The sequence below is a fragment of the Pseudomonas sp. GW101-3H06 genome (assembly GCF_059424605.1).
In genome coordinates this window covers 4,557,672-4,612,833 of the sequence record NZ_JBWKZO010000001.1, presented here as the reverse complement: position 1 = coordinate 4,612,833, position 55,162 = coordinate 4,557,672, and the positions used below count along the sequence as shown (strand labels likewise).

General features: G+C 58.6%; 58 protein-coding genes (2 of these 58 only partly in view). 28 read left to right on the top strand and 30 right to left on the bottom strand.

Translation table 11 applies throughout. From position 1 onward, the window contains the following. Positions 1-697, bottom strand: partial view of a 3-deoxy-7-phosphoheptulonate synthase gene (locus AC07ZE_RS20975; protein ID WP_095196788.1) — the 5' portion only. The gene continues 380 nt to the left of window position 1, outside the view; the window shows 697 of its 1,077 coding nt (coding positions 1-697); the start codon lies at positions 695-697; its stop codon lies beyond the left edge, outside the window. 169 nt (positions 698-866) lie between these two features. After that, positions 867-1,310: a PilZ domain-containing protein gene (locus AC07ZE_RS20970; RefSeq protein WP_207266491.1), complete on the bottom strand. Its 444-nt coding sequence runs from the start codon at positions 1,308-1,310 to the stop codon at positions 867-869. Here AC07ZE_RS20970 and AC07ZE_RS20965 point away from each other — a divergent pair. From AC07ZE_RS20965 to cysB, 5 genes are all read left to right on the top strand, one after another. Further along, a complete protein-coding gene (locus AC07ZE_RS20965; RefSeq protein ID WP_207266490.1) occupies positions 1,309-1,695 on the top strand; it encodes a thioredoxin family protein in 387 nt (128 codons plus the stop codon). The two genes, AC07ZE_RS20970 and AC07ZE_RS20965, sit on opposite strands and share 2 nt — an antisense overlap. Then, positions 1,692-2,648 carry a putative 2-dehydropantoate 2-reductase gene (locus tag AC07ZE_RS20960; RefSeq protein ID WP_207266489.1) on the top strand — a complete coding sequence of 319 codons (957 nt, stop codon included), beginning with the start codon at positions 1,692-1,694 and terminating at the stop codon, positions 2,646-2,648. The genes AC07ZE_RS20965 and AC07ZE_RS20960 overlap by 4 nt, the downstream gene beginning before the upstream one ends. A gap of 25 nt (positions 2,649-2,673) precedes the next feature. Further along, entirely contained in the window at positions 2,674-3,579 is a 906-nt protein-coding gene (locus AC07ZE_RS20955) for a 5'-nucleotidase (RefSeq protein ID WP_137806764.1), read from the top strand. Between the two features lie 94 nt (positions 3,580-3,673). Then, positions 3,674-4,177, top strand: a complete 504-nt coding sequence (locus AC07ZE_RS20950; protein ID WP_207266488.1) for a universal stress protein — start codon at positions 3,674-3,676, stop codon at positions 4,175-4,177. A 113-nt stretch (positions 4,178-4,290) separates the two neighbouring features. Then, entirely contained in the window at positions 4,291-5,265 is a 975-nt protein-coding gene (gene cysB, locus AC07ZE_RS20945) for an HTH-type transcriptional regulator CysB (RefSeq protein ID WP_008057010.1), read from the top strand. Between the two features lie 16 nt (positions 5,266-5,281). Here the strand turns inward: cysB and AC07ZE_RS20940 are convergent, their stop codons facing one another. Continuing rightward, positions 5,282-5,764: a GreA/GreB family elongation factor gene (locus AC07ZE_RS20940; protein WP_207266487.1), complete on the bottom strand. Its 483-nt coding sequence runs from the start codon at positions 5,762-5,764 to the stop codon at positions 5,282-5,284. Between the two features lie 2 nt (positions 5,765-5,766). Continuing rightward, on the bottom strand, positions 5,767-6,177 hold the full coding sequence (locus tag AC07ZE_RS20935) for a hypothetical protein (RefSeq protein WP_207266486.1): 411 nt from the start codon (positions 6,175-6,177) through the stop codon (positions 5,767-5,769). Between the two features lie 124 nt (positions 6,178-6,301). Between AC07ZE_RS20935 and earP the strand changes: the two genes are divergently transcribed. Both earP and AC07ZE_RS20925 read left to right on the top strand, forming a co-directional pair. Beyond that, on the top strand, positions 6,302-7,459 hold the full coding sequence (gene earP / locus AC07ZE_RS20930; protein ID WP_207266485.1) for an elongation factor P maturation arginine rhamnosyltransferase EarP: 1,158 nt from the start codon (positions 6,302-6,304) through the stop codon (positions 7,457-7,459). Positions 7,460-7,507: 48 nt separating this feature from the next. Then, positions 7,508-8,077, top strand: a complete 570-nt coding sequence (locus AC07ZE_RS20925) for an elongation factor P (RefSeq protein WP_007955690.1) — start codon at positions 7,508-7,510, stop codon at positions 8,075-8,077. A gap of 190 nt (positions 8,078-8,267) precedes the next feature. Here AC07ZE_RS20925 and AC07ZE_RS20920 read toward each other — a convergent pair whose 3' ends face one another. The 4 genes from AC07ZE_RS20920 to AC07ZE_RS20905 form a co-directional block, all read right to left on the bottom strand. Then, positions 8,268-9,281 (bottom strand): alpha/beta hydrolase, encoded by a 1,014-nt coding sequence (locus AC07ZE_RS20920; RefSeq protein WP_207266484.1) that lies wholly within the window; start codon positions 9,279-9,281, stop codon positions 8,268-8,270. Positions 9,282-9,318: 37 nt separating this feature from the next. After that, positions 9,319-9,738, bottom strand: a complete 420-nt coding sequence (locus AC07ZE_RS20915) for an organic hydroperoxide resistance protein (RefSeq protein ID WP_027613448.1) — start codon at positions 9,736-9,738, stop codon at positions 9,319-9,321. A 341-nt stretch (positions 9,739-10,079) separates the two neighbouring features. Continuing rightward, positions 10,080-10,544 (bottom strand): MarR family winged helix-turn-helix transcriptional regulator, encoded by a 465-nt coding sequence (locus tag AC07ZE_RS20910; RefSeq protein WP_207267863.1) that lies wholly within the window; start codon positions 10,542-10,544, stop codon positions 10,080-10,082. 69 nt (positions 10,545-10,613) lie between these two features. Continuing rightward, complete coding sequence (locus AC07ZE_RS20905; RefSeq protein ID WP_207266483.1) at positions 10,614-11,570, bottom strand: LysR family transcriptional regulator; 957 nt, start codon at positions 11,568-11,570, stop codon at positions 10,614-10,616. Between the two features lie 111 nt (positions 11,571-11,681). Here AC07ZE_RS20905 and AC07ZE_RS20900 point away from each other — a divergent pair, with 111 nt between their 5' ends. Beyond that, entirely contained in the window at positions 11,682-12,431 is a 750-nt protein-coding gene (locus AC07ZE_RS20900; RefSeq protein WP_207266482.1) for a sulfite exporter TauE/SafE family protein, read from the top strand. On the opposite strand, the gene AC07ZE_RS20895 is transcribed toward AC07ZE_RS20900, so the two are convergent. Next, a complete protein-coding gene (locus AC07ZE_RS20895) occupies positions 12,421-13,275 on the bottom strand; it encodes a LysR substrate-binding domain-containing protein (RefSeq protein WP_137806773.1) in 855 nt (284 codons plus the stop codon). The genes AC07ZE_RS20900 and AC07ZE_RS20895 overlap by 11 nt on opposite strands. Before the next feature lie 95 nt (positions 13,276-13,370). Between AC07ZE_RS20895 and AC07ZE_RS20890 the strand changes: the two genes are divergently transcribed. Further along, a complete protein-coding gene (locus AC07ZE_RS20890) occupies positions 13,371-13,586 on the top strand; it encodes a DUF1127 domain-containing protein (protein ID WP_095196775.1) in 216 nt (71 codons plus the stop codon). 64 nt (positions 13,587-13,650) lie between these two features. Continuing rightward, on the top strand, positions 13,651-14,880 hold the full coding sequence (locus tag AC07ZE_RS20885) for a winged helix-turn-helix domain-containing protein (RefSeq protein WP_207266481.1): 1,230 nt from the start codon (positions 13,651-13,653) through the stop codon (positions 14,878-14,880). A 122-nt stretch (positions 14,881-15,002) separates the two neighbouring features. Here AC07ZE_RS20885 and AC07ZE_RS20880 read toward each other — a convergent pair whose 3' ends face one another. Next, on the bottom strand, positions 15,003-16,349 hold the full coding sequence (locus AC07ZE_RS20880; protein ID WP_207266480.1) for a class II 3-deoxy-7-phosphoheptulonate synthase: 1,347 nt from the start codon (positions 16,347-16,349) through the stop codon (positions 15,003-15,005). A gap of 151 nt (positions 16,350-16,500) precedes the next feature. On the opposite strand from AC07ZE_RS20880, the gene AC07ZE_RS20875 reads away from it, so the two are divergent. After that, positions 16,501-17,256, top strand: a complete 756-nt coding sequence (locus tag AC07ZE_RS20875) for a spermidine synthase (protein WP_207266479.1) — start codon at positions 16,501-16,503, stop codon at positions 17,254-17,256. A gap of 99 nt (positions 17,257-17,355) precedes the next feature. On the opposite strand, the gene AC07ZE_RS20870 is transcribed toward AC07ZE_RS20875, so the two are convergent. Further along, positions 17,356-18,147, bottom strand: a complete 792-nt coding sequence (locus AC07ZE_RS20870) for a crotonase/enoyl-CoA hydratase family protein (RefSeq protein WP_207266478.1) — start codon at positions 18,145-18,147, stop codon at positions 17,356-17,358. Between the two features lie 421 nt (positions 18,148-18,568). On the opposite strand from AC07ZE_RS20870, the gene AC07ZE_RS20865 reads away from it, so the two are divergent. Further along, on the top strand, positions 18,569-20,242 hold the full coding sequence (locus AC07ZE_RS20865; RefSeq protein WP_095196770.1) for a DEAD/DEAH box helicase: 1,674 nt from the start codon (positions 18,569-18,571) through the stop codon (positions 20,240-20,242). Positions 20,243-20,407: 165 nt separating this feature from the next. Here the strand turns inward: AC07ZE_RS20865 and AC07ZE_RS20860 are convergent, their stop codons facing one another. Continuing rightward, positions 20,408-21,175 carry a DODA-type extradiol aromatic ring-opening family dioxygenase gene (locus AC07ZE_RS20860; RefSeq protein WP_207266477.1) on the bottom strand — a complete coding sequence of 256 codons (768 nt, stop codon included), beginning with the start codon at positions 21,173-21,175 and terminating at the stop codon, positions 20,408-20,410. Positions 21,176-21,278: 103 nt separating this feature from the next. Here AC07ZE_RS20860 and AC07ZE_RS20855 point away from each other — a divergent pair, with 103 nt between their 5' ends. Beyond that, complete coding sequence (locus AC07ZE_RS20855; RefSeq protein ID WP_207266476.1) at positions 21,279-21,935, top strand: thiopurine S-methyltransferase; 657 nt, start codon at positions 21,279-21,281, stop codon at positions 21,933-21,935. A 181-nt stretch (positions 21,936-22,116) separates the two neighbouring features. Here AC07ZE_RS20855 and htpX read toward each other — a convergent pair whose 3' ends face one another. Together htpX and AC07ZE_RS20845 are read right to left on the bottom strand one after the other, a co-directional pair. Next, positions 22,117-23,007 carry a protease HtpX gene (htpX, locus tag AC07ZE_RS20850; RefSeq protein WP_077044600.1) on the bottom strand — a complete coding sequence of 297 codons (891 nt, stop codon included), beginning with the start codon at positions 23,005-23,007 and terminating at the stop codon, positions 22,117-22,119. 316 nt (positions 23,008-23,323) lie between these two features. Continuing rightward, entirely contained in the window at positions 23,324-24,535 is a 1,212-nt protein-coding gene (locus AC07ZE_RS20845; RefSeq protein WP_007983502.1) for a pyridoxal phosphate-dependent aminotransferase, read from the bottom strand. Between the two features lie 226 nt (positions 24,536-24,761). On the opposite strand from AC07ZE_RS20845, the gene msrB reads away from it, so the two are divergent. The 3 genes from msrB to AC07ZE_RS20830 all read left to right on the top strand — a co-directional run bounded on the left by msrB (position 24,762) and on the right by AC07ZE_RS20830 (position 26,224). Further along, a complete protein-coding gene (gene msrB, locus AC07ZE_RS20840; RefSeq protein ID WP_207266475.1) occupies positions 24,762-25,157 on the top strand; it encodes a peptide-methionine (R)-S-oxide reductase MsrB in 396 nt (131 codons plus the stop codon). 123 nt (positions 25,158-25,280) lie between these two features. Next, positions 25,281-25,766 (top strand): glutathione peroxidase, encoded by a 486-nt coding sequence (locus tag AC07ZE_RS20835; RefSeq protein ID WP_137806779.1) that lies wholly within the window; start codon positions 25,281-25,283, stop codon positions 25,764-25,766. Next, positions 25,763-26,224: a MarR family winged helix-turn-helix transcriptional regulator gene (locus tag AC07ZE_RS20830; RefSeq protein WP_207266474.1), complete on the top strand. Its 462-nt coding sequence runs from the start codon at positions 25,763-25,765 to the stop codon at positions 26,222-26,224. Before AC07ZE_RS20835 ends, AC07ZE_RS20830 begins: the two co-directional genes overlap by 4 nt. On the opposite strand, the gene AC07ZE_RS20825 is transcribed toward AC07ZE_RS20830, so the two are convergent. Continuing rightward, entirely contained in the window at positions 26,208-28,571 is a 2,364-nt protein-coding gene (locus AC07ZE_RS20825) for a hybrid sensor histidine kinase/response regulator (RefSeq protein ID WP_207266473.1), read from the bottom strand. The genes AC07ZE_RS20830 and AC07ZE_RS20825 overlap by 17 nt on opposite strands. A 125-nt stretch (positions 28,572-28,696) precedes the next feature. Between AC07ZE_RS20825 and AC07ZE_RS20820 the strand changes: the two genes are divergently transcribed. Both AC07ZE_RS20820 and AC07ZE_RS20815 read left to right on the top strand, forming a co-directional pair. Continuing rightward, on the top strand, positions 28,697-29,587 hold the full coding sequence (locus AC07ZE_RS20820; RefSeq protein WP_207266472.1) for an ATP-binding protein: 891 nt from the start codon (positions 28,697-28,699) through the stop codon (positions 29,585-29,587). Then, positions 29,584-30,066, top strand: coding sequence for a GAF domain-containing protein (locus tag AC07ZE_RS20815; RefSeq protein ID WP_207266471.1), 483 nt, complete (start codon positions 29,584-29,586; stop codon positions 30,064-30,066). The genes AC07ZE_RS20820 and AC07ZE_RS20815 overlap by 4 nt, the downstream gene beginning before the upstream one ends. 7 nt (positions 30,067-30,073) lie before the next feature. Here AC07ZE_RS20815 and AC07ZE_RS20810 read toward each other — a convergent pair whose 3' ends face one another. From AC07ZE_RS20810 to AC07ZE_RS20770, 9 genes are all read right to left on the bottom strand, one after another. Continuing rightward, the gene (locus AC07ZE_RS20810; RefSeq protein ID WP_207266470.1) at positions 30,074-33,019 is read right to left on the bottom strand and encodes an HD domain-containing phosphohydrolase; all 2,946 of its coding nucleotides are present in this window, start codon (positions 33,017-33,019) and stop codon (positions 30,074-30,076) included. A gap of 48 nt (positions 33,020-33,067) precedes the next feature. Further along, complete coding sequence (locus tag AC07ZE_RS20805; protein WP_207266469.1) at positions 33,068-36,709, bottom strand: transporter substrate-binding domain-containing protein; 3,642 nt, start codon at positions 36,707-36,709, stop codon at positions 33,068-33,070. An 8-nt stretch (positions 36,710-36,717) separates the two neighbouring features. Continuing rightward, positions 36,718-37,344 (bottom strand): response regulator transcription factor, encoded by a 627-nt coding sequence (locus AC07ZE_RS20800; RefSeq protein WP_095196759.1) that lies wholly within the window; start codon positions 37,342-37,344, stop codon positions 36,718-36,720. Positions 37,345-37,561: 217 nt separating this feature from the next. Then, positions 37,562-37,978, bottom strand: a complete 417-nt coding sequence (locus AC07ZE_RS20795) for a response regulator (protein ID WP_207266468.1) — start codon at positions 37,976-37,978, stop codon at positions 37,562-37,564. A 179-nt stretch (positions 37,979-38,157) separates the two neighbouring features. After that, a complete protein-coding gene (locus AC07ZE_RS20790) occupies positions 38,158-39,486 on the bottom strand; it encodes a deoxyguanosinetriphosphate triphosphohydrolase (protein ID WP_207266467.1) in 1,329 nt (442 codons plus the stop codon). A 229-nt stretch (positions 39,487-39,715) separates the two neighbouring features. Further along, positions 39,716-40,879, bottom strand: coding sequence for an EAL domain-containing protein (locus AC07ZE_RS20785; protein ID WP_207266466.1), 1,164 nt, complete (start codon positions 40,877-40,879; stop codon positions 39,716-39,718). A gap of 123 nt (positions 40,880-41,002) precedes the next feature. Continuing rightward, positions 41,003-41,344 carry a hypothetical protein gene (locus tag AC07ZE_RS20780; RefSeq protein WP_207266465.1) on the bottom strand — a complete coding sequence of 114 codons (342 nt, stop codon included), beginning with the start codon at positions 41,342-41,344 and terminating at the stop codon, positions 41,003-41,005. After that, the gene (locus tag AC07ZE_RS20775) at positions 41,341-41,730 is read right to left on the bottom strand and encodes a phage holin family protein (protein ID WP_095196754.1); all 390 of its coding nucleotides are present in this window, start codon (positions 41,728-41,730) and stop codon (positions 41,341-41,343) included. The genes AC07ZE_RS20780 and AC07ZE_RS20775 overlap by 4 nt, the downstream gene beginning before the upstream one ends. A gap of 2 nt (positions 41,731-41,732) precedes the next feature. Continuing rightward, positions 41,733-42,047: an ElaB/YgaM/YqjD family protein gene (locus AC07ZE_RS20770; RefSeq protein ID WP_207266464.1), complete on the bottom strand. Its 315-nt coding sequence runs from the start codon at positions 42,045-42,047 to the stop codon at positions 41,733-41,735. 326 nt (positions 42,048-42,373) lie between these two features. Here AC07ZE_RS20770 and AC07ZE_RS20765 point away from each other — a divergent pair, with 326 nt between their 5' ends. From AC07ZE_RS20765 to AC07ZE_RS20745, 5 genes are all read left to right on the top strand, one after another. Then, the gene (locus AC07ZE_RS20765; protein ID WP_207266463.1) at positions 42,374-43,582 is read left to right on the top strand and encodes an ammonium transporter; all 1,209 of its coding nucleotides are present in this window, start codon (positions 42,374-42,376) and stop codon (positions 43,580-43,582) included. 108 nt (positions 43,583-43,690) lie between these two features. After that, positions 43,691-43,927: a glutaredoxin family protein gene (locus tag AC07ZE_RS20760; RefSeq protein ID WP_095196751.1), complete on the top strand. Its 237-nt coding sequence runs from the start codon at positions 43,691-43,693 to the stop codon at positions 43,925-43,927. 167 nt (positions 43,928-44,094) lie between these two features. Beyond that, positions 44,095-44,412 (top strand): transcriptional regulator, encoded by a 318-nt coding sequence (locus tag AC07ZE_RS20755; protein ID WP_207266462.1) that lies wholly within the window; start codon positions 44,095-44,097, stop codon positions 44,410-44,412. A gap of 71 nt (positions 44,413-44,483) precedes the next feature. Next, positions 44,484-45,374: a pseudouridine synthase gene (locus tag AC07ZE_RS20750; protein ID WP_207266461.1), complete on the top strand. Its 891-nt coding sequence runs from the start codon at positions 44,484-44,486 to the stop codon at positions 45,372-45,374. A 165-nt stretch (positions 45,375-45,539) separates the two neighbouring features. Continuing rightward, the gene (locus tag AC07ZE_RS20745) at positions 45,540-45,821 is read left to right on the top strand and encodes a PA2433 domain-containing protein (RefSeq protein WP_207266460.1); all 282 of its coding nucleotides are present in this window, start codon (positions 45,540-45,542) and stop codon (positions 45,819-45,821) included. 70 nt (positions 45,822-45,891) lie between these two features. Here AC07ZE_RS20745 and AC07ZE_RS20740 read toward each other — a convergent pair whose 3' ends face one another. After that, positions 45,892-46,113 carry a YgdI/YgdR family lipoprotein gene (locus AC07ZE_RS20740; RefSeq protein ID WP_008055112.1) on the bottom strand — a complete coding sequence of 74 codons (222 nt, stop codon included), beginning with the start codon at positions 46,111-46,113 and terminating at the stop codon, positions 45,892-45,894. A 78-nt stretch (positions 46,114-46,191) separates the two neighbouring features. Further along, a complete protein-coding gene (mobA, locus tag AC07ZE_RS20735) occupies positions 46,192-46,794 on the bottom strand; it encodes a molybdenum cofactor guanylyltransferase MobA (protein WP_207266459.1) in 603 nt (200 codons plus the stop codon). Between the two features lie 81 nt (positions 46,795-46,875). Between mobA and moaB the strand changes: the two genes are divergently transcribed. After that, the gene (gene moaB / locus AC07ZE_RS20730) at positions 46,876-47,415 is read left to right on the top strand and encodes a molybdenum cofactor biosynthesis protein B (protein WP_207266458.1); all 540 of its coding nucleotides are present in this window, start codon (positions 46,876-46,878) and stop codon (positions 47,413-47,415) included. Positions 47,416-47,437: 22 nt separating this feature from the next. After that, complete coding sequence (locus AC07ZE_RS20725; protein ID WP_219739598.1) at positions 47,438-48,625, top strand: molybdopterin molybdotransferase MoeA; 1,188 nt, start codon at positions 47,438-47,440, stop codon at positions 48,623-48,625. 61 nt (positions 48,626-48,686) lie between these two features. Here AC07ZE_RS20725 and AC07ZE_RS20720 read toward each other — a convergent pair whose 3' ends face one another. Further along, positions 48,687-48,998, bottom strand: a complete 312-nt coding sequence (locus tag AC07ZE_RS20720) for a hypothetical protein (RefSeq protein ID WP_207266456.1) — start codon at positions 48,996-48,998, stop codon at positions 48,687-48,689. Between the two features lie 228 nt (positions 48,999-49,226). Between AC07ZE_RS20720 and yegS the strand changes: the two genes are divergently transcribed. Continuing rightward, positions 49,227-50,144, top strand: a complete 918-nt coding sequence (gene yegS, locus AC07ZE_RS20715; RefSeq protein ID WP_207266455.1) for a lipid kinase YegS — start codon at positions 49,227-49,229, stop codon at positions 50,142-50,144. Here yegS and AC07ZE_RS20710 read toward each other — a convergent pair. The 3 genes from AC07ZE_RS20710 to AC07ZE_RS20700 form a co-directional block, all read right to left on the bottom strand. Continuing rightward, positions 50,128-50,784, bottom strand: coding sequence for a response regulator (locus tag AC07ZE_RS20710; RefSeq protein ID WP_207266454.1), 657 nt, complete (start codon positions 50,782-50,784; stop codon positions 50,128-50,130). The two genes, yegS and AC07ZE_RS20710, sit on opposite strands and share 17 nt — an antisense overlap. After that, positions 50,781-51,674 (bottom strand): sensor histidine kinase, encoded by an 894-nt coding sequence (locus tag AC07ZE_RS20705; RefSeq protein ID WP_207267862.1) that lies wholly within the window; start codon positions 51,672-51,674, stop codon positions 50,781-50,783. The genes AC07ZE_RS20710 and AC07ZE_RS20705 overlap by 4 nt, the downstream gene beginning before the upstream one ends. Positions 51,675-52,180: 506 nt before the next feature. Next, complete coding sequence (locus AC07ZE_RS20700; RefSeq protein WP_207266453.1) at positions 52,181-52,651, bottom strand: hypothetical protein; 471 nt, start codon at positions 52,649-52,651, stop codon at positions 52,181-52,183. Positions 52,652-53,113: 462 nt separating this feature from the next. Here AC07ZE_RS20700 and AC07ZE_RS20695 point away from each other — a divergent pair, with 462 nt between their 5' ends. After that, on the top strand, positions 53,114-54,049 hold the full coding sequence (locus tag AC07ZE_RS20695) for a chemotaxis protein CheV (RefSeq protein WP_207266452.1): 936 nt from the start codon (positions 53,114-53,116) through the stop codon (positions 54,047-54,049). Between the two features lie 470 nt (positions 54,050-54,519). Beyond that, a protein-coding gene (locus tag AC07ZE_RS20690; RefSeq protein WP_207266451.1) for an MOSC domain-containing protein crosses the window boundary here: on the top strand, positions 54,520-55,162 show its 5' portion. 164 nt of this gene lie beyond the right edge of the window; 643 of the gene's 807 nt are visible here — the first part of the coding sequence; its start codon is at positions 54,520-54,522; its stop codon lies off the right edge, out of view.

Sequence of the window (55,162 nt, the reverse complement as noted above, 5' to 3'; positions counted from 1 at the left end):
CGACGTGGCCGTAGGCGTTGCCCTTGGTGGTCACGATCGACACGCCACCTTCCTGGTTGATGCCCAGGAACCGGTGCGGGCTGGAAACCGATTGCAGGGCGTTGATCGCAACGGTCAGGCCGCCGTCGGTGCCGTTCTTGAAGCCGACTGCCGAGGACAGGCCGGAAGCCATTTCACGGTGGGTCTGGGATTCGGTGGTACGCGCGCCAATGGCCGACCAGCTGATCAGGTCCTGCAGATACTGCGGGGAGATCGGGTCCAGGGCTTCAGTGGCGGTCGGCAGGCCCATTTCGGCCAGGTCCAGCAACAACTGACGACCGATGTGCAGACCGTCCTGGATCTTGAACGAGTCGTCCAGGTAGGGGTCGTTGATCAAGCCTTTCCAGCCGACGGTGGTACGTGGCTTCTCGAAATACACGCGCATCACCAGATACAGGGTATCGGAGACTTCCGCGGCGAGTACTTTCAGGCGCTCGGCGTATTCGTGTGCGGCCTTGATGTCGTGGATCGAGCAAGGCCCGATGACCACGAACAGGCGGTGGTCGGTGCCATCAAGAATGTTGCGAATGACTTCACGGCCCTTGGTGACGGTGCGCAGGGCGGCGTCGCTCAGGGGGATGTCACGCTTGAGCTGATCGGGGGTGATCAGCGTCTCGTTGGAGGCGACGTTTAGGTCGTTGATCGGTAAATCAGCCATCGTTTACTCGTCAGGTCACGGGTGCCGGCCGCCAGCGAACCCGCGCGGCGGAGCACAGCAAATTAAGCGCGTCGGGGACCCGAACCTTAGCGCGTTACACCGTGGCTCGACAATGGGCAGGCGCGGCTTTAGCGGGCATTCTCCAGGAATTCCCGCCTGTGAAAGCACGTTAATCCTGCATTGATTGTGCAAATGCCCGGTGGACCCTGTCGTGAGAGTACTCATCGGCATGTTCCTGGACCCACTCCAGGGCCAGCGCCTGTACTTCCTGAAGGTCATTGTGGGCATCGTGCTGGCGGCAATAACGTTCGATCTGGCACACCTGTTCGCCCATCCTGGCACTGAATAGCGTCTGTTCATCGAGAAAGGCAATGCCCACCAGATAGCCATGCTTGCGTCGCAAGCACCAGGCCACATAGCCCAGAATGCGCAAATCGGGATTGAGGGTCGGCATGCGCACTTCAAGCGCCGTACCGTAACGCCACGCGCGGTGATAGTTGCAAGCCATGCCGCCAAGGCTGCTAGTGTGCATCTGATGCCGCGAAATACACTCGGGTTTGAATAACGTTAATTCGACGGGCACATCGTCAGGATGAGGAATAAAACGTCCCATGAACACGGACTCCATGTGTCGGCCATCTGACATTGTTTCCCCCAGTATAGTGGTCGAATTGCAGCTGACCGATTTCGACGCCGACCAACGGCTGCTGACGATGAACGGCGTTTCGCTGGTTGTTTTTACCAGTGTCGGCTGCTCCAGTTGCCGTTTTGCCCGTGAGCAATTACCGACAATCGATCTGGCCGTCGATCGGCTGTGCTGGATCGATGCCGGGAACAATGGCGGGGTGGTCGAGCGTTATCAGGTCTTTCATTTGCCGGCGCTGTTTGTGGTGCGCGACGGTGAATTCTTTGGGGCATTGCATTCGCGCCTGACCGGTACCGAACTCAATCGGGCGATACGTCAGGCGTTGAGTCGAACAGCAGAGGAGTTGCCATGATGGGGGCAGTTGCCAAACCGACAGTCGGTATTATCGGGACCGGTGCAATCGGCGGTTTCTATGGAGTGATGCTGGCGCGGGCCGGCTTCGATGTGCATTTTCTGTTGCGTAGCGAATTTTCCGCGGTGGCCGAGCGCGGGCTGCAACTTGACAGCGCCGTGCACGGCGCGCTGACGCTGAACCCGGTGCAGGCCTATGCGGCGGCTGAAGACATGCCGCCCTGTGATTGGTTGCTGGTGGGGGCGAAAACCACCAGCAACGCCGACCTGGCACCGGCCATCCTTCAGGCCGCAGCGCCGAATGCCAAGGTGCTGCTTTTGCAAAATGGCCTGGACGTCGAAGACAGCCTGCGTGAGTTGTTGCCCGATTCGCTGCATGTGCTGGGCGGGCTCTGCTATATCTGCGTCCATCGCGCGGGTCCCGGCGTCGTCACCCACCAGGCGTTGGGTGCGGTGCATGTTGGCTACCACAGTGGTCCTGCCGCTGATGGAGCGGCGCGTGCTTCAATCGTCGAGGAAGGTGTCGGGCTATTCCGTACCGCCGGCATCGACTCTCAGGCCATGGCGAACTTGCATCAGGCGCGCTGGCAAAAACTGGTCTGGAATATCCCTTACAACGGACTGTCGGTGTTACTGGGGGCCAGCACCACGCCGTTGATGGCCGATGCCGATAGCCGCGAGCTGATCAAGGCGCTGATGGCCGAAGTGGTCCAGGGGGCAATCGCTTGCGGTCATGAGGTTCCGGCGGGGTACGCCGAGCATTTGTTCAGGGTGACCGAGAAAATGCCCGACTACTGGCCGAGCATGTACCACGATTTTCTGCACAAGCGACCGCTGGAGCTGGACGCCATTTATGGCCGGCCTCTGGCGGCAGCAAAGGCAGCGGGATGCGAATTGCCGAGGATCGAGGCCTTGTATCGCAGTCTGGGATTTATCGATCGACGCAATCGCTGAGTCGATCAACCTGAGGGGGAAGGGCATGGCGAAGTCTATCGACGACAAACTGGTGCTGGCGATTTCGTCGAGTGCACTGTTCGACCTGAGTGAAAGCCACAAGGTCTATCTGTCGAGTGGCGTTGAAGCCTACCGGCAGTATCAGATCGAGCACGAAGACGAAATCCTCGAGCCCGGGGACGCCTTTGCGTTGGTGCAGAAACTCCTCAACCTCAATGCCAGCCTCGGCCGCGCCCGGGTCGAGGTAATCCTGGTGTCGCGCAACAGCGCCGACACCGGCCTGCGGGTGTTCAACTCAATCAATCACCATGGATTGGCAATTTCCCGCGCGGCGTTCGTCGGCGGGCGCAGTCCTTATCCCTATCTCAAGGCCTTTGGCTGTGACCTGTTTCTGTCGACTCATGCCGAAGACGTGCGCAGCGCACTGGACGCCGGTTTTGCCGCAGCAACCATACTGTCAGGTGGTGCGAGTCGTGCTGCCAGTGATGAATTGCGTATTGCTTTCGACGGTGATGCGGTGCTGTTTTCCGACGAATCCGAGCGCGTTTATCAGGCCGGTGGCCTCGAGGCTTTTCAGGCCAACGAACGCGAAGCCGCCCGCGAACCCTTGCGAGGTGGGCCGTTCAAAGGTTTTCTCGCGGCGCTGAACCTGTTGCAGCGCGAGTTCCCGGATGACGCCTGTCCGATCCGCACGGCGCTGGTGACGGCCCGTTCGGCGCCGGCCCATGAGCGGGTGATCCGCACCTTGCGCGAATGGGACATCCGGCTGGATGAATCGCTGTTCCTCGGTGGCCTGACCAAGTCGGCGTTTCTCGAAGCCTTCGCCGCCGATGTATTTTTCGATGATCAGACCGGTCACTGCGAGTCGGCCCGGGAAGTCGTCGCTACCGGTCATGTGCCGCATGGCATAAGCAACGAGCAAAAGGTTTAAGCACGCCGATCAACGTGTTGCGTCGGACGTCGTACTCCTCAAGGCACTGCTAAGCTGAATCAATCTCCGCCATGTTGGCAATCGAGGAGGTCATATGATTCGCTCGATGCTCTATGCCACTGACCTCGGCCTGTATGCACCTTTGGTGATGCAGCATGCCTTGGCATTGGCCCGGACATTCAATGCCGACTTGTACGTGGTGCATGCGGTGGAACCGATGGGACTGTTCGCCGAATCGGTGCTTCAGAGTTATCTCGATGAGCAGGCGCTGAACGAGTTTCACAGCCAGGGGCTGAACACGGTCATCGCCAATATCGAGCAGCGGGTACTCGACAGCTTTCGTGAGGAGTTGGGGGGCGAGGGTGAGCAGGATCTGGAGCGGATTCAGGCGGTGCGGGTGCTGCAGGGTGATCCGTCGCAGGTGATTCTCGACCAGGCGCAGAAACTCTCTGTGGATTTGCTGATCGTAGGTAGTCATAGCCATGGTGCTGGTGCGGAAACGCCGTTGGGCCGGACCGCAGCGCGTGTGTTGCAATTGTCAAAGGTGCCGGTTTACCTGGTCCCGCTGGTGCAACGTCGTCGCCAAGGGGATCGCTAGAACACGAATAACGGGAGACCTGATAAAAAGTTCTAGATTTATTCTTCAAACCATTAATATAGTTATATACCGTCGCTGATGCCCGTGGCGTCTATCTGCTTTGAGGGATTCATATGAAGCTTCAACAATTGCGCTACATCTGGGAAGTGGCGCACCACGACCTCAACGTTTCCGCTACCGCCCAAAGCCTTTACACCTCGCAACCGGGCATCAGTAAACAGATCCGCCTGCTGGAAGACGAACTGGGCGTCGAGGTCTTCGCCCGCAGTGGCAAGCACCTGACCCGCGTCACCCCGGCCGGCGAGCGCATCATTACCACCGCCGGCGAGATCTTGCGCAAGGTCGAAAGCATCAAGCAGATCGCCCAGGAATTCTCCAACGAGAAGAAAGGCACCCTGTCGATCGCCACCACCCACACTCAGGCGCGTTATGCGTTGCCGCCAGTGATCAGCAATTTCATCAAGCAGTACCCGGACGTTGCCCTGCACATGCACCAGGGGTCGCCGATGCAGATCGCCGAAATGGCCGCTGACGGCACAGTGGACTTCGCCATCGCCACCGAAGCACTGGAGCTGTTCGGCGATCTGGTGATGATGCCGTGCTATCGCTGGAACCGCTGCGTGGTCGTCCCTCAGGGGCACCCACTGACCAAACTGTCGAAGCTGACCCTCGAAGCCTTGGCCGAGTACCCGATCGTGACTTACGTGTTCGGTTTCACCGGCCGTTCGAAACTCGACGAAGCCTTCAGTCACCGGGGCCTGACGCCGAAAGTGGTGTTCACCGCCGCCGACGCCGACGTGATCAAGACTTATGTTCGCCTGGGCCTGGGTGTAGGGATCGTGGCGAAAATGGCGGTCGACACCAAGCTCGACAACGACCTGGTGGTGCTTGATGCCAGCGAGCTGTTCGAATCCAGCGTGACCAAGATCGGTTTCCGTCGCGGCACCTTCCTGCGTGGCTTCATGTGCGACTTCATCGAGAAGTTCGCCCCGCACCTGACCCGCGAAGTCATGGCCAAGGCCATCCAGTGCCACAACAAGCAGGAACTGGAAGAGCTGTTCGACGGCGTCGAACTGCCGGTTCACTGATCAGCCCGACAGCGGCCTAGACCACCTCGGTGACAGCGAACTGTTGCCGAGCACCCGCCACCAGAATCTCCACCTCATCACCTTCGAACTTGCCCAGCAGGCTTTTGCCCAGCGGTGAGCGCGGGGTGATGACGGTAATGGTTTGCCCCACCAGGTCGACCTTCAGGCCCGCCGCATCCGGCGCCAGGAACAACCACTGTTCGCGGCCCTTTTCGTCTTCCAGCCCCAGCAGCGCGCCGACTTCAATGCCACGCTGCTCGTCATAAGGACGCAGGATCAGGTTTTGGCAAAGCGCCAGTGACTGCCGGATTTCTTCGACCCGTCTGGCCTGCCCGGCAGCCAGGTAGGACGCCTCCAGACCCAGCGTGTCGTACTTGTTTTCGGCAATGTTCTCTTCGTGGGTCGCGGTTTCGTAAGCGGTTTGCGCAGCGCGTTCGGCGATGTCGAGGTCAATGCGCAGCTTGTCGAGAATCAACTGGTGGATGCTTTGTTTGTTCATGATCAATCGCAGAATTGCAGGACGTTGGCGCGGCTTTTTTCGCTCGGTGCCGTCTGGTCTTGTTGCAGCCAGAACTGGCATTTTGCGTTCGACAGATTGCGGTTGCTGCTGCGCGCCTGATCGAGCCGTTGCGCCTGCTCGTTCTTGCGCAGCTTCTCTTCATATTGTTCGAACAGCGGGCTTTGTGGAGGAATGTCTGGCACCGGTTGCGTCACCACGGGAGGTTTGGCGAGCTGTTCTACCGCTGCCGCGACGGGGGCGAGTTGCTCGTTGAAAAACAACCGGGCAACGAGCCAGCAGGTCAGCGCGATGGCGAGAAAGCCGAGCCACAAACCCAGGGCAATGCCGCCGGTCAGTTGCAGGGCATTGAACTGGATCGGCAACGGGCGGCGCGGATTGGGACGGTAGGGCATGGCTGCCTCCTGGCGGTGGGTCGCGGGGTAGTGGCGATTGTCGCACGAAGATTAATCGTCGTCGGCTCTTCTGTACGGGGTAATTTATGCGGACAATCGCTGCCTTTGCCAACGGGAGCCTGGAATGCCTGAACTGCCTCAAATGAAAAAAAACAGGCGCTGGGATATTTTTTGCACCGTGGTCGACAACTACGGCGACATCGGCGTGACCTGGCGTCTGGCCCGGCAACTGGTTGCCGAACATGGGGTGGCGGTGCGTTTGTGGGTCGATGACCTGCGTGCCTTCGAGCGAATGTGCCCAGACATCGACATCCACATTTCGCAGCAATGGCAGCAGGGTGTCGAGGTGCGTCACTGGGCGGCCGAGTGGCAACCTGTCGAAGCCGCGGATGTGGTGATCGCCGCGTTCGCCTGCCAATTGCCGAGCGCCTACATGGAGGCCATGGCCGAACGGGAAAAAACACCGCTTTGGATGAATCTTGATTACCTGAGCGCCGAAGACTGGGTGGTCGGCTGTCACGGCTTGCCCTCGGTGAAGTACAAGCACGTACAGAAATTCTTCTTCTTTCCGGGGTTTCAGAAAGGCACGGGTGGCTTGTTGCGTGAAAGCGGACTGCTGGAGCGGCGTCGGACGTTTCAACAAAGTCCGCAAAAGCGGAGTGAGTTCCTGCAAGGACTGGGGATAAGTCCTGCCCCGGGCGCGCAACTGATCTCGCTGTTTGCCTACGAAAATGCCGGGCTGGCCAGTTGGCTGGACGCGCTGGCGGGCGATCCGACGCCTGTTCACTTGTTAGTGCCGGAAGGGCGGATTCTTGGTGATGTCGAGCGTTGGCTCGGCGTAGATGGACTGAAGGCGGGTGCGCTGCACCTACGCGATGCCTTGACCGTGCAGGTGTTGCCGTTCGTCCGGCAGGACCAGTACGACCTGTTGCTATGGAGCTGCGATTTCAATGCGGTGCGCGGCGAGGACTCGTTTGTTCGCGCTCAATGGGCGGGCCGGCCATTGCTCTGGCATATCTATCAACAGGAAGAAGACGTCCACCTCGACAAGCTTGAAGCCTTCCTGACGCTCTATGTGAAAGACCTTTCGGCGCCTGCACGCGAGGCGATCAGCGGTCTCTGGCGGGCGTGGAACGCTGGTGAGACAATGACCGATCACTGGCAATTGACCCGCAAACACTGGCCGGAGCTGCAAAAACACGCCGAGACGTGGTGTCTGGAACAGGCCTCACAGGCCGATCTCGCCGCAGCGCTGGTACAGTTTTATGTAAATTGGATATGATACGCGGCCTAGATTTTTGTAAATCCCATCCAAATTCGGATATTCGCAATGAAAACTGGTAAAGAACTCAAACCCGGTACCGTGATCCGTATCGACAACGATCCTTGGCTGGTTCAGAAAGCTGAATTCACCAAGTCCGGTCGTAACAGCGCGATCATGAAGACCAAGCTGAAGAACCTGCTGACCGGCTACAAGACCGAAACCGTTTACGGTGCGGACGACAAGCTGGATGACGTGATCCTGGACCGCAAAGAAGCGACCCTGTCCTTCATCAGCGGCGACTCCTACACGTTCATGGACACCACCGACTACACCATGTACGAGCTGAACGCCGAAGACATCGAAAGCGTTCTGCCGTTCGTTGAAGAAGGCATGACCGACGTTTGCGAAGCCGTGTTCTTCGAAGGCCGTCTGGTTTCCGTAGAGCTGCCGACCACCATCGTGCGTCAGGTTGACTACACCGAAGGTTCCGCTCGCGGCGACACTTCCGGCAAGGTGATGAAGCCTGCCAAACTGAAGAACGGTACCGAGCTGTCGGTTGCTGACTTCATCGAAATCGGCGACATGATCGAGATCGATACCCGCGAAGGCGGTTCCTACAAAGGCCGTGCCAAATAAGCACTGCTTGAGGAATGAAAAAGCCCGACCATTGAGTCGGGCTTTTTTGTGCCTGTCTGAATCTACGATGAACCCTTGTGGGAGCGAGCCTGCTCGCGAAGTGGCGTGTCAGGCAATGATGATGTGTTTGGCAAACCGCTTTCGTCGGAGCGCCGCCCGGAGCCGGCTCGCTCCCACATGGGGTACTGCGTTACTTCTTCAGGTGTTGCTTGAGTTCTTCGGAGGCCTGCAACATCGCCGAACGCACCGCCGGCACCTGGCTCACCACGTTAAGCAAGCCGTAGTCGTGGATCATGCCGTTATAGCGAACCGAGGTCACCGGCACACCAGCTTCGTCGAGTTTGCGGGCGTAGGCTTCACCTTCATCGCGCAATACGTCAGCGCCGGCGGTCTGCACCAACGCCGGTGGCAAGCCCTTGAGTTGCGCAGGGGTTGCCCGCAATGGCGAGGCGTAGATCTCGTTACGCTGCTTGGCGTCGGTGGTGTAGTTGTCCCAGAACCACTTCATCATGTTGCGGGTAAGGAAGTGCCCCTCGGCATACTGGTTATAGGAACCGGTGTCGAAGTTGGCATCCGTCACCGGCCACAGCAACACCTGAAACTTGATGGCCGGTGTGCCTTTGTCTTTGGCCATCAGCGCGACCACAGCCGCCATGTTGCCGCCAACGCTGTTGCCGGCCACCGCCAGGCGCTTGCCATCGACGTTGATCTCTTTACCGTGCTCGGCCACCCATTTGGTCGCGGCGTAAGCCTGGTTGATTGCCACCGGGTAATGCGCTTCCGGCGATGGCGTGTAGTTGACGAAAACCGCCGCCGCACCTGAGCCCACCACCAGGTCCCGAACCAGCCGCTCGTGGGTCGGGAAGTCTCCCAGTACCCAGCCGCCACCGTGGAAGAACATGAACACCGGCAGCTCGCCTTTGACCCCGGCCGGCCGGACGATGGTCAGGCTCAGCGGTTGGCCGTCGACCTGGATGGTCTTCTCGCTGACATCGGCTTTTGGCAGTGTCAGTTTCACCCCGGATTGCGCACCCACCAGCACGGCGCGGGCATCCTTGGGCGTCATCTGCTCGATCGGTTTGCCGGTGCCGGCGTTCAGCACATCGAGAAACGCCTGGGTGTTGTGCTCAACGTCGCCGGCAAATGCGCTGTGGACGGACAGGGCGAGGAGGGTACCGGTCAAGACTTTGCTGAAAGTGTTCATGTTCATTTCCTGTTCGGGCCTGAGTCGATAATTGAAGTTAGACGGTCACGTGCAGACGTACATCGACGTTGCCACGAGTGGCATTGGAGTACGGGCAGACCTGGTGGGCTGCATCGACCAGTGTTTGCGCATCGGCTTGTTCAAGACCCGGCAGGCTGATGTGCAGGTCGATGTCCAGTCCGAAGCCGCCGGGGATCTGGCCGATGCCGACATGGGCGGTGATCGATGCGTCGTCCGGGATTTTGCGTTTGGTCTGGCTGGCGACGAACTTCAGTGCACCGATGAAGCAGGCGGAATAGCCGGCTGCGAACAGTTGCTCAGGGTTGGTCGCCGCGCCGCCAGCACCGCCGAGTTCTTTCGGGGTGGCGAGTTTGACGTCGAGAATGTTGTCACTGGAAATCGCACGACCGTCACGGCCACCGGTGGAAGTTGCGATTGCGGTGTAGAGAGTTTGCATGGTGAAAGCCTCGTTCGTGGTTTGATTTGTTTTGCGCTAAATGTTTGCGCGCTAAGTAAGTGCGAGATAAATGTATCGCGCTAATGTTTAGTGCGCAAGATAAATTTCTAAAAAAGTTTGGAACAAGGTGATGGTCGACTGGGTGGATTTGCTTGGAAGCGCCGAGATAGAGCCGTGAAGAGGGGGTTGGAATTTTTTTGAAGGGGCGATTTTTTCAAGCCGCCTCAAGACAAATGTGGGGGCGGGCTTGCTCGCGACGGCGGTGTATCCGTCACCACATGTGCTGGATGACACACTGCATTCGCGGGCAAGCCCGCTCCCACAGGGATAGAAGGTGTTCTTTAGTTCAGGCTGTCTTGCAAATGCCGACGCAGCTCTTGCAGCTCCGCCTGCAGCTTCTGCAATCGTTCCAGGGTCATGCCGCTGGCGCCGAGGATGCATTGGGGAATGCCCCGCGCCTTGTCGCGCAGGGCGCGGCCTTGTTCGGTGAGCTCGACGATCACCACGCGCTCGTCTTCACGGCTGCGGGTGCGGCTCAGTACGCCTTCGGCTTCCAGGCGTTTGAGCAGCGGCGTGAGCGAGCCGGGGTCGGTCAACAGGCGAGTGCTGATTTCGCCGACGGTCAGGCCGTCCTGTTCCCACAGCACCATCATCGCCAGGTACTGTGGATAAGTCAGCCCCAAGGCCTGCAACAAGGGTTTGTAGACCTTGGTCATCATCAGCGAAGTGGAATGCAGGGCGAAGCAGGCCTGGTTGTCCAGCAGCAGGTCGTCGCAGTTGTCCGGGGTGTCGCGCTCGGTGGTCATTTCGAAGCCTTGATCAATGATCGTCATGAATCTAGCGGGCAAATCTTTAATGCACTAGACAATTCTAGACTAGTGGTGGTCCAGATGCGTTTGCAGCACCAGATCCCACGGCGGAATCGGGCTGAAACGGGTTTTCAGGTATTCCAGCAGCAGGCGACTGCGGGAAGTGGGTTGCTGCTCCAGCCGCAGGGCATAGATCCCGGCGCTTTCCGGTTTGGGCAAGCCGCTTTCGCAGAACAGCGGCAACAGTTCGCCGCGCAACAGGTACTCACTGGCCAGCCACGTCGGCAAGTGCGCAATACCCAGGCCGGCCAGCGCGCCGCAGACCAGTGCTTCGGCATTGTTGGCGCTCATGCGCACGCGCGCCGGGCGATGCAGTTGCATCTGGCCGTCGCGCTCGAAGCGCCAGGCGAAGGGCGGGGCAAGTCCATCCCAGTCCAGGCCGTCGTGCTCGCTCAACTGCGCCGGATCACTGGGCACGCCGCGGCGCTGCAAATAGTCGGGGCTGGCGCAGGCAATGCGCACCATGCTCGCCAGCGGTGTCGCCACCAATCGGGTATCGGCCAACAACCCGGCGCGCAGCACCAGATCGACCTTGCCGAGATTCAGGCCCTGCATGTCGACAAAACTGTCAATCAAATGCAGTTGCACATCCAGGCCAGGGTAGAGCATCAGAAAATCGGCAATCACCGGTGCCAGATGCCGTCGACCGAAGGCTGCCGGCGCATCCACCCGAATCAAGCCTTCCGGCGCGCTGCTGAGGGACACGGCCTCGGCCCTGGCCAGGCGCAACTCGGCAACGATCCGTCGTGCGCGTTCGGCAAACGCCAGACCCGCCGGCGTCGCGCGAACGGCATGGGTGCTGCGAATGAACAACTGGCTGCCGACGGCACTTTCCAGGCTGTCGATACGTCGGGCCACTGCCGAAGGGGTCAGCGGGTGACGACGTGAGGCGGCGGAAAAGCTGCCGGTTTCCAGCACGTCGAGAAACAGACCCAATTGGTCGGTCAGTTGATTGGGATTCATGGTGTGCTCAATGCTTGTGCGAAGTTGGCATAGCCATTGTGCGTTGCTGTGCGTTTCCCCACCAGACCCATCTGCGTAGGATGAAACGCCTGACGTGATGGGGAAAACGCTGTGATTGAGTTCTTGATGTACCTGGTCTTCGGTGCTGCTTTGGGAACCCTCGGCGGTATCTTCGGCATCGGCGGTGGATTGATCGCCATTCCGTTGCTGGGGGTGTTGTGTGGGCTCGATCAGCAGATCGCCCAGGGCACTGCGCTGGTGATGGTGGTGCCTAACGTGATGCTGGCGCTATGGCGCTATCACCAGCGCAACCGTATCGAATTGCGTCACGCGCTGCCGCTGGCTTCGATGGGATTCTGCTTTGCGTGGATCGGTTCGATCTGGGCGGTGGGGATTGACGCGCAAACCATGCGTCTGGGGTTCGTCGCGTTCCTGATTGCGCTTTCGGCTTACAACCTGGCGCGCATGTGCTTCGCCAGTGCACCGGCGTCTGCGCAGATGAACCATTCATGGCCATGGCTGGGGGTATTGGGCGCGGCATCCGGGACCATGGGCGGTTTGTTCGGGGTGGGCGGGGCGGTGGTGGCGACGCCGGTATTGACCAGCCTGTTCGGCACCACCCAAGTGGTTGCCCAAGGCTTGTCGCTGGCGCTGGCACTGCCGAGCACCGGCGTGACCCTGGTCACCTATGCGGCGCATCATCAGGTGGCCTGGACGATCGGCGTTCCCCTGGCGGTCGGCGGCCTGATGAGCATCAGTTGGGGCGTGAAAATCGCCCACGCCATGCCCGAACGTGTGCTGCGCGCGCTGTTCTGCGGTTTTCTGGTGTTCTGCGCGGTGATGCTCGCCTTTAAAGTTTGAAGCCTTCGACGATGTGCTCGGCCAGGCACTCGGTGATCGGCGACGGATTGTGCAGGTTGCGCACCAGCATGATGCTGGCCTCGGGCAACACGGGCAGGTCTTCAGCTTCACCGAGGATACGCATGTCCGGGGTGACCAGGCTTTCCAGTTGCGCCGTCACCGCCAGGCCGGCGCTGACCACAGCCAGGATCGCCGACAGGCTGTCACTGTTGTAGGCCACGCGGTAATCGCGGCCCATGGCATCCAGGGCATTGCAGGCCCACAAGCGGCAGAAGCAATCGCTGTTGAACATCGCCAACGGCAGCGGCGTTTGTTCATGGGCACTGAAACATTGCGCCTCGGCCCAGACAAATCGCTCCTTGCGCAATAGCTGGCCGATTTCACTGCCTGGCTCACGGGTGACGATGGTCAGGTCCAGGTCCTGGCGCAGCAGCAGTTGTTTTGATGATTCGCAGTGCACCTCGATCTGGATCAGCGGGTAGGTCTGGGCAAACCGCCGCAGAATCCCCGGCAAAAACCGCATCACGTAGTCGTCCGGCGTGCCGATGCGCACCATGCCGACCATGTGCGGTTCACGCAGGGTATTGAACACTTCGCTGTGCAGCTTGAGGATGCGCCGGGCATATCCGAGCAACACCTGGCCCTCCGCCGTCAGCCGCACTTGCCGGCCGTCGCGCTGGAACAGTTGCCGCTGCAGCACATCTTCTTCCAGCCGCTTCATCTGCATGCTCACGGCCGATTGGGTGCGATTCACCAATTCCCCGGCGCGGGTAAATCCGCCCTGGTCGGCGATGGCGACGAAAGTGCGCAGCACTTCGGTGTCGATACTCGGGTAGGCGGACATTCATCAATCTCCGAGATATGTGACATCAGAAACATTCGTTGGATTGATCTTAGCTCCGGCGAGAAACTTGAGCCATCCAAACGGAGGGCAACAAGATGAAAGGTCAAAAAGGCTTCGTCGATGCAGAAAAACATTCCATCCACCTGATATCCGATTTGCTGCACAAATTTAACCGCTGGTACGAACTGCACCGTGAACGTGAAATGTTGGCGGGCATGAGTGATGAAGCGTTGAAAGACATCGGGCTCAGTCGCGCGGACGTCGAGCACGAGGCCATCCGGCCGTTCTGGGATGACCCGATGCACAAATGAGCAATACACAACTACACAAACCGACTTTCGGTGAGGTAGGTTGCGAGCAGACAAGGAGATGCTCATGCCCGCAACACAGTCCTTTTCCCTCAAACAGGCTCGGCGTCTGGCGCTGGCTGCCCAAGGATTCAACGGGCGCCAGCCGCCGGCGACGATCAAACCGGTACAGCTCAACCGTTTGATCGAGCGGCTGGGCATTCTGCAGATCGATTCCGTCAATGCCGTGGTGCGTTCGCACTACCTTCCGCTTTTTTCCCGTCTCGGTAATTACTCTTGCGACTTGCTGGACCAGGCTGCCTGGAGTCAGGGCCGGCGTCGCACGTTGTTCGAGTATTGGGGGCATGAAGCCTCTCTGCTGCCCTTATCGATGTACCCCTTGATGCGCTGGCGCATGCAGCGAGCGATGCGGGGCGAAGATATCTATCAACAACTGGCGCGGTTCGGTCGCGAGCAGCAGGACACGATTCGACGGGTGCTGACCTGTGTTCAGGAGCAGGGTGCCTTGGGCGCGGGCAGCCTGTCGACTCGTCAGGAGCGGGCAGGGCCCTGGTGGGACTGGAGCGCGGAAAAGCATGCGCTGGAATGGTTGTTCGCCGCCGGTGAAGTGACCGTCGCCGGCCGGCGTGGGTTCGAGCGGCTCTATGACCTGCCTGAGCGGGTGATCCCCTCGGCCATCCTTGCGCAACCGCTATTGAACGAGGCCGAAGCACAGCGCGGTCTTCTGCTGCACGCCGCCACAGCTCTGGGCATGGGCACCGAGAAGGACTTGCGCGACTATTTTCGTTTGAATCCCGCTGACAGCCGCCCGCGTCTTGAGGAGTTGGTGGAAGCGGGCGAATTAGTTTCCTGTGATGTCCAGAGCTGGCGGCAGCCGGCTTATTGTCTGCCTGAAGCCAAGGTGCCGCGCAAGGTCGAGGCCAGTGCGTTGTTGTCACCTTTCGATTCGCTGATCTGGGAGCGTAGCCGCACAGAGCGTCTGTTTGATTTTCGCTATCGACTGGAGATTTACACGCCGGCGGACAAGCGGGTCTATGGCTATTACGTGTTGCCGTTCTTACACAAGGAAAGGATTGCCGCGCGGGTCGATCTTCGCGCCGAACGGACGGCGGGGCGCCTGGCGGTGCATGCGGTGCACGAGGAAGAGACAGGGCTGGATGATGAAGGGATGCTGGCGCTGGCGGTCAATCTGCGGCAGATGGCGGATTGGTTGGGGTTGGAGCGGGTTCAGTTGAATTGCCCGCGGGCGAGTGCGGGGCGGTTGCGAGTGGCGTTGGTTCAGATCAGCGCTGAATGAACTGGCCTCTTCGCGGGCAAGCCCGCTCCCACAGGGATTGCGTCGTTCGCATGATTTGTATCCGACGCGGTCACTGTGGGAGCGAGCTTGCCTGCGAAGGCGTCCGCTCAGGCCCTTAAAAACTAGCGCCGGACTTGTTTCAGGGTTTCGGCAATCAAAAACGCCAGCTCCAGCGACTGATCGGCATTCATCCGCGGGTCGCAATGGGTGTGGTACCGATCCGACAAACCGTCTTCGGTAATCGGCCGCGCCCCGCCAATGCACTCGGTGACGTTCTGTCCGGTCATTTCGATATGAATGCCGCCGGCATAACTGCCTTCAGCTTCGTGCACCTGGAAGAACTGCTTCACTTCGCCAAGGATCTGCGCGAAGTCGCGGGTCTTGTAGCCACTGCTGGCCTTGATGGTGTTGCCGTGCATCGGGTCCGAACTCCACAGCACGTTCTTGCCTTCACGCTGCACGGCACGGATCAGCTGCGGCAAGTGATCGCCGACCTTGTTCGCGCCCATCCGCGCAATCAGGTTCAGACGGCCGGGATCGTTGTCCGGATTGAGCACGTCGATCAGGCGGATCAGCTCTTCAGGGTTCATGCTCGGACCGACCTTGACCCCGATCGGATTGTTCACCCCGCGCAGGAATTCGACGTGGGCGCCGTCGAGCTGACGGGTGCGGTCGCCGATCCACAGCATGTGGGCCGAGCAGTCGTAGTAATCGTTGGTCAGGCTATCGCGACGTACGAAGGCTTCTTCGTAGTTCAGCAGCAGCGCTTCGTGGGCGGTGAAGAAACTGGTCTCGCGCAGTTGCGGCGAACTGTCCATGCCACAGGCGCGCATGAACGCCAGGGTCTCATCGATGCGGTCAGCCAGGTGGCTGTACTTTTCCGCCAGGGCCGAGTTGGCGATAAAATCCAGATTCCACTTGTGCACCTGGTGCAGATCGGCAAACCCGCCTTGGGCAAAAGCGCGCAACAGGTTCAGGGTGGCGGTGGACTGATGATAGGACTGCAGCAGGCGCTCCGGGTCCGGCACGCGGCTTTTTTCGTCGAAACCGATGCCGTTGACGATATCACCGCGGTAGGCCGGCAGGGTCACGCCGTCGATGGTTTCGTCGTTGGCCGAGCGCGGTTTGGCGAACTGCCCGGCCATGCGCCCGACCTTGACCACCGGGCAACCGGCCGCGAAGGTCATGACAATCGCCATCTGCAGCAGTACCTTGAAGGTGTCGCGGATTTTCGCGGCGGAGAACTCGGCGAAGCTTTCTGCGCAGTCGCCGCCCTGCAACAGAAACGCGCGGCCCTGGGTCACTTCGGCAAACTGACGGCGCAATTCCCGGGCCTCACCGGCAAACACCAGCGGCGGGTAGCTGGCCAGGGTTTGCTCGACGTGCTGCAAATGCGCCGCGTCGGGATATTGGGGTTGTTGCTGGATCGGCAGGGCGCGCCAGCTGTCAGGGCTCCAGGGTTGGCTCATCACAGTCTCTAATGTTTTACGCTCGGACAACCATGTTATCAGCAAATTAGTGCGTGACCTGTTCCCGTCGCTTCAAGGACAATCGCGCCTTTGCCGCACCCTGTTCGCGGTGTTATTGCGTTGCCGGCCACGGTGACGATCGGGAGACGAAATGACTGAGGAGCGCGTCGAGCATTTGCTCGCCGAGGTGCAGGACGAATTTGGCGTGATTCGCGTGCTGGAAGTGGCCGATTACCGGTTTCTCGAATTCGGCGATGCCATCGAGCAAAGCTGCGTGTTCACCGCCGACCCGAGTTGGCTCGAATACGATTACACCCGGGCGATGCTGATTGGGGCGCTGTGCCACGAACTGCCGGAAACCGCGCTGTTTCTCGGGCTTGGCGCCGGTACGCTGACCCAGGCCTGCCTCAAGTTCCTGCCGCTGGAAGATGTCGAAGCCATCGAATTGCGCCCCGATGTGCCGCGCCTGGCCATCGAATACCTGGGGCTGGATGACGATCCGCGCCTGTACATCCGGGTGGGCGATGCGCTGGAACTGCTCGACACCGCCGAACCTGCGGATCTGATTTTTGTCGATCTTTACACCGACGTCGGCCCCGGTGTCGGGCACCTGGCCTGGACCTTCCTGGAGAACTGCCAGAAACGCCTGAACCCGGGTGGCTGGCTGGTGATCAATCAATGGGCCACCGATGATGGCAAGCCATTGGGTGCCGCATTGCTGCGCGGTCTCTACCATCGGCATTACTGGGAATTGCCGGTGAAGGAGGGCAACGTGATCCTGATCGTGCCTTCGGAGCTCGATCAGGTGTTGGATATGAAAGGGTTGGCCGCACGGGCCGAAGCCTTGGCGCCGCGGTTGGGGTATTCGTTGCAGTCGTTGATCAAGGCGATTCGGCCGGCGACATAAGCCGGTGCCCGTGAGGACCTCTTCTCGAGCAGACTCGCTCCCACATTTGACCGTGATCCAATGTGGGTGAGCCTGTTCGCGAAAGCTTTCAATACCGAACTAAAGCCCTTTGAACACCCCTGGCCGCCGCTCCACCAGCGACCGCACACCCTCCCGCGCGTCCTCGGTACTCAGCAACTTCTTCACCAGCGCAGGCAGTCCTTGGGCCGCGGCGGTTTCCCCTTCATAACGTGCCTGTCGGGCAGACATCAACGTCGCCTGCACCGCCAGTGGCGCCTGCCGGGCAATTCGCTCGGCCAACTCGAGCGCCCGTGGCAGCAAATCCTCACTGGCCATGACCTCCTGCACCAGCCCCAGATGCAAGGCATCGTGGGCATCGAACTCGTCGCCGGTCAGCATCCAGCGCATGGCATTGCCCCAACCGGCCACTTGATGCAGACGCAGCGTGGCACCGCCGAAGGGAAAAATGCCGCGCTGCACTTCCATTTGCGCGAAGCGGGTGTTGCTGGCGCACAGGTTGATATCGGCCGCCAGCATCAACTCGATGCCGATGGTCAGGCAGTAACCCTGGGCGGCGACGATCACCGGTTTGTTGACCCTGGGGCCGGCGAATACGCCCCATGGATCGCAGCCACCGGGCGGTGCTTGCCAGCCGTCGGTCAGTGCTGCGCTGGCGCTCACCAGATCCAGCCCGGCAGTGAAGTGCTCGCCATGACCAAACACCACCGCCACACGTGCCTCGCTGTCGGCTTCGAACTCGCCGTAGGCCAGGCTCAGTTCGTTGAGCAGGTCGAGGTCGAAGGCGTTGCGTTTGGCGACCCGATCCAGGCCGATCAACAGAACATGACCGCGCTTTTCACGGCTCACACGGCTGGTGTCGAGCTCTTTCATGGGGCATTTCCTCGGGCGCAAAGGGGAGTCGGACCGATGGTCCGTGCGTTCAGGGTGAACCGTTTTAGCGCTATAGCCCGCAGGGCCGGGCCTTTGAAAAATAGACGCTCGCACGATTATCCGCAAAGCCTGTGACAGAACGCCGTACGCGGGTTTTTTGCGTTAAAAAAAGGCTCCCTTTTTCGGCAAATTCCGGTATAGTGCGCGCCGGCCTTTAGCCGGGCCGCGTTTAGGTAGAGCAATTCCCCGAAGTCAGCTTCGGCTGCATGTCCGTACTGCGGACTCTTCCTTGACGATTCTTTTCATTCATTCGTTTTCGCAAATCCCCGCCGACAAAGCTGCCAGGGCGACTCTTGAGTCTCAACACGGCATGCGCAGCTTTGGAGCATGGGTCTTTGCGGATGCACTTAGAGGCAGACCCATGACCCAGGAAATCGGCGGCTTCGCCGCTCTTGAACTTCATCCCAATATTGTCGCTGCAGTAGTCGCTACCGGCTATGAAGAGCCTTCGGCCATTCAGCAGCAGTCGATCCCGATCATTCTCGCCGGTCACGATATGATTGGTCAGGCGCAAACCGGTACCGGTAAAACCGCTGCCTTTGCCCTGCCTATCCTGCACCGCATTGATCCGTCCAAGCGCGAGCCGCAAGCTCTGATCCTGGCCCCAACTCGTGAGTTGGCGCTGCAAGTTGCAACCGCTTTCGAAACCTACGCCAAGCAAATGCCAGGCGTAACTGTTGTGGCTGTCTACGGCGGCGCGCCGATGGGCCCACAACTGAAAGCAATCCGTAATGGCGCGCAGATCGTTGTCGCCACTCCGGGCCGTCTGTGCGACCACCTGCGTCGCGACGAAAAAGTTCTGGCGACCGTGAACCACCTGGTTCTCGACGAAGCAGACGAAATGCTGAAACTGGGCTTCATGGACGACCTGGAAGTTATCTTCAAGGCCATGCCGGAAACCCGTCAGACCGTATTGTTCTCGGCTACCTTGCCACAGTCGATCCGTGCCATCGCAGAGCGCCACCTGCGCGATCCGAAGCACGTGAAGATCCAGAGCAAGACCCAGACCGTTACCGCGATCGAACAGGCTCACCTGTTGGTTCACGCCGACCAGAAGACTTCTGCTGTTCTCAGCTTGCTGGAAGTGGAAGATTTCGACGCGCTGATCATGTTCGTGCGTACCAAGCAAGCGACCCTGGACCTGGCCAGCGCCCTGGAAGCCAAAGGCTACAAAGCCGCTGCGCTGAACGGTGACATTGCCCAGAACCAGCGTGAGCGCGTGATCGACTCCCTCAAGGATGGCCGTCTGGACATCGTTGTGGCGACCGACGTTGCTGCTCGTGGTCTGGACGTACCGCGCATCACTCACGTGTTCAACGTTGACATGCCGTACGACCCGGAATCCTACGTTCACCGTATCGGCCGTACCGGCCGTGCTGGTCGCGAAGGTCGTGCACTGCTGCTGGTGACTCCACGTGAGCGCCGCATGCTGCAAGTGATCGAGCGTGTAACCGGTCAGAAGGTTGCTGAAGTTCGTCTGCCGGATGCACAAGCCGTTCTGGATGCACGCATCAAGAAGCTGACCAACAGCCTGTCGCCGCTGGTGGCTGACGCTGAGTCGACTCACGGTGATCTGCTCGATCGCCTGACCGCCGATATCGGTTGCAGCCCGCGTGCCCTGGCCGCAGCCCTGCTGCGCAAGGCTACCAACGGTCAAGCGCTGAACCTGGCCGCTATCGAGAAAGAGCGTCCACTGGTGCCGAACAACGCACCGCGTGGCGATCGTCCAGAGCGTTCCGGTGACCGTCCTGAGCGTGGCGACCGCGAGCGTCGTGCTCCGATGCCGTTGGCCGAAGGTCGTGCCCGTTGCCGTACCGCGCTGGGTGCGCGTGACGGTATCGCCGCCAAGAACCTGCTGGGCGCCATTCTCAATGAAGGTGGTCTGGCGCGTGAAGCCATCGGTCGCATCCAGGTGCGTGACAGCTTCAGCCTCGTCGAACTGCCGGAAGATGGTCTGGAGCGTCTGCTGACCAAACTGAAGGACACTCGCGTTGCCGGCAAGCAGCTGAAGCTGCGTCGCTATCGCGAAGATTGATCCGCTTTCGGGCTGATTGATCGGATATGAAAAATCCCCGACTGGTTCGGGGATTTTTTTTGCCTCTCAATCGGTGGTGTGCCCTTCGCGAGCAGGGGATTTGTGAGTGACACGCATCCATTGTGGGAGCGAGCCTGCTCGCGAACGACGCGACCCGATTTCCGCTCAGCCGAAGCGGTAAATATCCATTCCCAGCGCGCCCATGGTGAAGCCCTGGTGGGCAACGCTGAAATCTCCTCCGGCGCTGCGGGCAAAGTACAGTGGCAGCAGATGCTCATCGCTGGGATGGTTGCGCACGGCGTTGGGTGCCTGTTGACGATAATCATGCAAAGCCGCTTCGTCATTGGCCTCAAGTTTCTCGATCATCCAGTCGCGAAATACCTGCGCCCAGGGTTCGACGCTTTCGGGGCCGGCATGCCAGTCCAGTTCCCGCAGGTTGTGGGTAATGCTGCCGGAGCCGATCAACAGCACGTCATGTTCGCGCAGGCTGGCCAGGGCATGGCCAACGCGGGTTTGCAGGGCAGGCCCGCCACGGGAGGGAAGGGAGACCTGGACAATCGGAATATCGGCCTGCGGATACATCAATGACAAGGGCACCCAAACGCCATGGTCGAACGGCCGTTGACTGTCGATGTGTGCGGGAAGCTCGGCTGCGTTCAACAGTTTGACAACCTCCGCCGCCAGCCGGGGATCGCCGGGTGCCGGGTATTGCACTTCGAACAGCGCCCTCGGGAAGCCACCGAAGTCGTGCCAGGTTTCAGGCTGGGGGTTGGCGCTGACCAACAGTTCATGACTTTCCCAATGCGCAGAGACAATCACAATGGCTTTGGGCTTGGGCATGTCCGCCGCCAGGCGAGTGAGGGCGGGTCCGCTGGCGCCAGGTTCCAGGGCAAGCATGGGAGAGCCATGGGATATGTAGAGGCTGGGGAACATGAACAAGCTCCTGAGAGTTAAGATGGCCCCATCTTCAGTCAGATCATTGATCTAAATCTAATATAAGTTTTAGGGTGTTTTGATCGAATTTTTGGGGTTATTTATGCAGCCGGAGTTTTGGCACAAGAAGTGGGCGTCGAATCAGATCGGCTTTCACCTGCCGCAGGTAAACCCTTACCTGCAACGGTTCTGGCCACAGCTGGGCCTGGAAGACAGTGCGCGGGTGCTGGTGCCGTTGTGTGGCAAGAGCCTGGATCTGTTATGGCTGGCGCACTGCGGGCATGAGGTGCTGGGTGTCGAGTTGTCGGATAAGGCCGTTGAGGGTTTCTTCAGTGAGCATCAACTGGACCCGGTTGTCAGTGAGCAAGGACCTTTCAATGTTTATCGGGCCGGTTCCATCGAGCTATGGTGTGGGGATTTTTTTGCGTTGACGCCTGGCGATGTCGCTGATTGCTCCGCGCTTTATGATCGCGCTGCGTTGATTGCGTTACCACCGGCGATGCGTGTGGAATATGCGGTGCATTTGAATCGGATTCTGCCCAAGGGTTCTCAGGGGCTGTTGATTACGCTGGACTACGATCAGGATCAAATGCCTGGCCCGCCGTTCGCCGTGCTTGATGATGAAGTACAGCGGTTGTTCGGGGGTTCGTGGGCATTGAAAGTCCTGGAGGATCAGGATGTGCTGAGCGAGAGCGGGAAGTTTCTGGAGGCCGGAGTCACGCGGCTTGAAGAGCGGGTTTATAGGGTTTCCAGCCGGTAGTTTTTGTTGATTGTTCCGGCCTCTTCGCGAGCAGACTCGCTCCCACAGTGGTTATTTGTCATATTCAAATTTACTGTGGGAGCGAGCCTGCTCGCGAAGGGGCCAGGGTGATCTCCCCAATAATCAAGAGTCAAAAAAAGGCCCGCATCTCTGCGGGCCTTCTTGTTTACCTCGGTATTACTCAGCCCCGACGACGGGCGAGCGCGTCAATTCGCTCTTCCAGCGGCGGGTGGCTCATGAACATGCGGGCGAAGCCCTGTTTGAGGCCACCGTTGATGCCGAAGGCATTCAGGGTGTCAGGCATGTGCACAGGCAGACCTTGTTCCGCACGCAGGCGTTGCAGGGCGCCGATCATCGCGGCGGTACCGGCCAGGTTTGCACCGGCTTCGTCGGCGCGGAATTCCCGTTTGCGCGAGAACCACATCACGATGGCGCTGGCCAGGATACCCAGGACCAGTTCGGCGAAGATGGTCGCCACGTAGTAGGCGATACCCTGGCCTTCTTCGTTCTTGAAGATCACCTTGTCGACAAAGTTGCCGATGATCCGTGCGAAGAACATCACGAAGGTGTTCACCACGCCCTGGATCAACGCCAGGGTCACCATGTCGCCATTGGCCACGTGACCGATTTCGTGGGCCAGAACGGCTTTCACCTCATCTGGCGAGAAGCGCTCGAGCAAGCCCTGGCTGACCGCGACCAGTGCGTCGTTCTTGTTCCAGCCGGTGGCGAAGGCGTTTGCTTCGTAGGCCGGGAAAATCCCGACTTCGGGCATCTTGATCCCGGCTTCCCGGGACAGTTGCTCGACGGTTTGCAGCAGCCATTGCTCGTGACGAGTACGTGGCTGGGTAATGATCTGGGTGCTGGTACTCATCTTCGCCATCCACTTGGAGATGAACAGCGAGAACAGGGAACCGGCGAAACCAAAGACCGCACAGAAAATCAGCAGCTGATTGAGGTTGAGATCAACCCCGTTGGCCGCCATGAACCCGTTGAAGCCAAAAAGGCTCAGGGTGATGCTGGCAATCAGCACGACCGCCAGGTTAGTGGCCAAAAACAGCAGGATGCGCATCATGGTTGTAGAAATCTCCTTATGCTAAAGATGTAGCGTACTGCGGGGTATATAAGGTGCTGCACCGGGGTATTCAACCGGGTGACTATTTCAAACTGTGTCCTACGGCAATAGCTTAGCTGCTTGCAGGGCATTTCTGATATTGAACAGGGAAGTGTTTGTAGAACCCATAGGCATTGCAGACCCCGTCGTTACTAGGCGAGAAACGCTTCTGTGTGGTGGGGTGGGGGCTGAGGTTGCGAGAGTCCGCAACGTACAAACATATGTTGCTGAATGAATCACCGTGCGACGAGTGTGAGCGTCGCACGGTGAGGTCACATTACTGGCGATAGGATTTGAGGAAGTTGCCGATGCGGCCGATGGCCATGTCCAGGTCATCGACCCGCGGCAGGGTCACGACTCGGAAGTGGTCCGGCCATGGCCAGTTGAAGGCCGTGCCTTGCACCACCAGCAGCTTCTCGGAGAGCAACAGGTCGAGGACGAATTTCTCGTCGTTGTGGATCGGGCAGACCTTCGGGTCGATGCGCGGGAACGCATAGAGCGCACCCATCGGCTTGACGCAGCTGACACCCGGAATGTCGTTGAGCAGCTCCCAGGTGCGGTTGCGCTGTTCCAGCAGGCGCCCTGGCGGCAGCACCAGATCGTTGATGCTCTGATAGCCACCCAGCGCGGTCTGGATCGCGTGCTGGCTCGGTACGTTGGCACACAGGCGCATGTTGGCCAGCATGTCGATGCCTTCGATGTAGCTCTGGGCGTGGTGCTTAGGACCGGAAATGGCGATCCAGCCGGAGCGGAAGCCGGCGACGCGATAGGACTTGGACAAACCGTTGAAGGTCAGGCACAGCAGGTCAGGCGCCAGGGAGGCGGTGCAGATGTGCACGGCATCGTCGTACAGGATCTTGTCGTAGATCTCGTCGGAAAACACCACCAGGTTGTGTTGACGGGCCAGTTCCAGCATACCCAGCAACACTTCTTTGGAGTACACCGCCCCGGTGGGGTTGTTCGGGTTAATGATCACCAGTGCCTTGGTGTTCGGGGTGATCTTGGCCTTGATGTCGGCCAGGTCCGGCCACCAGTTGGCCTGCTCGTCGCACAGGTAGTGCACCGGGTTACCGCCCGACAGACTCACGGCCGCGGTCCACAACGGGTAGTCCGGAGCCGGCACCAGCACTTCATCGCCATTGTTGAGCAGGGCCTGCATCGACATCACGATCAACTCGGAAACGCCATTGCCCAGGTAGATGTCTTCAATGCCGACACCTTCTACCTGCTTTTGCTGGTAGTACTGCATGACGGCCTTGCGCGCGCTGAACAGACCCTTGGAGTCGCTGTAACCCTGGGCGGTCGGCAGGTTGCGGATGACATCCTGGAGGATTTCATCCGGCGCTTCGAAACCAAAGGGCGCAGGGTTGCCGATATTCAGCTTGAGGATGCGATGGCCTTCCTCTTCCAGGCGTTTGGCGTGCTTGAGCACCGGGCCGCGAATGTCGTAGCAGACGTTGGCGAGCTTGTTCGATTTGCTGACCTGCATGGCGATGTGTTCCCGAAAATGAACGATCCAGGCGGCGTGTGAACAACCGTACTGGGAATCCTGCGTAATCACACAGGCCTGACGCCTTGAGAGGCAGCACTCATAAATCCGTTTGAATGCGCGTGGTCTGGCTGCCAGACTGGCGTTTGACGAGGCGCAATCATACGTGCCGCCTGATCCGTGGAAAAGGTACAGATCGGGCTTTTTCAGCCGCCGAGGTGTGATGATGGAAAAGTTGGAAAAAACCCTGGAAGAATGGAAAGCCATGCTCGACCCCGAGCAATACAACGTGTGCCGGCTCAAGGGTACCGAACGCCCGTTCTCCGGCAAATACAACGACAGCAAGGTCGACGGCATCTATCACTGCATCTGCTGTAACGAGCCGCTGTTCGATTCCAAGACCAAATTTGATTCCGGCTGCGGCTGGCCGAGCTTCTATGCGCCGATTGGCGACAGTGCCATGACTGAAATCCGTGACGTCAGCCACGGCATGATCCGCACCGAAGTGGTCTGCGCCAAATGCGATGCGCACCTGGGTCATGTGTTTCCGGATGGCCCGCCGCCCACCGGCCTGCGCTACTGCATCAACTCGGTATGCCTGGACCTGGTACCGCGCGCCTGACGCGAGCCACGCAGGAGCAGCCTTCGGCAGCGCCTGCGTGGGTCGGCGTTTGGTTATTTAAATTGCACACAATTCAATTGCTCGCTATGTTTGGTGTCTATCCCCGAATTCGGAGCCTTCACCATGAGCGACAAGCTGCTTAGCATCCCGTGCACCACCATCAAGGGCGAGCAAAAGACTCTGGCGGATTTCGCCGGCAAAGCCGTATTGGTGGTCAACACCGCCAGCAAATGCGGATTCACCCCACAGTACAAAGGCCTTGAAGAACTGTGGCAGACCTACAAGGATCAAGGCCTGGTGGTGCTGGGTTTCCCCTGCAATCAATTCGGCAAGCAGGAACCGGGTAATGAAGGGGCGATCAGCGAGTTCTGCGAGTTGAATTACGGCGTCAGTTTCCCGCTGTTCAAAAAGATCGAGGTCAATGGTGCCGGTGCCCATCCGCTGTTCGTGCAGTTGAAAAAACGTGCACCGGGTGTGCTTGGCTCCCAGGGCATCAAGTGGAACTTCACCAAGTTCCTGATCGGCAAGGACGGTCAGCTGGTGAAGCGTTTCGCCCCGGCGACCAAGCCGCAGGACCTGAGCCGCGAGATCGAAGCCCTGCTCAAATGAATACCTTGTCCGTCGATTCCCTGAACCTCGACAGCCAGCTCTGCTTCAAGTTGTACGCCGCTTCCCGGGCGGTGATCCGGGCCTACAAGCCAATGCTCGATCAACTGGGCCTGACCTACCCGCAGTATCTGGCGATGCTGGTGTTGTGGGAATGGCAAGCGTCAGCGCCGGAGCAGCCGACCGTGAAGGCTCTGGGCGAGCGCCTGGCGCTGGACTCCGGCACGCTGACCCCGCTGCTCAAGCGACTTGAGCAACTGCAATTGGTTCAGCGTCGGCGTTCGGCCCGGGACGAGCGTGAGGTGCACTTGAGTCTGTCGCCCAGCGGCCTGGCATTGCGTGATCAGGTCGGGCCGCTGAAGGCGCGGCTACTGTGCGACAGCGGCGTGGATCTGGATCGCCTGAATGAACTGCGCGACGGACTGGATCACCTGTTGGGGCAAATCAAGGCACTGTCGTAACGGGAATCCAGACGTCCAGCAGCGCGGCGAGCTCTTCCCGGCGAAAGGGTTTGGCCAGGTAGTCGCTCATGCCCGCCGCACGGCAACGTTCGCGTTCTTCGGACATGGCGTTGGCGGTGAGGGCGACGATGGGCAATTGCGGCCAGCGGCCGCTGCGGCGGATTTGCCGACTGGCCTCATAGCCATCCATCACTGGCATGTTGCAGTCCATCAGCACCAGATCGAATTCGCTGTCTTCCAGATGATCCAGTGCCTCGACACCATGGGCCGCGACGATCACCTCGCACCCGAGTTTGCCGAGCATGCCCTTGGCCACGAGTTGATTGACCGGATTGTCCTCGACCAACAGCACTCGTGCGCGACGTTGCGGCGATTGGCTGTCGATCCGGATGTCATCGATGGTGGCGATTTCCGGTTGCAGGACGCGGCGCAAGGTCTGGTGCAGCGCATTGCGTGCCAAGGGGCGTGCCTGTTGCTGCAAGGGGGCGAGGGCGTTGGCTTGTTCGCTGGGCATGAAGCTGCCGTAGGCGGTCACCAGTAGAATCGGCGCGGTGAAGGTGGGGCGCAGGTTAAACAGACACTCAGGGCAATCGGTAATCAGTATATCGGGATGCAGGCCGATCAACGGTTCGTCGATGGCGCGCTGCTGATAGTCCAGCCCCCAACCGGGCAATACGCTGCCCAGCAATTCCGCCAGGCCGCTGCTGGCGGCGGTGATGGCGATGACCTTGCCCTTCAAGGACGGAGGGGCCAGGGAACGGGTGTGGCGGGGTAGTGGCAGTTGCGCGCAGAACTGGCTGCCGAAACCCGCTTCCGAGCTGATGGTCAGGCGTCCTTGCATGGCTTCGCAAAGGTTGTAGGTCAGGGCCAGGCCCAGCCCGGTACCACCGAATTGCCGGGTAATCCCGGCGCCGGCCTGGGTGAAGGGCTGGAAGATCTTGACCTGGGCGTCCTGGGGGATACCGATGCCCGTGTCGCAGACCTCGATTCTGACGCCATCACCGAATGTCGACAGGCGCACGTCAACCCGCCCGAAACGGGTGAACTTGAGTGCATTGGACAGCAGGTTGCTGACGATCTGCCGGACCCGGGTCGGATCGCCGAGCACCAGTGCCGGAAAATGTGGATCGATCAGGCAGGTCAGTTCGACACTCGGCGCCGCGTTCTGCGACAGCAGGTTGGCGGTGTCTTCGATCAGCGAGCCCAGGTCGAACGGGATGTGTTCGAGTTCGAGCTGGCCGGCATCGAACTTCGACAGATCGAGAATATCGTTGAGCAATTCCACCAGCACCTTGCCCGAGTCATGGGCAATGGCCAGCTGTTGCTGTTGCTCGGCGTTCAATGGACCGTCCAGGGATAGCGCAATCATACCCAGCAGGCCATTGAGCGGCGTGCGAATCTCATGACTCATGTTGGCCAGGAACACCGAGCGCGCTTCGGCCATCTCCAGGGCAGTGCTGCGGGCCACCTCCAACTCCTGATTGGATTGACTGAGGCGGGCGTTGATCGCCTTGAGTTCGGCGGTGCGCGCCGAAACGATGTTTTCCAGTTGGCTGAGGTAATCAGTCAGGCGGTTTTCTGCGTTTCGTCGTTGCTGGATTTCGGTGGCGACATTTTCAAATTGCTGGTTGGCGACTTTCACCAGCACACCGATCTCATCGTTGGCGTGTCCGGCCGGACATTCCAGAGCGGTCGGTTCAGCGTTGCGCGAGTCGCGGCCACTGAGCTCGCGAATCACCCGCACCAAGGGTTTGGTCAGCATCACATAGAACAGCGCCAGCAGCAGGCCGGTCAGGATCAGACTGCGGGCAAAGCCGTTGAGCAGGGTCACCTCGGCGCGGCGCAGGAACCGGTAGCCGAATGAGTAAGTGTCGACGTCCAGTTGTAGCGTGCCGAGGGATTCGCTGGGCAAATGGTCCAGATAGAGGCGGTCTTCGAACTGCCTGTCGGCGCCGAACAGCAGGTCGCTGAGCACGCGATAGCCGCTTTGCTGGCCGGGGCGCTTGACGTTGGCCAGCACATTGCCGTTGTTGTCGGTCAGTTTTGCACCGATGATCGCCGGTGAGCGCAGCAGGCCCAGGGTCAGCTCCTGCGCGAGCTCAGCGTCGATGTTATAGGCGATGCGTGAGGCAGGGTTGTGGCTGATTTCCAGCAAAGACAGGATTTCACGGTTGATGGAGGCGTCTTCACTGGCATAATCGATGCCTATTTGCAGCAGGCTGAGGAGCGTGCCGAGAATAAAACCGACCAGCACGGTTAGCCGGGCTTGCTTGTAAGACAGCCGGTTGGTGAACTTGATATCCATGGGGTGCTGGATCACTTCCGTTTCCCTTCGCTGCTCAAGCATAGCCGATCATGCACGGATGCCGATGTTCTCGCGAGCCCTTGTACCGGGGGCCTGGCCCGGTCATCAAACGCTGTGTTTTGTCGCTGTATCGCCATCATTACTGTGAACGTGCCCGAGGAGAAGACGTGGATTCCCGATTGAATGCTTTTCTTGAACGCGCCGATGCCGTTCTGGCCCGTATCGAACCGCTGCTGCCCATACCTCGGCAAGCCATCGACTGGACAACCTGCCTGGCTGCACGTTGGCAGCGTGAAGGGCGCAGCGGTTTTCTGCTGCCGCTGCAGGTCAGTCTCGACATGCGTCTGTCCGACCTGATTGGGGTTGATCGGCAAGTGGAACAACTGGGACGCAATACCCAACAGTTTCTCGATGGCATGCCGGCCAACCATGCCTTGCTCTGGGGCTCGCGTGGCACCGGTAAATCCTCGCTGGTTCGCGCCTTGCTCGCCGAGCACGCAAACGCCGGTCTGCGCCTGATCGAAATCGAGCGCGATCACCTGGCGGACTTGCCTCGGGTGGTCGAACAGATCGCCAAACTGCCCCAGCGCTTTGTCTTGTTCTGCGACGACCTGTCGTTCGAGTCGGGTGAAGGCGACTATCGCGTGCTTAAAAGTGTACTCGACGGTTCCCTCGAACAGGCACCGGATAACGTATTGTTGTACGCCACCTCCAACCGCCGCCACCTGGTGCCGGAAAAGGAAAGCGATAACGAAAACTGGAAAAGGGTCGATGGCGAATTGCACCCCAGCGAGGCGGTGGAGGACAAGATCGCCCTGTCGGATCGCTTCGGCTTGTGGCTGTCGTTCTATCCATTTACCCAGGAACACTTTCTCAACGTCGTCGAACACTGGATCGGCCAATTGGCCGACAAGGCCGGCCTCGAATGGCAACGCACCGAAGAACTGGAGATCCTCGCGGTGCGCTGGGCCACGGGGCGGGGCAATCGTAACGGACGTTGCGCGTATCAATTTGCCCGCTATTGGGTCGGGCTGAAACTGTTGGAGCACAAGGCATGATCGATTTACAAAAGAGCGGCCAGGGCCTCGAGGGCTACGGCATGCTGCACGCGCAGCTTGAATCCCTGCTGGCGGACGAGCGCGATTTCATCGCCAACGCTGCGCAGTTTTCGGCGTTTCTGTTCAATCAGCTCGATGACCTGAACTGGGCCGGATTCTACCTCAATCGCAACGAAGAACTGGTGTTGGGGCCATTCCAGGGGCAGATCGCCTGTGTGCGGATTCCGTTCGGTCGAGGCGTGTGCGGGACCGCAGCGGCGACCTTGCAAACGCAGTTGGTCGAAGACGTGCACACATTCCCCGGGCATATCGCCTGTGACAGTGCGTCGAACAGCGAACTGGTGGTGCCGCTTGTCAAGGACGGTCGTCTGATCGGAGTGCTGGACCTCGACAGCCCGAAACTGGCGCGGTTCACCGCGCAGGATCAGGCCGGTATCGAGCAACTGGCGGCGATTTTTCTGCGCCTGACCGACTGCTGATTCAAGATCACACCGACAGGCCGGCCTTGATCAGCAGGCCGGACGGGTCTACCGCATCGATCTGCTGTGGATCGAGGAAGCGTTCGGCGTACCGCAGGTAGATGTGCGCCTTGATGAACAGCCTGAACAACTCCGGGTCGATGTGGGCATCCCGGCACATGGTGGCCATGATGCCCAACGCTTCGCTCAAGGACTTGGCTTTCTTGTAGGGCCGGTCGGCGGCGGTCAGCGCTTCGAAAATATCGGCAATCGCCATCATCCGTGCCGGCAGGCTCATCTCCTCACGCTTCAAGCGTTTGGGGTATCCGGTGCCATCCATTTTTTCGTGGTGACCGCCGGCGATTTCCGCAACGTTGCGTAAATGGCCGGGAAAGGGCAGGTGGCTGAGCATCAGGATCGTCTGCACCATGTGGTGATTGATGATGTAGCGCTCTTCGCTGGTCAGAGTGCCGCGTCTGATGCTCAGGTTGTAGAGTTCGCCGCGGTTGTACTTGTAGCGAGGTACATCGAGTTTGAAACCCCAGGGATTGTCGAGCGCGATCAGTTCGGCTTCGGCGCGTTCAAACAGGTGCTCGGGCTTGTCCGCCAGCAGCGATTCGGTGACCGGCAGTGTCGGTTCCGGGGTACGGGCCTGACGCCGGTTCTCTTCCCAGGAAACTCCCTGCCGGTCATCCAGGGTTCGCGTCCAGGTGTGTTGGCCAATGCTACGCAGGCGTTGCAGATCGTTTTCGGCCATGGCCTCGCCACCGAGGTTGCAGTGGGCGACGAAAGCAAAATCATCGTCCAGCCCTAACAGCGTTGCATCGCGCTGCTGCGCCAGGTCTTGCTCGTCGCCACCTTGGGCGACCGCTTGCCAGTAACTGACCCAGGCATCGCGCTTGAGCACTTCAAAACGGGTGCGGATTTCGTGGATGCGGTCGTTGATGGTTTCCAGTTTCGTGGCTTTATCAACGACGTATTCTGGTGTGGTGATCTTGCCGCAGTCGTGCAGCCAGGCGGCGACGTGCAGCGCCTCCCATTCATCATCGGTGGGTTGATAGCTGCTGAAGGCCGGATCTTTACTGGCTGCAGCGGCCTGGGCGAGCATCAGCGTCAGGACGGGCACACGCTGACAATGCCCGCCGGTGTAGGGACTCTTGGCGTCAATCGCACCAGCCAACAGCTTGATGAAAGCGTCCAGCAATTGTTTTTGCCGGTCTTGCAAGCGCTGGCTTTCGATACTCACCGCAGCCGCACCCGACACGGCCTGCAGAAAGGCAATTCGATCGGGGCGAAGTTTTTCCAGGTCACTCCGGTTACCGCTGTCAGCCAGCATAAACACCAGCAGGCCCACGGTGTCGTTATGGCGATTGTGCAAGCGGATACCGATCAGATGCACTCGCGGGCATTCCAGTGCCAGCAGCACTTTTTGCAAATCCCCCGCTTGCTCGAAACCGAGACTGCTGACGACATTGTCAGCGCTCGACAACTGCTGCAGCCAGGCGGGGCTCTGTGGGTCCTTTATCGAGTGTGTCCGAATGTCGAATGACGACAGGTCCTGCGCGGTGTCATTGATGACCAGACCGTGGGGTTCCATGCGATCGCCGTCGCCTTCGCGCAGGTAGATCAGACCTGCCTGGGCCTGGCCGATCTTCACGGTTTCAAACAGCACCCGTTGCAGCAACGGGGCGAATCGGGTTTCGGCACTCAGGCTGTCGGTGATCTGGAAGAAGCTCGCCAAGGTGTCTTTCATACGCGCCATTGACACGCGCAGTTGATCGACTTCAAGCACCGGAGAGCGACGGGACAGCTCAAACTTGAAATCGAAACTGCGAATCGCATCCGCCTCCTGCACCAGTGCGCGCAGGGGCTTGACCAGCATCCGCGAGGTCAGCCAACCCAGGGGTATGCACAATAGCAGCGTTGCCAGGGTAATCAGTGCGCCTTGCCAGCGCATGCGGTAGGCATCGACAAGCAACTCATCTTCCGGCACCAACAAGGCCAATTGCAGCCCTCTGGGACCACCTTCCTGCATGCTGCTGCGGGCCACGATCCATTGACGACCGCCGGCACTCAGGCGATTGCCTTCAAGAGGGTCATTGAGTAGTGCATCCAGGCTGGGGCTAAGGGCGGCGGCCTTGATCAGATGGGCGGTTTGATCGTCGATGATCAGCCGGCTGGTGTCGGGGTAGGCGACGGCATTGCCTTGGGCATCAAACAGCACGATCTCGGTGGCGGGCGTTACCACATGTTTGGCCAGGGTGGCACTGAGTTCGGCCAGGGTCAGGTCCGCGCCTATCACGACCTGGTCGCTACCGCGCCGTGCCAGGGTGGTGCCGACATTGTGGGTGGAGAAGAAGACATAGGGTTCGGTGGTGATCTGATCGTTGTCGCGGCTGGCGCCGGTAAACCAGACGCGGCTACGCGGATCGTAAGTGTCGTCGGGGTTGTCCTGGCGGCTGATGAAGGCGAGGTTCCGGTCGAAAAACAAGGATTGCGAGTGCACCTGGTCGCTGCCGTTTCGCTCAATGCTCCAGACTTGATAAGCCGCGCTCACGGGGGCTTTGAGCAGGGTTTTCAAAGCGACGGTCTGCAGAGGGCGAACCATGAAGAAGTCACCATTGCCATAGCCCAGGTACAGCGACGCCAAATCAGGGTTGTCGGTGAGCGACTGGCTGAAGGGTTTGAGCAGCGCCAGGCGTTGCTCAAGGTCCGGCGCGTGAACAGCGGGGTTGAGGATCTGCAGGCTCAACAGGTGACGGATCGGTTCGTAGGTCGCCTTCAGATCGAGGCGGACATCCTGTTCGATGCGATTGAAGAGTTTCTCGCTGCTGGACAGGATGATTTGTGTGGTTTGCCGATAATTGAATATGCCTAGCACCACCCCGGTCAGCAACAGCAGGAAGGTAAGCATCACGCTGATATGAATGTGCAGGGGGAACCGCCATTGATCCGGGCGCAGTGGGCTGGGCATGCGGGTCCCTCCGTGATGGTTAACACACTGCTCAGCGTCCAAGCATAGTTAAGCCTGTGTCAATCTGCTTTCGTCATCGTCCCCGATTTGTTGCTGCAATGCCCGGTCCAGTTCCAGCAAGGCGCGCTCCACTGCCGAGCAACATTCGGCCACTTTGTCGGGGTGGAAGGTGTCGCGGCAGATTGTTTCGAGCGCCTCGCAACTGTCGATCAATCTATTGGCCTGGGCAATTCGGGCGGCCCCCTTGATTTTGTGAGCGATGTCGATATAGGCCTGTGGGTCTGTGGAACCGCAAAGCGCCAGCAATGCCTGGCGGTCCAGACGGTTGCTGTTGAGCAATTCGGTCAACAGGCGCTGGTTCAATACCGGGTTGCCACCGGTCAATTGCCGCAGCCCTTCCAGGCTGAAGGCTGGTACCAGGGCAGTCGGCGCTACGCCTTCAACCCATTGGCTCAATGCGGTCAGGGTCAGGGGCTTGAACAGGCAGTCATCCATCCCGGCCTGCTTGCATCGTTCTACCTCTTCCGGTTGTGCATTGGCGGTGAAACCGAGGACCGTGCAGGGTGGCTGTTGAGTCTTTTTTTCATGTCGGCGAATGGCGCGGGCCAACTCATATCCATTCATGACCGGCATGTTGCAATCGGCAATCACCAGATCGAACACCTCGGCTTTCCACGCTTCGAATCCAGCCTGACCCTCTGCCGCGACGGTGAATCGATGCCCCAGGAACTCCAATTGCTGGCACATGAGCAAGCGATTGGCCGCATGATCATCGACCACCAGAATGTTCAACGGGGCTTTTGCGGCGCGGATCTTTGTTTCAGTTTTTTCCAGCCGGCACTTATCTGGCAGTGCCGGCAGAAGCAGTGACATCTGCACTTGCGTACCGACACCTGGCCGACTGCTCAATTGCAGGCTGCCGCCCATCAATTCGCACAGGTTGCGGCTGATCACCAGGCCGAGCCCGGCACCGCCACGAGCCGTCTGCCCGGCGTTATCGGCCTGGGCGAAGGGTTCGAACAGGCGTTGTTGATCCTCCGCACTTATCCCGGTGCCGGTGTCCTCGACCCGCAACTGCATCTGCACCTGATCGGGCCTGGCCGTCGGACACAGTTCGACGGCAATCCTCACCTGACCCTGCTCGGTAAACTTGATGGCATTGCTGACCAGATTGGACAGCACCTGCTTGAATCGCAGCGGATCCAGCAGGACATCGACGGGCGGATTGGCGGGGCTGAAATCCAGTATGAGTTCGAGCGCTTTCTGCCGGGCCAGGCCGTCGAAGATCCGCACCACCGACGCGACGATTTCCCGCAGGTCGACGCGTTCCGGACTCAGGCTCAAGTGCCCGGATTCGATGCGCGCGATGTCGAGTATGTCGCCGATCAGTTCCAGCAGATCCTTTGCCGAGTTGTACGCCACATCGATGGCCGGGCGGTCAGGATGGTTGTGCTCAATTCGTTTGAGCGTCAGTTCGAGCATACCGATGACCGCATTCATCGGTGTGCGGATCTCATGGCTCATGGTGGCCAGAAACGTGCTTTTGGCACGGTTGGCTTCATCGGCGCGCTCTTTGGCGCAACGCAGGTCATCGAACAGTTGTCGGCGTTCGCTGATGTCGATCCAGCCTCCGATGATGCCTTGCACTTCACCGCTTGAGTCACGGTAGGGAAGAATCCAGTGATAAATCGTCAACCGACGACCGCCGATATGCAGGGGGCGATCGAGAATCAACGGCCTGCCCTCAGCCACGACACGCTGGTAGTCGGCTTGATATTCCCTGGCCTCGAACGCATTGCTCAGGGTGCCATGGGTGACGCTTTTGCCGATGACGTCTTCGCGTCTGGCGTTGAACGCTTGCAGGTAACTGTCATTGCAGCTTTGCAGCAAGCCCTGACGATCACGCACATAAATCGGGTGAGGTGTGCCGTTGACCAGCGAGCGCATGAATTCGAACTGATCGTTCAATGCGCGCTCGGCGGCTTTGCGTTGATTGATCTGGCGCCGCATATAAGCGTTCCAGGCCACGGAAATCAGTAACAGAACGCCGGCACCGATGACGATTTGGTAGAACAGCCGGTGATAGTTGCGCCAGGTGCTTTGCGAGGACGCCGAATAGCCACGCCAGCGGCTGTTGATGATGCCCAGCTCCTCCGGTGCAATACTCAGTAGCGCCTTGTTGAGGATGTCATGGAGCTCATCGGCCTTACGATTGGTCGCCAGTGAAAAGGCTGCCTGCTCGGTCCCGATGGTGGTACTGATCTGCAGGATATGTTCGAACAGTTGCGATGAAATGAAGTAGTTGGCAATCACCAGTGAATTCACCGTTCCCTCTACCTGCCCCTCGGCGAGCATTTCCACGGCACTGAAGGTGTCAGGGGTTTCTATGAGCTTTATGTGTGGGAACTCGCTGCGCAAATAAGCCAGCAGTGGATGACCTTGGGCAATGGCCAGGCTTTTGCCCTGCAACTGCGTCAGGTTGCCGGGACTGTCCGCTGCCTTGCGCGTCAGCAGGACATAGGAGTTTTGCAGATAGGGACGGCTGAAATTCAGCAGGGTCTCTCGTTGGGCGCTGGGTAGCAGTGCAGCAATCAGGTCGGCCTCGCCGTCCTGGATCCGCTGGATCATTTCGCTATCGCTGCGGCTGCGCTGGATATCAAAGCGTAAACCGGTGCGCAATCTGATCAGCTCGAGCAGATCGGCAGCAACACCCCGAAAGTTTCCGGCGCTGTCGAAAAATGTCAGCGGCGCGAACGCCTCATTGACCACCACGCGTACCACTGGATGTTGCGCCAGCCAGCGTTCCTCGTTGTAGCTGAGCTCCAGTTTGTGATCGGTGAGCAAGATGTCACTGCCGGCACTCCAGCGTTTGGCGATGTTTTCTCGCACGCTGGTGGGGATGGCCATGAGCATCGAATTGATGATACCGAGCAGTTCAGGATTGTTCTGGCGCACCGCGAAGCTGAAACCGTGGGCTTCGTGTTTGCCGAAGTTGGCCATGCGGATGTTGTTCAGGTACCCCTTGTTGATCATGTAGTGGGTGGAGATGGTATCGCCGAGAAACACGTCAGCCTGGTCGAAGGCGACGGCATTGATTGCATTCTGGTAAGAGGGGTAAGACGTGATGATTGCCTTGGGATACAAGGCCTTGACCTCCTCAAGCGGCAAGTAGTGATACACCATGCTCAGGCGCATGCCGGCAAGGCCATCATTGAGGGGTCTTGTTTCGCCTTCGCGCGTTACCAGGACCGGTTGATCGACGGCGTAGGGCATGGACAGTACGATTTTGGCATTGTGCGCTTCGAAACCGTTGGCACTGCCGAGCAAATCGACCTCACCGTTTTCAAGCGCTTCAATGGCGTCACCCCGGGATGCAAAGCGTTGAACCCTGATGGGTAACCCGGTGACCTTGCCGAGGATTCCCGCGTAGTCGGCGGTGAAACCTTCATAGTCGTGGCCGCTGAGGGTCAGGTCGAAGGGCGGATAATCCGGCGCTGAGGTGCCAAGGATCAGTTCCTGTTTGCTCTTGAGCCACTGCTCCTGTGATGGGGCCAGTTGGATTTCCAGTTGCCCGGCGGTCGAGCGGCTCAGCAAGGCGTAGTTCTCACTGCTCGGTGCCGCGAGCAAAGAAGTGCTCAGGCCAATACCCACGGCCGTCAGTATCAAAAAGTCCATCAAGCGACTGGGCATTCTGTTTCTCACACTAATGCGTTACGTTTTGCCATTTCGATGAGTTCAACCAGAGACTTGGCCTTGAGTTTTTGCATGAGACGTTTTTTATAAGTGCTGACAGTCTTGTTGCTCAGAAACATGCCCTTGGCAATTTCCTTGTTAGTGCGACCTTGTGCAAAAAGTTGCAACACCATCAGTTCCCGGTCGTTGACAGACTTGAACAGTTCCAGTTCGGCGCAACGTGCCTCGTCACCGCGCATCGGATTCAATGCCTCACTCGGGAAGTAGTTGTAACCCGACAATACTGCCTTGATGGCGCTGACCAGTTCGCTGAGGTCCTCCTGTTTGCAGACATATCCCGAAGCACCGGATTGCATGCAACGAATACCAAAAAGTGTCGGGCATTGTGCGGTGAGCACTAACGTTTTCAAGGGGGTACTCATTGCGTTGAAACGGGCCAGCACCTCCAGGCCATCCAGTTTGGGAATGCTGATGTCAAGAATGACCAGGTCAGGCATGCATTCGCGAACCATTTGCATGGCATCGACCCCGTTGTCGGTTTCACCGACGACTTTATAGCCTTCGTGTTCAAGCAGCATGCGGACGGCAAGTCGGATGACAGGGTGATCGTCGACAATAAAAACGGAGTTCATAATAAAATCCCATGCGAGCTGAAATAAAGGGCGCACCTTAGCTCAGATAGCGGATGTGACGTATGAACTGACGTACCTGTAGCAGCAATATAGGAATGTTCCTACAAGCGAAAAAGAATAGGCTTACGCATCAACTAGGATTTTTATAAGGAAGGACGAAAGTTATTTTTATTTGGTTTGATTGTTGGTGAGGAAGTTTTTGAGTTTGTTGTTGAACCTAAACTCGATTTTTGCTGCGGTTTTTCAAAGGTGCTGAAGTCAATAGTTGTATGAATTCGCTTTGTTTCAATGGCTTGACCAGATAACCGAGCAGTGGAAGGTCATGAATGTTTGCCATGGTTTCAAGTCCATCCAGTTCAGCCTGTGTCAGGCTGCTTAAAAGGATCGCTTGTTTGATCATGCCGCGACGACTGGCAAATCTGACCAGATCAATGCCGGAAATATCGGGCAGACATTGATCGCACAAAAGAATATCAAAAGGTTGCTTGGCATCCCGCATTTGTTGCAAGGCGCCTTGGGCACAGTCAGTTGTGGTCAACCGGGTGAAACCGTAACTCTCAAGCAGGTATTGAGTCGCCCTGAGCTGAAATGGATGATCTTCCACCAGCAATATGCGCAGATTGTCTTTGATCATATTATTTACGCTTCTTTTATTTGAGCAAAGTAGACGTGATTGTTTCGTGTCAATGCCGGGTAATCGATCAGTTCGCTCGACATTATCTGTAGGGGGATTCAGCGGGTGTTGAATGCACTTGCCTTGACAGGGGGCTGACCGGCCATCACGGCAGTGAAATGGCCGGTCAAGGTTACTCGTCAGTGACTTGAACGCCCCGTCATCTCCAGCGCCATGTCGCTGGCGTAGCTGTCCGTCATGCCGGCGATGAAGTCGATCATTCGCAGAAATGACGTGTGCAGCGGAGCGTAGGGATCAGGTGCATTATTGCCCAGCAGATCGAGAACCCGTCGGCTTTTGAAGGAGGGCGTGCGACCGTTGTGTTGTTCGAGCGCTGCGCCACAGAAGGCGTTGAGCAATATTTCCAATGTGGTATAGGCGCCGATTTCGTGCAGGGTCTTGCGCTTGTCCTGGAAGATTTTTTTGCGTGCCATGTCTTTTGCATTCAGGACGCAACGTTTGGCGGGGCCGTGCATGTGTTCCACCAGGTCGCCGGGCAGCGTACCGGCCAGCAAGGTGTCTTGCTGTTCGACAAAGGCGCGGGCTGCGGCATTGGTCAGGTGCTCAATGGCCTTGCCACGCAGGATGGCCAATTTGCGTCGACGAGAATCCCCGGGACCGAGTTGCCGATAGGTTTCCGGCAGATCGTCGCCTACCAGATCCAGCAGCAGGGACTCGACCTCTGCATATTCCAACAGTGCCATTTCCAGACCGTCCTCGAGGTCGATCAGCGCGTAGCAGATGTCGTCGGCGGCCTCCATCAGGTACACCAACGGGTGACGCGCCCAGCGCTGTTCTTCGAGTTGCGGCAGGCCGAGTTTCTGGGCGATCTGTTCCAGCAACGGTAGTTCGCTCTGGTAGCAGCCGAACTTATGTTTCTTGTACCCCAGCGAGTCAGCATGTTTTGCCGTCCATGGGTATTTCAGGTAGGTGCCGAGGGTCGCGTAGGTCAGCCGCGTGCCACCATCGAACTGGTGATACTCCAGCTGGGTCAATACCCGAAAGCCCTGGGCATTGCCTTCGAAGTTGAGAAAATCGTTGCGTTCGGCTTCGCTCATTGCGTCGAGCCAGCCACGACCGGCGGCTTGCTGGAACCAGTGACGAATCGCATCTTCGCCAGAGTGACCGAAGGGAGGATTGCCGATGTCATGGGCCAGACAGGCCGATTGCACCACCATGCCCAGGTCGCTGGGTTCGCACCAGTCGGGAAGGGCACCGCGAATGGTTTCACCTACGCGCATGCCCAGCGAACGTCCGACGCAACTGACTTCCAGCGAGTGAGTCAGTCGCGTGTGGATATGGTCGTTGCTGGAGACCGGATGCACCTGTGTCTTGCGCCCGAGACGACGAAACGCCCCCGAGAAAATGATGCGGTCATGGTCTTTGTGAAAAGGACTGCGGCCGAGTTCTTGCGGGCTGTGCAGAGGCTTTCCGAGGCGTTCGCGAGTAAGCAGGGTGTGCCAATCCAAGGCGGGTTCTCTCCGTCAGGTGACTTGAGGTTCTAGCTTCCCGGTTCGTGCGGGGACCTGCAAGGGCTACAAGGGGGATTCTCATTTGGTCTCCAGGTCTAGCTTGGGCTACGGGCCTTTCCGGGATTAATCAATGTGGCAGCGACCGCGAAAGTCAGGTCGGATATCAGGCCGTCTCGCTTTGGTTTTGCTCAAGGTAACCCGCCATCATCCAATCAACAGCACTACCCTAAAGCCCGACCGCATCGATATCGATCAACAGCAACCGTTCGCCATCGTCAAAAAATTGCCCGGCGGTGAGACAGTACTGATTGCTCGTGGCATCGCGATACGTGTTGGAAAGGGTCAATCGCTGTTCATCCCAGCCCTCCGCCAGCAGCTGATAGAAGTACGGCCGCCAGGACCAGTTGTGCCCCAGGTAACGAGGGTCGGTGACCCAGCCGTTGTTGCGCCATTCCAGGTTTGGTGTCAGTTGCGTACCGTGACGGTCGCATTGATAGAAGCGCAATAGCCACGGAAAGGCGTCCGGTTGCGGCAAGGCACTGAGCGGAGCGCGAGCCTGGGCCCAGGCCTGCAGGATTGTCATCAGCTCACTGAGTTGCTGGCGCATGATCATCAGACGTCCGCGTTCGGCAAGTTTCTGCTGAACATAACGCTGACGCAGTTGTGCGAAGCGATCGACAAAGGCGTCGGTGGCAAAGAAGTCTTCTTGCGCCCCGGCAAACAGAAAACCCTGCACGTAGCGTGAACCGCATTCCAGTGCAAAATTCAGCTGAGCATCGGTTTCCACGCCTTCGGCGATGATCCAGCAACCGCTCCTCTCTGCCATTTGCGCCAGGGCCTTGACCACATCGCTGCTGTGGCCGCCCAGTGCTGCCGCCTGGAATAAACGCATGTCGAGTTTGAGGATGTCCGGTTGCAGCGCCAGCACGCGATCGAGCTGGGAGTACCCGGCACCGAAGTCATCGATGGCGATCCGCGCGCCAGCAGAGCGGTAGCGAGCCACTACTTGGGCCAGCCGCTGAATATCGCCACCCAGTTCAGTGATTTCGAAAACGATTCGCTGTGGGTCAACATCATGTCTGCTCAATTGCTTGAGGCTCGGCAGGGGTTGCTCCGGGCGCAAGCGGCTGATCCATCGCGGAGAAATGTTCAGGCTGAGAAACCAGTCGCAGGGCGCCTCATGCAGTCGGCTCAAGGCGTTGTCGCGCAGCTGACGATCCAGGTGGCGCAGGGCAATGGCATTGGTTCGAGGGTCGGCGAACAGCGGTCCTACCGATGCCAATTGACCATCGGACTGACGCAGTCGACCCAGTGCTTCGACACCTGCGATACGCCCGGTGGCGGTATCGATGAACGGCTGAAAGCAGGCGAGCGGTTGCCCGTCGATCACATGGCCTCCTTGTTGATCTTGTTTTTGGATAAAGCCTGGTAACCGGGTAGGCACGCAGGGTTGAACCCCTCGATAAAGAGGTTCATCCCGTGGTGCTGCAAGAATGTAGCCAGAAATGACAGCTCAGCGCTTGCGCGAAGAACCTTGCATCACCAGTTTGATGAGCGGCCCCAAGGTGGTACCGAGTTGGACCAGCCGGGTCAGGCTGCCCACACCGCCGCTTTTCGCTCCTTTGCCGGTCAGAAAACCCAGCAGGGTCACCGCCGCCACGCCCCAGAGTGGAGCGTGCTTGATACCAAAGCCGTCATGCAGGCTTTGCGTCATGCCGCGAACACGCTGCAAGGGTTGCAGCAGTTGCGACGATTCATGGCGGATTTCCTGGCGGTGCATTTCCATGCGCAGGCGGATCAGCGCCTTGCGCATTTCCGTGCGCGAACTGTTTCGAGGTAGTTCAGGCAGGTTCATGGCAACAAGCGCTCCCGGTCATTGGCCAGCTCTTCCAGAGTGCCGTGGAAAGGCGAGGACTCATCGAAAATCGCTGCTCTGAGGCGGATGCCGCAAAAGATTGCTGCGAGGGTGTAGAACACACAAAGACCGATGATGGCCGCCAGGCGATAGGTGTCCCAGAACAAGATCAGCACCAATGTCGACAATCCCACCAGCAACAGCAGGGCGAACACCAGTGCCAGGCCTGCAAATAGTAAAAGGCTGACGGTGCGGGCTTTCTGTTCCTGTAATTCGATGCCGAACAGTTCGACATGGCTGTGCAGTAATCCAAGCACGGCGGCACCCAGTCGCCGCGATGAGGAACTTGCGCCCGTCGTGGACGCGCCGAGTTCGTCGATCGCCATGATCAGCGCCGGGTTGCCAGCAGGCCGATAAGAAAACCTATGCCGGCAGCGATGCCGACCGATTGCCATGGGTTGGCCTGGACATAGTCCTCGGTAGCAGTGACAGCAGCTTTGCTGCGTTCGCGCAGGGAGTCCTCGGTCAGCTTCAAGGTTTCCCGTGCTTTCATGAGACTGTCGTGGATCTGGTCGCGCAACTCATCGGCCTGGTCACCGGCCAGGGAAGCGGTGTGTTCCAGCAACCGTTCGGTGTCGCTGACCAGTGTCTGAAAATCGTTCATCAGGATTTCTTGAGCAGTCTTTGCCTTGATACTGGCCATTGGTGATCTCCATAGGTGGCGTCTGAAATGTTCGAGTATGAGCCTTATGCGAAGGTTCAGTACAAATGACTGGTACAACTTTTGCTGTGTCGTGGTGCGCCAGCCTGCGCCGATGCGCTGTTGCCGGGCAAGATTTACCTGAAACCCTGACTCAAACAATCAAAACCCGAGCAACAGTCCTGGTCGTGATCAGCTTTGACGAATTTTATGCGCCAAAGCGGTTCATTGGACATGGCGCTCTCGATACGAGGCGTCACAACTTGGTGCATGGATAGCTCGCGCGAACTGCTTTGGTGCCTTTTTCAGCCTTAAGGTCTGCCTACTCCATGGAAAATCTGCAAAGCGCTGTGGACAGTCTGGTCCATAGCTCCAACACGTTGTTCATTCTTATCGGCGCGGTCATGGTTCTGGCCATGCATGCTGGTTTTGCCTTTCTTGAAGTCGGTACGGTTCGGCAAAAAAACCAGGTCAATGCGCTGTCGAAAATTCTCAGCGACTTCGCCGTTTCGACCCTGGCCTACTTCTTTATAGGCTATTGGATCTCCTACGGGGTCACCTTCATGCAACCGGCGGCGGTGATCAACGCCGATCACGGATACGGGCTGGTCAAGTTTTTCTTTTTACTGACCTTTGCCGCGGCGATCCCGGCGATCATTTCCGGCGGCATCGCCGAACGTGCGCGCTTCGTTCCGCAACTGTGTGCGACGGCATTGATCGTGGCGTTCATCTATCCCTTCTTCGAAGGCATGATCTGGAATGGCAACCTGGGTTTGCAAGCCTGGTTGCTGGAACATTTTGGCGCCGGGTTCCATGATTTTGCCGGTTCCGTGGTGGTCCACGCCATGGGCGGCTGGCTGGCGTTGGCGGCAGTGTTACTGCTCGGACCGCGCAGTGGTCGCTATCGCGAAGGCCGCCTGGTGGCGTTCGCGCCATCGAGCATTCCGTTTCTGGCGTTGGGTTCGTGGATCCTGATCGTCGGCTGGTTCGGCTTTAACGTAATGAGCGCGCAAACCCTGCAAGGGGTCAGCGGGCTGGTGGCCGTGAACTCGCTGATGGCTATGGTCGGCGGTACGGTGGCGGCCCTGATTGTCGGCCGCAATGACCCTGGCTTTCTGCACAACGGCCCGCTGGCCGGGCTGGTGGCGATCTGTGCCGGCTCTGATCTGATGCACCCCGTGGGCGCGCTGGTGACGGGGGCTATTGCCGGGGCGCTGTTTGTCTGGTGCTTTACCGCCGCCCAGGTCAGATGGCGTATCGACGATGTGCTGGGTGTCTGGCCGTTGCACGGTCTGTGTGGTGTGTGGGGCGGCATAGCCTGCGGCATCTTCGGGCAGGGCGAACTGGGCGGGCTGGGTGGGGTGAGCCTGATCAGCCAGTTGATTGGAACGGCACTGGGCGTGGTTGTGGCGTTGGTCGGCGGCTTCGCGGTGTACGGCGCGATCAAGGCGTTCCACGGTCTGCGTCTGAGCCAGGAAGAAGAGTATTACGGAGCGGACTTGTCAGTGCACAAGATCGGTGCTGTCAGCCAGGACTGAGTTGTGTCTGTCGTCGATTTATCATTGGCGACCCTGGCGCACCCGGGCGCTCGACGGTTTTTCGGAGCAGGCCTAGAATAGTCACTCAATTTTTCTGGTTGAGCGCTCATGCTTCCTGAATGTCAGCTGTTCGGCACCCTGGGGTGCCATCTCTGTGAAGTCGCCGAAGCCATGCTGATGGAATTTGTCGAGCGCGGTCTGCTGGTGGAACTGGTGGACATCGCTGACGACGAAACATGGTTCAAGTCTTACAGCTTGCGTATTCCGGTGTTGCGTCGGGTGGACACCGGGGCTGAACTGGGCTGGCCTTTCGGGTCCGACGAGGTAGTGGCTTTCCTGCGTTAACGGGGTTTGATGAGGGCGGGGTTCCGCCCGTCGAACTTTGCGATTGATCCCCTTGGCTTAAAGGCGGTGATTCAGATACTGTATGCGCGTACAGTTATTCGGGTTGCTGCGCTGCCGTCCCTGATTCAGGGATTGGGAGGCGGGTCCGGGCGTGAGAGGGATGAATCGTGGTCAATGTCGAACAATTGAAGAGCAGCGTGAACCGGATGTCGGTTGACGTGATACGCGAGGCTGTCCTCGAATTGCGTCTGGATGGGTTGGTAACGGAAGGGAAAACGCCTTTCAACAAGCTGCATTTCAACACCTGCTTCGCTGAAATCGAAGCGTTGTTCCAGCGAGCTGGCTACCACCGACAACTGGACGTCGTGGGCTATCAGGGATTGTTGTATGCCCTGTATGACCCGGGTCGCTGGGAGGCGGTCGATGTGCTGCGCTGGCTGAAGGAATACACCGAAGCGGCGGCGCGCAAGCCGATACCGGCCTGAGGATTCTCCGCTAGGTTCGTTCACGGTGCTGTTGGATAATGCTGCTCTGTGTTGAGGGTTAGAGCTTTCGTATGTCCAGTTCATCTTTTTCCGCTGCACATAACCAGGCCAGTACACTCTACTTGCCGCCTGGCTCGTGGCAGACTGTTTTCGATTGCTTGTGCGAGCACTTCAGCGCCATAGGCCCGGAACAATGGCTGGACCGAATCGCCCGGGGCCGGGTCCTTGACGGGCAAGGTGTGCCGATCGACGTTGGTCTGCCTTACAAGGAAGGCCTGCGTATTCACTATTTCCGGGAAGTGCCGGACGAAAAGCCGATCCCGGTGTTCGAGTCGATCCTGTACGCGGACGAGCATCTGGTGGTGGCGGACAAGCCGCATTTTCTACCCGTGACACCGGCGGGTGAATACGTTGAGCAGACCTTGCTGAGACGACTGATCCGCCGTCTGGACAATCCACACCTGGTGCCTTTGCATCGCATTGACCGGCATACGGCGGGATTGGTGTTGTTTTCAGCCAATCCCCAGAGTCGCTCGGCTTATCAATCGCTGTTCCCCACGCGGCGGATCGAAAAGCGCTATGAAGCCATTGCCCGGGCGTTGCCTGAACTCTCGTTCCCGTTGATTCATAAAAGCCGGCTCATCGATGGCGAGCCTTTCTTCCGTATGCAGGAAGGGCCGGGCAACCCTAATACCGAAACGGCTGTCGAGGTCAGGGAAAAGAATGGTGATCTCTGGCGTTATGGGCTTTACCCGGTAACCGGCAAGAAACATCAGCTGCGGGTACACATGGCCGCGCTGGGTGCGAGCATTTGCAACGACCCGTTTTATCCTCGGGTACTCAAGGGTGTGGAAGATGACTACGCCAATCCATTGAAGTTGTTGGCCCAAGGGCTGAAATTTGTCGACCCGGTGACGGGGCAGGAGCGGGAATTCGAGAGTGCGATTACCCTGCAATGGTAATCAGCAGGCTTGGCGTTCGATTCAGTTCGTGGTTGGAATAAACCGGAATTTATGGCCAGGCTTGCAGTCCCTTGAACATGGCCCCACGAACGTGGCGTTCAAAGACCTCGGCACAGCAGTCAGATCGTCCGGCGGTTCCGAGACCTTCCAAGCAAGGAGATACCCATGAAACGTACCGTTTTCGCTGGAATGTTCATTTGCGCCGCAATGTTGGCTTCTCCGGTATTTGCTGCGGGGGAACACGACCTTTGCACGATCAAGCTTCAGGAGCTCAGAGACAAGGTGACCACCCTGCCGGCAACGTCCGAAAACACCACCATGGAAGTCAAGCGCATGCAGGCCAGCGCGGAAGCGGCCAACGCGGCAAACGACGATAAAAAATGTATCGCCGAAGCCACGCAAGCATTGACCCGCGTGGACAAGCTTGCGAAAGAGCCGAACCCTTAAGTGACAGTGTCAGAAACGCAAATGCCCCGACAAGTCGGGGCATTTTTGTATCCGGTAGTCGCCGCGAAGATTACAACTCTTTAACGGTGCGAACCTGATCCTTGTTGATACGAGTCTGTTTGCCATCCAGTTGCTCGAATTCGTAGAAGCCCGAATCCTTGTCATAGTTAGGCGTGTCGACGGCCTGGATTTCGCGACCGTCATTCAAGGTGATCACTGTAGGCGATGCGCAACCGGCGAGGGTGGCGAGGCCCAGTGCGAGCATGAAAGTGGCCAGGGTCCGTTGAGTCATGGGTGTGTCTCCGAAATTGAATTCTTTTGGTTGCTGAGCTTCAGACGTGTACGACACGTGCAAGTTCCTCGGGTGCTGTCAGTCTGACACAGTGTTATGCGTGCTTAACAGTTCCGGGGTGTTGAGGTTGGCCAGGCGCGGATCGTTGTCGGGACACTGTAGCGCAGTAGCGCCCAGCTTGCGCATGAGTCGCCCTGGGCTGCGTTCACCGTCGCTCCAGGCTTTTTCGAACTCACTGCGAAGTGCCACGGGGATCACGCACAGCAACGGCTCCCAATGGTCGTCATGGCGCAGCATCAACGGTTTGTCAGGGTGTTGGCTGGCGGCTTCGCGCATGCTGGCGAGCAGGGCCTCGTCGATGCGCGGTACATCGCAAGGCAGGACCAACAGATGCGTATGACGAGCTGCTTTAAGGCCCGCACGAATGCCCGCCAGTGGCCCTGGGAAATCGCCTTCGTCGTCGTGAACCAGTTGGTCGGCATAACGTGCGTATTTTTCCGGATTGCGGTTGCAGGAGATGATCAGGTCATCGCTCAGCGGGCGCGTCTTGCGATGCAAATGTGCAATCAGCGGCTCGTCGTGCCACTCCAGCAACCCTTTATCCTGACCGCCCATACGTTGTCCGCGTCCGCCGGCCAGGAGGAGAATGGAGCAGGGCGGCAAAACCAATTTCGAGGTCACGGCAGTTCTCCATGGGGGCGGCGAGAAAATGGGGCGCTGTGATATAACACCGGGCTGTTTCTCCTACAACTGGACGAGCCTATGAAAGCCAAGGCTGATGTACCTTTCGCACCCCTCAACATCGCGGTGCTGACAGTCAGCGACACCCGTACCCTGGAAACCGATACCTCAGGCCAGCTATTCGTCGACCGCTTGACGGCTGCCGGCCATAACCTGGCTTGCCGGGTATTGCTCAAAGATGACCTCTACAAAATTCGCGCGCAAGTCGCCAACTGGATTGCCGACGATGTCGTACAGGTGGTGTTGATCACCGGCGGCACCGGTTTCACCGGGCGCGATAGCACACCGGAAGCAGTGAGCTGCCTGCTCGACAAACAAGTCGATGGATTTGGTGAGCTGTTCCGGCAGATCTCGGTGGCGGATATTGGCACATCGACCGTGCAGTCACGCGCCCTGGCGGGGTTGGCCAATGGCACGCTGGTCTGCTGTTTGCCGGGTTCGACCAACGCCGTACGCACCGGTTGGGACGGCATTCTTGGCGAGCAGCTGGATTCGCGGCATCGCCCCTGCAATTTCGTGACTCATCTGAAACAGGCGGCTCCCTGTGAATCCCGCGGGTAAGCCGGGCAAGACCGGCAGCCTGATGCCGGTCGAGGTGGCACTGGCACGTCTGCTGGAAATGGCGGACGCCTCAAGAATTGTCGAGCGTGAGCGCCTGCCGTTGGCGCAGGTCCAGGGGCGTGTACTGGCCGATGATCTGCTGTCGACGCTGGATCTTCCGCCGTGGCCCAACAGTGCCATGGACGGTTACGCCCTGCGCATGGCCGACTGGACCGGAGAGCCCTTGGTCGTCAGCCAGAAGATCTTTGCCGGTCAGGCACCTGACGCCTTGAAGCCGGGCACCTGTGCACGAATCTTCACCGGCGCGCCTGTTCCCGCCGGTGCCGATTGTGTCGAGATGCAGGAAAACGCCGAAGTCCAGGCGGATGAACGAGTGTGTTTCACCCAAACCCTGACCCTTGGACAAAACATCCGCCCACAAGGCCAGGAAACCACGGTCGGCGAACTGGTTTTACCGGCCGGTACGCGGTTGGGGCCGATCGAGCAAGGTCTGGCGGCCTCGCTCGGTTGCGCCGGGATGGACGTGATACGCAAGGTGCGTGTTGCGGTGCTGTCGACCGGGGACGAGTTGATTGAACCAGGGCAGGCGCTTGGGCCGGGGCAGATCTATAACAGCAATCGAGTTTTGCTTTGCAGCTGGTTGCAGCGTTTGGGCTGTGATGTGATTGACGCCGGCATTCTTCCGGATGATCTGGCCACCACCCGTGCGCGACTTGGCGAATTGAAGGATGTGGATCTGATCCTCTCTACCGGTGGTGTATCGGTGGGTGAGGCTGATTTTCTGGGTATCGCCTTGCGCGAAGAGGGCGAGTTGAGTTTGTGGAAGCTCGCCATCAAACCAGGAAAGCCGCTGACATTCGGGCATTTTCGCGGTGTACCGGTCATTGGCTTGCCCGGTAATCCTGCATCGACCCTGGTGACCTTTGCCTTGTTGGCCAGGCCTTATCTTTTGCGTCGTCAGGGCGTCAAAAAAGTCGAGCCACTGAAGGTGCAAGTGCCGGCAGGGTTTGATTGGCCTACGGCCGGTAATCGACGTGAATACTTGCGCGGTCGCCTGGAAAACGGCCGGGCCATCATTTACAAAAATCAGAGTTCCGGTGTGTTACGCAGTGCCGCCTGGGCCGATGGATTGGTTGAAGTGCTGGAAAATCGTACGTTGGTTGCCGGTGATTCCGTCCAATTCATTCCACTGAGTGAAGTGCTGGGCTGACCGTTGTCTGTCTTGCCGCGCAGACCCGGTTGATCTGACCGGGTTCAGCGTGCAGGACGGTTCAGTGGGCCAGAAGCAGTGTCACGAGTTGGTCGAAGCGGCTATTGGCGATCCAGCCGAGCAGGCCGAGCACCACAATCGTGCCGCCTGCGGAATAGGCAAGCCGGTGTTTGATAGCACTGACGTCACTGCGAGCTTCTTCCATATCCCTGCGGATGCACTTGAGGTGTTTCTCCAGCTCAACGACACGGGGCTCCATATCGACTTCTCCATTGGGTTTTTCGCTGATATTGAATTCAGTCTGATGATTGGCCGGTTTTTCTGCGGGTGATCCGCCCGGAATCACTGGCCGCCTGAGGTCATGGCGTTGCATGGCTCATCCCTGTGATTGTCCTGCTGATGACTGAAAAATCTGGACACCAAAGTGGACCAATCACACTTAGCGGTCAATTGAGCCGATTCCTCACGTTTTGTAAGAAAAATCCCGTCGTATAGGAATCAAGGCTGCTCCAAAGCAAAAAAAATCAAACTATTGCGACTTTTAGGGAACATGGCGCGGTCAACATTTCCCATACGCCATTCAATTCTGGAGTGACAACACATGAGCGAACGCAAGGCGCTGTTGATTCTGCATGGCAAGCAGGCGCTCAACGAGGAGGTTCGCGCTGCCGTCGAAGGTCGACGCGGACAAGGTTGGGAGCTGGCCGTTCGGTTGACGTGGGAGGCCGGCGATGCACAGCGACTGGTGGATGAGGCGCTGGCGGCAGGCTACACACAAATCATTGCCGGTGGCGGTGACGGCACTTTGCGTGATATTGCCGAAGCCATGGCGGCGCACTCGACACAGGCCAGTCTGGTGCTGATGCCGCTGGGGACCGCCAACGATTTCGCGCGCGCCGCCGGCGTTCCTCTGGAGCCCGCCCCGGCGCTGGATTTACTGGACGTGAAGCCGAGTGCCATTGATCTGGGAGAGGTTGGCGGACAAGTGTTCCTGAACATGGCCACGGGCGGTTTTGGCAGCCAGGTCACCGCCAATACCTCCGAGGAGTTGAAAAAGGTCCTCGGCGGCGCAGCTTATCTGTTTACTGGCTTGTCACGCTTCAGCGAATTGCATGCGGCCTACGGTGAATTGCAGGGGCCGGATTTTCACTGGAGTGGCGATGTGTTGGCTCTGGGGATCGGTAATGGCCGGCAGGCGGGTGGCGGCCACGTCTTATGCCCGCAGGCACTGGCTGACGACGGTTTGCTCGATATCAGCATTTTGCCGGCCCCGCAGGAAGTAGTCGGTACCTTGAAGAATCTGCTGACCGATGGCTTCGGCATCGACAACATGTTCGTACGGGCCCGCTTGCCATGGGTCGAGATCAAGGTATCCGAAGGCCTCTATATCAACCTTGATGGCGAGCCGCTGGAGGGAGACAGCCTGCGGTTCTCGGCGCGGCCGGCGGCACTGCTTGTGCATTTGCCTGAGGGTTCGCCGTTGTTGAGTGCGACGCAATCTGTCAATCGTCCAGACTGATGATCTGCTCGCGCACGGCAAACAACACCAGGCCGGCCACATCATAGATCTGCAATCGCTTCATGATCTGCGAACGATGGGTTTCGACCGTCTTGACGCTCAGGCCCAGGCCGTTGGCGATTTCCCGGGTAGACTTTCCGCGAACAATCAGCCGCAGGATTTCCAGCTGCCGGGCCGTCAGGTTGTGCGAGTCCGCGGGGTCGGGGGTTTTCTGGTTACGGGTAAGCGCCTGAGTGATGACGGTATGGGCTATGGCCGGGCTCAGATAGCGCTCGTTGTTACGCAAGGCTTCCAGGGCATGTGCCAGTTCGGTCGCCGTGGTGTCCTTGAGCAGATAGCCATGAGCCCCGGATTCCAGTGCCTGCATGATGAGGGCCGGGTCGGTGTGCATCGACAGGATCAGTACCTTGCTCTGCGGGCGGACCCGCTTGAGTTGCTGCAAGGCTTCAAGGCCACCGGTCTGCTTCATGGAAATATCCAGCAGTACGATATCCGGGGACAGTTGCTCGACCATGGCGAGCAACTGCGAACCGTCATTGGCCTCGCCGATCACTGCGTAGCCAGGAAGATCCAGCACCAGGGCGCGCACGCCAGCCCTGATCAGCGAGTGGTCATCCACCAGAAGTAAGTTACAAGTCAATGCATAACCTTATTCGTACTGGCCCGTTCGAGCGCGCGAGGCGCCCAGGGGAAGAGAGCTTCGATTTGAGTGCCTTTGCCCGGTTCGCTGGTCACGGTCAGTGTGCCGCCCAGTTGATTGATTCGCTCGGACATCCCGGCCATGCCGCGTTGTCCCTCGCGCCCCGGGTCTGTGGCGGGGGCAAAACCCTGACCATCGTCACTGATCGATAGTGACAGGCCCTGTGGCAAACGCTGCAGGCAGACCAGCAGATTCTTTGCCTGGGCGTGCCGCAGTATGTTGGTGACCGCTTCCTGGGTGATGCGATAGGCCGCCACGGCCATTTCTTCCGGAATTCCTGTCAGGCGTTGGTGGCACTCCAGGCTCCAGTGCACGGAGGTATTGGCCAGCGTCTTGAGCAGATGGGCGCGCAGGCTGGCTTCCAGTCCGAGGCTGGTCAACTGCCTGGGATTGAGGATGGCCGATACGTCGCGGACTTTGGCGAGGGTTTCTTCCAGGGTGTCGCAGAGTACAGAGCATTGCGCCTGAAGTTCTTCCGGCATTCGACGTTTGAGCCAGTCGCTTTGAAGTTTGGCGGCGGTCAGCAACTGGCCGATGTCGTCATGCAGTTCCCGGCTGAGTCGATGGCGTTCGTTTTCCTGGACCTCGAGCAAGCGATCGGCCAGTTCCTGTGGTTGAAACTTGATCGATTTGCGCGACAAGCGATATTGCACCCAGACACAGCTCAGGGCCGCAATGTTAAACAGCAGTAGACCGAGCGGCAGGGGAATGGAAAAGCAATAGCTCAGCAGGCTGCCGAGCGTGGAACCGGCACACAGCAAAAGCGTGAACCGACGTGCGTTTTCTCGGGAAGGTGGCCACGTGGCGATTGACTTGAGGCTGGCGTACATAGCGGATGGAGCCAATGGATGTTCGCTGCGGGCAGACCGGTCATGCTGGCTGACAGGTCTCTGTTTTGTAATGTTGTACATCGACTTCGGCGGCACATAGTTTCTGTATAAGAAATCCAGCCTGAAACTTACCCGGGCTGTCGCCGCGGCAATCATCTTGCCATTAATTGACGTCAACTAATGGGCGCCATAATACCACTTAAGATACCGTTGGTCGCGTATGCGATATATGTCCAGGGAGTCAGGATGCAAGGCATTCCGGCGTGAGTTCCACAGGGGGAAGTGCGGTTGTCATTGTCGGAAAAAGGTCGAATGTCCAAGGGTTTTTGTCGTTAAGTACCAGGCAAAACCCCAGGTCATTCAGGCAGTCAATTGCCTGAAGAAATAGTTTGATTATTTGAAGTTGTCGTTAGTGGATATGCTGCATTCAATTGCGACATGAGCACCTTCAAGTTTATTGCTGAAACTGGCAATAAAATAGGGGGCGCGGCATGGGGTCCATGAATCTAGGCCTGCCGTTCCAGATAAGGAACGAGCGAGAACGGTTTGGAATTGAGCGGTGGTTGAAAATGACTCTGTCCGACCTGAAAGGCGAACGCTTCGATCAGGGTCGCCTGCTCGGTTTCATCCAGACTGAGTTGGCCTGTGTTCTGGTCGATCAGTTCAAGTTGCCAGGCGATCAGTGTCAGGCAATCTTTCAGCGCACTCAGGGCTTCGTCATGCAGTTCCATGTGATTGTGCGCGTGGTTGAGCAAGCCATGAATGTGCAGCGAAAATTCCGAAACGGCCGCCAGTGCGAGGGCATCCGCTTTGCTGGCCAGCTTGAGCAGGGTGCTGAGCATGCAGTCGATGGCGTCCTTGTCATTGCTGATCAATTGCAGATGACTCAGGCACTCTTCGGTCTTGGCCAGGAGTGATTCGGCTTCGACGAGAAACTCCGGGACCCGCTTTGCCCACTCTTTACGATTGTTCGACATGCTTATCTCCACAACGTCATGACTAATGAGGGGATGTCGTGTGTGTCGACGAGGACGAGCGTCCCGACGTAAACGTTTCGTTGTGAGATCGCGTTCCGCCCGGCTTGAATCAAGGCTGGGGAACTACTTGAGAGGGTGGATGGCCACTGACCTGCGATCGCACACAAAAGCCTGACTCCATTCATGCAATGAGAATGGCGTCACATTAATGGCTATTGGATATCGCGAATATCAGGTTGTGCCTGATTGTTGCTAGGGGAATCCCTTATGCAGCGGAACCTCTTGCGAAAACAATGGTCGCGTCGAAGAGAATGTAGCAGATGAAATCACAACGCCAGTAAAGCATGATGTTAATGTGACATCAATGTTTGAGCGAGGCATTTTGCAAGGGGTCAAGGTCTGGCAAAAACAGCCGATAACCCTCTATTAGTGAATTCATCAGTACAAGCCCAGGAGTCATTGATGGCTGGCATTCTCGATACGGTAGACCAACGTACGCAACTGGTGGGTGAGAATCGCCTGGAAATTCTCATGTTCCGGCTCGCCGGGCGGCAATTGTTCGCAATCAATGTGTTCAAAGTGCAGGAAGTCCTGCAACTGCCAAAACTGACCCTGATGCCGCAGCGCCATCCGTTCGTTTGCGGCGTGGTCAACCTGCGTGGCCAGACCCTGCCGGTGATCGACCTGTCCCAGGCGATCGGCATGCGTCCGTTGGTGCCGGGTCCGAACAGTACGATCATCGTCACCGAGTACAACCGTTCCGTGCAGGCGTTCCTGGTCGGTGGTGTGGACCGGATCGTCAACATGAACTGGGAAGCGATTCTGCCACCGCCGACCAGTGCCGGTCGCCAGCACTACCTGACTGCCATCAGCAAGGTCGACGATCAGTTGGTGGAAATCATCGACGTGGAAAAAGTCCTGGCTGAAATCGTTCCTTACAATGCCAAGGTGTCCCGCGACAAACTCAACGACCCGGTCCTTGAGCGTGCTCGCGGTCGTGAAGTGCTGTTGGTGGATGACTCCAATGTGGCTTTGGCGCAGTTGCGCGACACCCTGGGTCAGTTGGGGGTGAAAATGCACATTGCCAGTGATGGTCTGAAGGCACTGAACATGCTCAAAGCTTGGGCCGACACCGGCGTTCACATGACCGACAAGCTGTTGATGGTATTCACCGACGCGGAAATGCCGGAGATGGATGGCTATCGCCTGACCACGGAAATCCGCAACGACCCGCGTCTGCGTAGCTTGTATGTGGTGCTGCACACGTCCTTGTCCGGCAGTTTCAACGACTCGATGGTCAAGAAGGTGGGCTGCGACAACTTCCTCTCCAAGTTCCAGCCGGACAAATTGGTCGACGTGGTGCGCCAGCGGTTGATGCTGGACGAAGTGCCTGCCTGATCACGACACGGCTTTTGTGGGAGCGGGCCTGCTCGCGAAGGCTTTGTGTCAGGCGACATCGTTTTTGATGGAGTACATCTCCATTCCTGCGGTAACGGCCACTGGCGGTTTCGCCCTTACGGCGACTCACTTTTTTTCAAACGCCAAAAAAAGTAAGCAAAAAAGGCTCGCCCTGAGCGTCCGGCCCCTCGCTGAGGCTCGGCGTTCCTTCGCTCCGGTATCCATCCGGGGGCATCGCCCTCCGGTTGGCTTCGCTGGCACCTGCATGCGATGGGTTCGACTGCGTCGAACGGCGCTGCGCGCCAGTCCCCGGATTAACACCTCCACTCAGCCTGCCGAAGGGGCGGGTGGATCAAAAGCCAAAGCCAAAGCCAACACCAACGCCAGTCTGAGGGTTAGTGTTGTCTGCACTTTGATTCGGCAATCAAGCTCGTATAGGGTGGCATTTTTTATCCACCAGGGAGCTGGCCATGCTGCGTCTGAGCGCGCTTTATCGTTTTCCGTTGAAATCCGGCAAGGGTGAGGCCTTGCAGCAGGTCAGCCTCGACAAGCTGGGGCTGGACGGGGATCGACGCTGGATGCTGGTGGACGAGGCCAGCGGACGCTTCCTGACCCAGCGGGCGGTGGCGCAGATGAGCCAATTGTCGGCGTTGTGGAATGCCGAGGGTGGCTTGAGCCTGGATGCCCCCGGCCATTCACCGATTGATATCGCGTTGCCTGGCAGCGATGCCGAACTGCGTGGCGTGACCATCTGGCGCGACACCTTGCGCGTGCCGGATGCCGGCGATGCAGCGGGTGCCTGGGTCAGTGAATTCATCGGCAGGCCGACGCGCCTGGTGCAAGTGCCACTGGATCGGGCGCGGACAACCCAGGCTGGCTACGGCAAGGACGATGACCAGGTGGCGTTCGCCGATGGCTTTCCCTTGTTGCTGATAGGCCAGGCCTCGCTGGAGGATCTGTCGCAACGGGTCGGCCGACCACTGGAAATGCTGCGCTTTCGACCGAACCTGGTGATCGAAGGCAGCGATGCTTATGCTGAGGATGGCTGGAAACGCATTCGCATCGGCGATGTCGAATTTCGGGTGGTCAAGTCGTGTTCGCGTTGCATCCTGA

Coding starts and splice junctions, on each gene's coding strand:
- AC07ZE_RS20965 (WP_207266490.1), top strand. CDS start 1,309: ATGAACACGGACTCCATGTGTCGGCCATCTGACATTGTTTCCCCCAGT.
- AC07ZE_RS20970 (WP_207266491.1), bottom strand. CDS start 1,310: ATGGGACGTTTTATTCCTCATCCTGACGATGTGCCCGTCGAATTAACG.
- AC07ZE_RS20960 (WP_207266489.1), top strand. CDS start 1,692: ATGATGGGGGCAGTTGCCAAACCGACAGTCGGTATTATCGGGACCGGT.
- AC07ZE_RS20955 (WP_137806764.1), top strand. CDS start 2,674: ATGGCGAAGTCTATCGACGACAAACTGGTGCTGGCGATTTCGTCGAGT.
- AC07ZE_RS20950 (WP_207266488.1), top strand. CDS start 3,674: ATGATTCGCTCGATGCTCTATGCCACTGACCTCGGCCTGTATGCACCT.
- cysB (WP_008057010.1), top strand. CDS start 4,291: ATGAAGCTTCAACAATTGCGCTACATCTGGGAAGTGGCGCACCACGAC.
- AC07ZE_RS20940 (WP_207266487.1), bottom strand. CDS start 5,764: ATGAACAAACAAAGCATCCACCAGTTGATTCTCGACAAGCTGCGCATT.
- AC07ZE_RS20935 (WP_207266486.1), bottom strand. CDS start 6,177: ATGCCCTACCGTCCCAATCCGCGCCGCCCGTTGCCGATCCAGTTCAAT.
- earP (WP_207266485.1), top strand. CDS start 6,302: ATGCCTGAACTGCCTCAAATGAAAAAAAACAGGCGCTGGGATATTTTT.
- AC07ZE_RS20925 (WP_007955690.1), top strand. CDS start 7,508: ATGAAAACTGGTAAAGAACTCAAACCCGGTACCGTGATCCGTATCGAC.
- AC07ZE_RS20920 (WP_207266484.1), bottom strand. CDS start 9,281: ATGAACACTTTCAGCAAAGTCTTGACCGGTACCCTCCTCGCCCTGTCC.
- AC07ZE_RS20915 (WP_027613448.1), bottom strand. CDS start 9,738: ATGCAAACTCTCTACACCGCAATCGCAACTTCCACCGGTGGCCGTGAC.
- AC07ZE_RS20910 (WP_207267863.1), bottom strand. CDS start 10,544: ATGACCACCGAGCGCGACACCCCGGACAACTGCGACGACCTGCTGCTG.
- AC07ZE_RS20905 (WP_207266483.1), bottom strand. CDS start 11,570: ATGAATCCCAATCAACTGACCGACCAATTGGGTCTGTTTCTCGACGTG.
- AC07ZE_RS20895 (WP_137806773.1), bottom strand. CDS start 13,275: ATGTCCGCCTACCCGAGTATCGACACCGAAGTGCTGCGCACTTTCGTC.
- AC07ZE_RS20890 (WP_095196775.1), top strand. CDS start 13,371: ATGAAAGGTCAAAAAGGCTTCGTCGATGCAGAAAAACATTCCATCCAC.
- AC07ZE_RS20885 (WP_207266481.1), top strand. CDS start 13,651: ATGCCCGCAACACAGTCCTTTTCCCTCAAACAGGCTCGGCGTCTGGCG.
- AC07ZE_RS20880 (WP_207266480.1), bottom strand. CDS start 16,349: ATGAGCCAACCCTGGAGCCCTGACAGCTGGCGCGCCCTGCCGATCCAG.
- AC07ZE_RS20875 (WP_207266479.1), top strand. CDS start 16,501: ATGACTGAGGAGCGCGTCGAGCATTTGCTCGCCGAGGTGCAGGACGAA.
- AC07ZE_RS20870 (WP_207266478.1), bottom strand. CDS start 18,147: ATGAAAGAGCTCGACACCAGCCGTGTGAGCCGTGAAAAGCGCGGTCAT.
- AC07ZE_RS20865 (WP_095196770.1), top strand. CDS start 18,569: ATGACCCAGGAAATCGGCGGCTTCGCCGCTCTTGAACTTCATCCCAAT.
- AC07ZE_RS20860 (WP_207266477.1), bottom strand. CDS start 21,175: ATGTTCCCCAGCCTCTACATATCCCATGGCTCTCCCATGCTTGCCCTG.
- AC07ZE_RS20855 (WP_207266476.1), top strand. CDS start 21,279: ATGCAGCCGGAGTTTTGGCACAAGAAGTGGGCGTCGAATCAGATCGGC.
- htpX (WP_077044600.1), bottom strand. CDS start 23,007: ATGATGCGCATCCTGCTGTTTTTGGCCACTAACCTGGCGGTCGTGCTG.
- AC07ZE_RS20845 (WP_007983502.1), bottom strand. CDS start 24,535: ATGCAGGTCAGCAAATCGAACAAGCTCGCCAACGTCTGCTACGACATT.
- msrB (WP_207266475.1), top strand. CDS start 24,762: ATGGAAAAGTTGGAAAAAACCCTGGAAGAATGGAAAGCCATGCTCGAC.
- AC07ZE_RS20835 (WP_137806779.1), top strand. CDS start 25,281: ATGAGCGACAAGCTGCTTAGCATCCCGTGCACCACCATCAAGGGCGAG.
- AC07ZE_RS20830 (WP_207266474.1), top strand. CDS start 25,763: ATGAATACCTTGTCCGTCGATTCCCTGAACCTCGACAGCCAGCTCTGC.
- AC07ZE_RS20825 (WP_207266473.1), bottom strand. CDS start 28,571: ATGCTTGAGCAGCGAAGGGAAACGGAAGTGATCCAGCACCCCATGGAT.
- AC07ZE_RS20815 (WP_207266471.1), top strand. CDS start 29,584: ATGATCGATTTACAAAAGAGCGGCCAGGGCCTCGAGGGCTACGGCATG.
- AC07ZE_RS20810 (WP_207266470.1), bottom strand. CDS start 33,019: ATGCCCAGCCCACTGCGCCCGGATCAATGGCGGTTCCCCCTGCACATT.
- AC07ZE_RS20805 (WP_207266469.1), bottom strand. CDS start 36,709: ATGCCCAGTCGCTTGATGGACTTTTTGATACTGACGGCCGTGGGTATT.
- AC07ZE_RS20800 (WP_095196759.1), bottom strand. CDS start 37,344: ATGAACTCCGTTTTTATTGTCGACGATCACCCTGTCATCCGACTTGCC.
- AC07ZE_RS20795 (WP_207266468.1), bottom strand. CDS start 37,978: ATGATCAAAGACAATCTGCGCATATTGCTGGTGGAAGATCATCCATTT.
- AC07ZE_RS20780 (WP_207266465.1), bottom strand. CDS start 41,344: ATGAACCTGCCTGAACTACCTCGAAACAGTTCGCGCACGGAAATGCGC.
- AC07ZE_RS20775 (WP_095196754.1), bottom strand. CDS start 41,730: ATGGCGATCGACGAACTCGGCGCGTCCACGACGGGCGCAAGTTCCTCA.
- AC07ZE_RS20770 (WP_207266464.1), bottom strand. CDS start 42,047: ATGGCCAGTATCAAGGCAAAGACTGCTCAAGAAATCCTGATGAACGAT.
- AC07ZE_RS20765 (WP_207266463.1), top strand. CDS start 42,374: ATGGAAAATCTGCAAAGCGCTGTGGACAGTCTGGTCCATAGCTCCAAC.
- AC07ZE_RS20760 (WP_095196751.1), top strand. CDS start 43,691: ATGCTTCCTGAATGTCAGCTGTTCGGCACCCTGGGGTGCCATCTCTGT.
- AC07ZE_RS20750 (WP_207266461.1), top strand. CDS start 44,484: ATGTCCAGTTCATCTTTTTCCGCTGCACATAACCAGGCCAGTACACTC.
- AC07ZE_RS20745 (WP_207266460.1), top strand. CDS start 45,540: ATGAAACGTACCGTTTTCGCTGGAATGTTCATTTGCGCCGCAATGTTG.
- AC07ZE_RS20740 (WP_008055112.1), bottom strand. CDS start 46,113: ATGACTCAACGGACCCTGGCCACTTTCATGCTCGCACTGGGCCTCGCC.
- moaB (WP_207266458.1), top strand. CDS start 46,876: ATGAAAGCCAAGGCTGATGTACCTTTCGCACCCCTCAACATCGCGGTG.
- AC07ZE_RS20725 (WP_219739598.1), top strand. CDS start 47,438: ATGCCGGTCGAGGTGGCACTGGCACGTCTGCTGGAAATGGCGGACGCC.
- AC07ZE_RS20720 (WP_207266456.1), bottom strand. CDS start 48,998: ATGCAACGCCATGACCTCAGGCGGCCAGTGATTCCGGGCGGATCACCC.
- yegS (WP_207266455.1), top strand. CDS start 49,227: ATGAGCGAACGCAAGGCGCTGTTGATTCTGCATGGCAAGCAGGCGCTC.
- AC07ZE_RS20705 (WP_207267862.1), bottom strand. CDS start 51,674: ATGTACGCCAGCCTCAAGTCAATCGCCACGTGGCCACCTTCCCGAGAA.
- AC07ZE_RS20700 (WP_207266453.1), bottom strand. CDS start 52,651: ATGTCGAACAATCGTAAAGAGTGGGCAAAGCGGGTCCCGGAGTTTCTC.
- AC07ZE_RS20695 (WP_207266452.1), top strand. CDS start 53,114: ATGGCTGGCATTCTCGATACGGTAGACCAACGTACGCAACTGGTGGGT.